Source organism: Peteryoungia ipomoeae (assembly GCF_004912165.1).
In the GTDB taxonomy this organism is placed as follows: Bacteria; Pseudomonadota; Alphaproteobacteria; order Rhizobiales; family Rhizobiaceae; genus Allorhizobium; species Allorhizobium ipomoeae.
Genome location: NZ_STGV01000006.1, coordinates 114,436 through 172,106, shown reverse-complemented (window position 1 = coordinate 172,106; position 57,671 = coordinate 114,436). Strand labels below are relative to the sequence as shown.

General features: G+C 60.8%; 49 protein-coding genes (2 of these 49 only partly in view). 34 read left to right on the top strand and 15 right to left on the bottom strand.

The features are described from left to right. The 16 genes from FAA97_RS17470 to FAA97_RS17395 form a co-directional block, all read left to right on the top strand. Positions 1–615 carry the 3' portion of an ABC transporter substrate-binding protein gene (locus FAA97_RS17470; protein WP_136599843.1) on the top strand. 543 nt of this gene lie to the left of the window's left edge, so 615 of the gene's 1,158 nt are visible here — the last part of the coding sequence; its start codon lies off the left edge, out of view; it ends in the stop codon at positions 613–615. Positions 616–814: 199 nt separating this feature from the next. Beyond that, positions 815–1,804, top strand: coding sequence for an ABC transporter ATP-binding protein (locus FAA97_RS17465; RefSeq protein ID WP_136599842.1), 990 nt, complete (start codon positions 815–817; stop codon positions 1,802–1,804). Further along, positions 1,801–2,751, top strand: coding sequence for an ABC transporter permease (locus FAA97_RS17460; protein WP_136599841.1), 951 nt, complete (start codon positions 1,801–1,803; stop codon positions 2,749–2,751). Before FAA97_RS17465 ends, FAA97_RS17460 begins: the two co-directional genes overlap by 4 nt. Further along, the gene (locus FAA97_RS17455) at positions 2,741–3,556 is read left to right on the top strand and encodes an ABC transporter permease (RefSeq protein ID WP_136599840.1); all 816 of its coding nucleotides are present in this window, start codon (positions 2,741–2,743) and stop codon (positions 3,554–3,556) included. The genes FAA97_RS17460 and FAA97_RS17455 overlap by 11 nt, the downstream gene beginning before the upstream one ends. A gap of 38 nt (positions 3,557–3,594) precedes the next feature. Next, a complete protein-coding gene (locus tag FAA97_RS17450) occupies positions 3,595–5,019 on the top strand; it encodes a gamma-aminobutyraldehyde dehydrogenase (RefSeq protein ID WP_136599947.1) in 1,425 nt (474 codons plus the stop codon). 338 nt (positions 5,020–5,357) lie between these two features. Further along, positions 5,358–7,676 (top strand): hydrogen gas-evolving membrane-bound hydrogenase subunit E, encoded by a 2,319-nt coding sequence (mbhE, locus tag FAA97_RS17445; protein ID WP_136599839.1) that lies wholly within the window; start codon positions 5,358–5,360, stop codon positions 7,674–7,676. Positions 7,677–7,682: 6 nt separating this feature from the next. Then, complete coding sequence (locus tag FAA97_RS17440) at positions 7,683–8,087, top strand: MnhB domain-containing protein (protein ID WP_136599838.1); 405 nt, start codon at positions 7,683–7,685, stop codon at positions 8,085–8,087. After that, complete coding sequence (locus FAA97_RS17435; RefSeq protein ID WP_136599837.1) at positions 8,084–8,470, top strand: NADH-quinone oxidoreductase subunit K; 387 nt, start codon at positions 8,084–8,086, stop codon at positions 8,468–8,470. The genes FAA97_RS17440 and FAA97_RS17435 overlap by 4 nt, the downstream gene beginning before the upstream one ends. Next, on the top strand, positions 8,463–9,968 hold the full coding sequence (locus FAA97_RS17430; RefSeq protein ID WP_136599836.1) for a Na+/H+ antiporter subunit D: 1,506 nt from the start codon (positions 8,463–8,465) through the stop codon (positions 9,966–9,968). The genes FAA97_RS17435 and FAA97_RS17430 overlap by 8 nt, the downstream gene beginning before the upstream one ends. Further along, positions 9,965–10,300 carry a Na+/H+ antiporter subunit E gene (locus FAA97_RS17425; RefSeq protein ID WP_136599835.1) on the top strand — a complete coding sequence of 112 codons (336 nt, stop codon included), beginning with the start codon at positions 9,965–9,967 and terminating at the stop codon, positions 10,298–10,300. Before FAA97_RS17430 ends, FAA97_RS17425 begins: the two co-directional genes overlap by 4 nt. Next, positions 10,297–10,587, top strand: a complete 291-nt coding sequence (locus tag FAA97_RS17420; protein ID WP_054150741.1) for an MrpF/PhaF family protein — start codon at positions 10,297–10,299, stop codon at positions 10,585–10,587. Before FAA97_RS17425 ends, FAA97_RS17420 begins: the two co-directional genes overlap by 4 nt. After that, positions 10,587–11,828, top strand: a complete 1,242-nt coding sequence (locus tag FAA97_RS17415) for a monovalent cation/H(+) antiporter subunit G (RefSeq protein WP_136599834.1) — start codon at positions 10,587–10,589, stop codon at positions 11,826–11,828. Before FAA97_RS17420 ends, FAA97_RS17415 begins: the two co-directional genes overlap by 1 nt. A gap of 59 nt (positions 11,829–11,887) precedes the next feature. Then, on the top strand, positions 11,888–13,327 hold the full coding sequence (locus FAA97_RS17410; protein ID WP_136599833.1) for a sensor histidine kinase: 1,440 nt from the start codon (positions 11,888–11,890) through the stop codon (positions 13,325–13,327). Positions 13,328–13,331: 4 nt separating this feature from the next. Beyond that, entirely contained in the window at positions 13,332–14,669 is a 1,338-nt protein-coding gene (locus tag FAA97_RS17405) for a sigma-54-dependent transcriptional regulator (RefSeq protein WP_136599832.1), read from the top strand. Positions 14,670–14,950: 281 nt separating this feature from the next. Further along, positions 14,951–16,144, top strand: a complete 1,194-nt coding sequence (locus FAA97_RS17400; protein WP_136599831.1) for an HlyD family secretion protein — start codon at positions 14,951–14,953, stop codon at positions 16,142–16,144. 2 nt (positions 16,145–16,146) lie between these two features. Further along, entirely contained in the window at positions 16,147–18,117 is a 1,971-nt protein-coding gene (locus tag FAA97_RS17395; protein WP_136599830.1) for a glycosyltransferase, read from the top strand. Positions 18,118–18,124: 7 nt separating this feature from the next. Here FAA97_RS17395 and FAA97_RS17390 read toward each other — a convergent pair whose 3' ends face one another. Next, positions 18,125–19,222, bottom strand: a complete 1,098-nt coding sequence (locus FAA97_RS17390; protein WP_136599829.1) for a cache domain-containing protein — start codon at positions 19,220–19,222, stop codon at positions 18,125–18,127. A gap of 205 nt (positions 19,223–19,427) precedes the next feature. Continuing rightward, entirely contained in the window at positions 19,428–20,363 is a 936-nt protein-coding gene (locus FAA97_RS17385; protein WP_136599828.1) for a LysR family transcriptional regulator, read from the bottom strand. A gap of 181 nt (positions 20,364–20,544) precedes the next feature. Between FAA97_RS17385 and FAA97_RS17380 the strand changes: the two genes are divergently transcribed. The 3 genes from FAA97_RS17380 to FAA97_RS17370 all read left to right on the top strand — a co-directional run bounded on the left by FAA97_RS17380 (position 20,545) and on the right by FAA97_RS17370 (position 25,879). Beyond that, entirely contained in the window at positions 20,545–21,306 is a 762-nt protein-coding gene (locus FAA97_RS17380; RefSeq protein ID WP_136599827.1) for an alpha/beta hydrolase fold domain-containing protein, read from the top strand. A gap of 61 nt (positions 21,307–21,367) precedes the next feature. Beyond that, on the top strand, positions 21,368–22,549 hold the full coding sequence (locus tag FAA97_RS17375) for an efflux RND transporter periplasmic adaptor subunit (RefSeq protein ID WP_136599826.1): 1,182 nt from the start codon (positions 21,368–21,370) through the stop codon (positions 22,547–22,549). A gap of 141 nt (positions 22,550–22,690) precedes the next feature. After that, positions 22,691–25,879, top strand: a complete 3,189-nt coding sequence (locus FAA97_RS17370) for an efflux RND transporter permease subunit (protein ID WP_136599825.1) — start codon at positions 22,691–22,693, stop codon at positions 25,877–25,879. Between the two features lie 21 nt (positions 25,880–25,900). Here the strand turns inward: FAA97_RS17370 and FAA97_RS17365 are convergent, their stop codons facing one another. The 7 genes from FAA97_RS17365 to FAA97_RS17335 all read right to left on the bottom strand — a co-directional run bounded on the left by FAA97_RS17365 (position 25,901) and on the right by FAA97_RS17335 (position 33,592). Next, positions 25,901–26,404: an MgtC/SapB family protein gene (locus tag FAA97_RS17365; RefSeq protein WP_136599824.1), complete on the bottom strand. Its 504-nt coding sequence runs from the start codon at positions 26,402–26,404 to the stop codon at positions 25,901–25,903. A gap of 336 nt (positions 26,405–26,740) precedes the next feature. Continuing rightward, complete coding sequence (locus FAA97_RS17360) at positions 26,741–27,631, bottom strand: dihydrodipicolinate synthase family protein (RefSeq protein WP_136599823.1); 891 nt, start codon at positions 27,629–27,631, stop codon at positions 26,741–26,743. Between the two features lie 25 nt (positions 27,632–27,656). Next, a complete protein-coding gene (locus FAA97_RS17355) occupies positions 27,657–29,276 on the bottom strand; it encodes an ABC transporter ATP-binding protein (protein WP_136599822.1) in 1,620 nt (539 codons plus the stop codon). Further along, entirely contained in the window at positions 29,269–30,186 is a 918-nt protein-coding gene (locus tag FAA97_RS17350; RefSeq protein ID WP_136599821.1) for an ABC transporter permease, read from the bottom strand. The genes FAA97_RS17355 and FAA97_RS17350 overlap by 8 nt, the downstream gene beginning before the upstream one ends. 10 nt (positions 30,187–30,196) lie before the next feature. Continuing rightward, positions 30,197–31,111, bottom strand: coding sequence for an ABC transporter permease (locus tag FAA97_RS17345; protein ID WP_136599820.1), 915 nt, complete (start codon positions 31,109–31,111; stop codon positions 30,197–30,199). Between the two features lie 82 nt (positions 31,112–31,193). Further along, positions 31,194–32,693 carry an ABC transporter substrate-binding protein gene (locus FAA97_RS17340; RefSeq protein ID WP_136599819.1) on the bottom strand — a complete coding sequence of 500 codons (1,500 nt, stop codon included), beginning with the start codon at positions 32,691–32,693 and terminating at the stop codon, positions 31,194–31,196. A 23-nt stretch (positions 32,694–32,716) separates the two neighbouring features. Next, positions 32,717–33,592 carry a DMT family transporter gene (locus tag FAA97_RS17335; protein ID WP_136599818.1) on the bottom strand — a complete coding sequence of 292 codons (876 nt, stop codon included), beginning with the start codon at positions 33,590–33,592 and terminating at the stop codon, positions 32,717–32,719. A 230-nt stretch (positions 33,593–33,822) separates the two neighbouring features. On the opposite strand from FAA97_RS17335, the gene FAA97_RS17330 reads away from it, so the two are divergent. The 3 genes from FAA97_RS17330 to FAA97_RS17320 are packed head-to-tail and all read left to right on the top strand — an operon-like array spanning position 33,823 to position 37,089. Beyond that, positions 33,823–35,013 carry a sialidase family protein gene (locus FAA97_RS17330; protein WP_136599817.1) on the top strand — a complete coding sequence of 397 codons (1,191 nt, stop codon included), beginning with the start codon at positions 33,823–33,825 and terminating at the stop codon, positions 35,011–35,013. A gap of 1 nt (position 35,014) precedes the next feature. Further along, positions 35,015–35,971, top strand: coding sequence for a 4-hydroxythreonine-4-phosphate dehydrogenase PdxA (pdxA, locus tag FAA97_RS17325; RefSeq protein WP_136599816.1), 957 nt, complete (start codon positions 35,015–35,017; stop codon positions 35,969–35,971). After that, complete coding sequence (locus FAA97_RS17320; protein ID WP_136599815.1) at positions 35,968–37,089, top strand: iron-containing alcohol dehydrogenase; 1,122 nt, start codon at positions 35,968–35,970, stop codon at positions 37,087–37,089. Before pdxA ends, FAA97_RS17320 begins: the two co-directional genes overlap by 4 nt. Before the next feature lie 81 nt (positions 37,090–37,170). Here FAA97_RS17320 and FAA97_RS17315 read toward each other — a convergent pair whose 3' ends face one another. Together FAA97_RS17315 and FAA97_RS17310 are read right to left on the bottom strand one after the other, a co-directional pair. Then, on the bottom strand, positions 37,171–37,896 hold the full coding sequence (locus FAA97_RS17315) for a FadR/GntR family transcriptional regulator (protein ID WP_136599814.1): 726 nt from the start codon (positions 37,894–37,896) through the stop codon (positions 37,171–37,173). A 2-nt stretch (positions 37,897–37,898) separates the two neighbouring features. Beyond that, on the bottom strand, positions 37,899–38,927 hold the full coding sequence (locus FAA97_RS17310) for a four-carbon acid sugar kinase family protein (RefSeq protein WP_168801035.1): 1,029 nt from the start codon (positions 38,925–38,927) through the stop codon (positions 37,899–37,901). A gap of 776 nt (positions 38,928–39,703) precedes the next feature. On the opposite strand from FAA97_RS17310, the gene FAA97_RS17305 reads away from it, so the two are divergent. Continuing rightward, positions 39,704–44,260, top strand: coding sequence for an autotransporter domain-containing protein (locus tag FAA97_RS17305; protein ID WP_246041567.1), 4,557 nt, complete (start codon positions 39,704–39,706; stop codon positions 44,258–44,260). A 186-nt stretch (positions 44,261–44,446) separates the two neighbouring features. Here FAA97_RS17305 and FAA97_RS17300 read toward each other — a convergent pair whose 3' ends face one another. Next, positions 44,447–46,696 (bottom strand): methyl-accepting chemotaxis protein, encoded by a 2,250-nt coding sequence (locus FAA97_RS17300; protein ID WP_136599811.1) that lies wholly within the window; start codon positions 46,694–46,696, stop codon positions 44,447–44,449. Positions 46,697–47,010: 314 nt separating this feature from the next. On the opposite strand from FAA97_RS17300, the gene FAA97_RS17295 reads away from it, so the two are divergent. The 6 genes from FAA97_RS17295 to FAA97_RS17270 all read left to right on the top strand — a co-directional run bounded on the left by FAA97_RS17295 (position 47,011) and on the right by FAA97_RS17270 (position 51,845). Continuing rightward, on the top strand, positions 47,011–47,751 hold the full coding sequence (locus FAA97_RS17295; protein ID WP_136599810.1) for a FadR/GntR family transcriptional regulator: 741 nt from the start codon (positions 47,011–47,013) through the stop codon (positions 47,749–47,751). A 77-nt stretch (positions 47,752–47,828) separates the two neighbouring features. Then, entirely contained in the window at positions 47,829–48,161 is a 333-nt protein-coding gene (locus FAA97_RS17290) for a cupin domain-containing protein (protein WP_136599809.1), read from the top strand. A gap of 175 nt (positions 48,162–48,336) precedes the next feature. Continuing rightward, positions 48,337–49,359, top strand: coding sequence for an ABC transporter permease (locus FAA97_RS17285; RefSeq protein ID WP_136599808.1), 1,023 nt, complete (start codon positions 48,337–48,339; stop codon positions 49,357–49,359). Next, positions 49,359–50,243 (top strand): ABC transporter permease, encoded by an 885-nt coding sequence (locus tag FAA97_RS17280; protein ID WP_136599807.1) that lies wholly within the window; start codon positions 49,359–49,361, stop codon positions 50,241–50,243. The genes FAA97_RS17285 and FAA97_RS17280 overlap by 1 nt, the downstream gene beginning before the upstream one ends. A 4-nt stretch (positions 50,244–50,247) precedes the next feature. Then, complete coding sequence (locus tag FAA97_RS17275; RefSeq protein WP_136599806.1) at positions 50,248–51,084, top strand: ABC transporter ATP-binding protein; 837 nt, start codon at positions 50,248–50,250, stop codon at positions 51,082–51,084. Further along, a complete protein-coding gene (locus FAA97_RS17270; protein WP_136599805.1) occupies positions 51,084–51,845 on the top strand; it encodes an ABC transporter ATP-binding protein in 762 nt (253 codons plus the stop codon). Before FAA97_RS17275 ends, FAA97_RS17270 begins: the two co-directional genes overlap by 1 nt. A gap of 208 nt (positions 51,846–52,053) precedes the next feature. Here the strand turns inward: FAA97_RS17270 and FAA97_RS17265 are convergent, their stop codons facing one another. From FAA97_RS17265 to FAA97_RS17255, 3 genes are all read right to left on the bottom strand, one after another. Next, entirely contained in the window at positions 52,054–53,652 is a 1,599-nt protein-coding gene (locus FAA97_RS17265) for an ABC transporter substrate-binding protein (RefSeq protein WP_136599804.1), read from the bottom strand. An 82-nt stretch (positions 53,653–53,734) separates the two neighbouring features. Beyond that, positions 53,735–54,364, bottom strand: coding sequence for an SGNH/GDSL hydrolase family protein (locus FAA97_RS17260; protein ID WP_136599803.1), 630 nt, complete (start codon positions 54,362–54,364; stop codon positions 53,735–53,737). A 5-nt stretch (positions 54,365–54,369) separates the two neighbouring features. Beyond that, positions 54,370–55,518 (bottom strand): mandelate racemase family protein, encoded by a 1,149-nt coding sequence (locus tag FAA97_RS17255; protein WP_136599802.1) that lies wholly within the window; start codon positions 55,516–55,518, stop codon positions 54,370–54,372. 339 nt (positions 55,519–55,857) lie between these two features. Here FAA97_RS17255 and FAA97_RS17250 point away from each other — a divergent pair, with 339 nt between their 5' ends. The 5 genes from FAA97_RS17250 to napA all read left to right on the top strand — a co-directional run. Further along, on the top strand, positions 55,858–55,998 hold the full coding sequence (locus FAA97_RS17250; RefSeq protein WP_136599801.1) for a DUF1127 domain-containing protein: 141 nt from the start codon (positions 55,858–55,860) through the stop codon (positions 55,996–55,998). 514 nt (positions 55,999–56,512) lie between these two features. Beyond that, a complete protein-coding gene (napE, locus tag FAA97_RS17245; protein ID WP_425467433.1) occupies positions 56,513–56,707 on the top strand; it encodes a periplasmic nitrate reductase, NapE protein in 195 nt (64 codons plus the stop codon). Between the two features lie 10 nt (positions 56,708–56,717). Continuing rightward, entirely contained in the window at positions 56,718–57,218 is a 501-nt protein-coding gene (locus FAA97_RS17240) for a ferredoxin-type protein NapF (protein ID WP_136599799.1), read from the top strand. Further along, complete coding sequence (locus FAA97_RS17235; protein WP_136599798.1) at positions 57,199–57,492, top strand: chaperone NapD; 294 nt, start codon at positions 57,199–57,201, stop codon at positions 57,490–57,492. The genes FAA97_RS17240 and FAA97_RS17235 overlap by 20 nt, the downstream gene beginning before the upstream one ends. Then, positions 57,467–57,671 carry the 5' end (the start) of a periplasmic nitrate reductase subunit alpha gene (gene napA, locus FAA97_RS17230; protein WP_136599797.1) on the top strand. It continues 2,300 nt past the right edge of the window, so the window shows 205 of its 2,505 coding nt (coding positions 1–205); its start codon is at positions 57,467–57,469; its stop codon lies beyond the right edge, outside the window. The genes FAA97_RS17235 and napA overlap by 26 nt, the downstream gene beginning before the upstream one ends.

Here is a 57,671-nt window from a genome sequence, read left to right as displayed (position 1 = left end):
GGCCGCGTCCAGGCCTATGACGGCCCGATTTATGTGGCGGATGCCGCCCTCTACCTGATGGCCCATAAGCCCGAACTCGGCATCAAGGACCCTTACGAGCTGAACGAGGACCAGTACAAGGCGGCGCTTGACCTCCTGCGTGGCCAGCGTCAGCTCGTCGGCCGCTACTGGCACGACGCCATGATCCAAATCGACGACTTCAAGAACGAAGGCGTCGCGGCCTCCGGCTCCTGGCCCTTCCAGGTCAACCTGATGAAGGCCGAAGGCGCCAAGATCGCATCCACCTTCCCCGAGGAAGGCGTCACCGGCTGGGCCGATACGACCATGCTACATGCCGAAAGCGAGCACCCCAACTGCGCCTATATGTGGATGGAGCACTCGCTCTCGCCCAAGGTCCAGGGTGATGTCTCCGCCTGGTTCGGCACAGTCCCTTCCGTTCCCGCCGCCTGCAAGGGCAATGCGCTTTATGGCGACGAAGGCTGCAAGACCAACGGCTACGAGAACTTCGACAAGATCAAGTTCTGGCGCACCCCGACCTCGAAATGCAGCCAGGGCGAATGCGTGCCCTATCACCGCTGGGTTTCCGACTACATCGGCGTCATCGGCGGCCGTTAAGCAACGCTCTGGGGCATCTGGCCCTTCACCCTAACCCTCTCCCCGTGAACGGGGAGAGGGGACTTGCCCCGAACCACCGCTCTGAATGATGTCAGCTGACGCTCTGCGAGGCCGGCGAAATTGCGCCCTTCTCCCCGCCTGCGGGGCGAAGGTGCCGGCAGGCGGATGAGGGGCCAATAGACAACGCTGGAGCCCTTCCATGACCGCAGCCGTCTCCTTCTCGAAGGTCTCGCGCCATTTCGGCACCGTCAAAGCCGTCGATGCCGTCGACCTGACCGTGGCACCCGGCGAATTCTTCGCCATGCTGGGGCCTTCGGGGTCGGGCAAGACGACCTGCCTGCGCCTGATCGCGGGCTTCGAACAGCCGACATCGGGCGAGATCGAAATCTTTGGAGAGGCCGCAGGCGGCGTGCCGCCCTATCGGCGCAACGTCAACACGGTTTTCCAGGACTACGCCCTCTTCCCGCATTTGAACATTCTCGACAATGTCGCCTATGGCCTGATGGTGAAGGGCATGGGCAAGGCCGAGCGCCACCGCGCAGCCGAACAGGCGCTCGACATGGTCAAGCTACCCGGTTACGGCGCCCGCAAGCCCGGCCAACTCTCCGGCGGCCAGCGTCAGCGCGTCGCCCTTGCCCGCGCGCTGGTCAACAAGCCGAAGGTTCTGCTGCTCGACGAACCGCTCGGCGCACTGGACCTGAAGCTGCGCGAGCAGATGCAGGAAGAGCTGAAAAGCCTGCAGCGGGCGCTCGGCATCACCTTCGTCTTCGTCACCCATGACCAGGGCGAGGCGCTCTCCATGGCCGACCGCGTTGCCGTCTTCAACGACGGAAAGATCGTCCAGGCCGGCACACCGCACGACATCTACAACCGCCCGAAAACCCGCTTCGTCGCGGATTTCGTCGGCTCCTCCAATGTCATCGCGCCTGAGGCGATGAAGGCGCTTGGCGGCGAAGCCCGCTGGACGAGCCTGAGGCCAGAGGCAATCCGCCTTGTCTCCGAAGGCGGCGTCAGCGCCACCGTGCGCTCGACGAGCTTCCTCGGCGCCTCGACGAAACTCTTCGTCGATACCGCGATCGCACCGCTTGCCCTGTCCGTGCCCGCCGGCCAGCCCGCACCGCAGGCGGGAGAGACCGTGCGCATCGCCTGGGCGCCGTCGGATCTGCATGCCATGGAGGACGCGGCATGACCGCATCCACCCAGACCGCCATCCTGCCCGGCCGGCAGGGCGCGATTGGCAGGCTGTCAGACCTGTTCTGGCGCAAGCCCGGCCTCCTGCTCTTCCTGATGCTGACCCCGCCCCTGCTCTGGCTGGGCATCGTCTATGTCGGCTCGCTGCTGGCGCTCCTGCTGCAGAGCTTCTTTTCGATCGACGAGTTTTCCGGCCTGATCAATTACGAGTTCACGCTGGCGACCTACGGCCAGTTGCTGCAGCCGGCCAATTTCGACATCATCCTGCGCACGCTGCTGATGGCGGCCGCCGTCACGCTCGCCTCTGCCGCCATAGCCTTTCCCATCGCCTACTATGCCGCGCGTTATGCCAGGGGAAAATGGAAGGCGGTCTTCTATCTCGGCATCATGCTGCCGCTCTGGTCGAGCTATCTCGTCAAGGTCTATGCCTGGAAACTGATCCTCGCCAAGGAAGGCATCCTCACCTGGCTCTTTGCCAAGCTGCATCTGACCTGGCTGCTTGATGACCTGCTCGCCATCCCCGTCATCGGCGGCAATTCGCTGTCGATCAGCTATATCGGCACCTTCATCGTCTTCGTTTACGTCTGGCTCCCCTTCATGATCCTGCCGGTCCAGGCGGCGCTTGAGCGTGTGCCCGCCAATCTTGTCGAGGCGTCAGGCGATCTCGGTGCCGATCCGCGCCAGACCTTCCGCTACGTGCTCTTTCCGCTCGCTCTGCCCGGCATCGTCGCCGGCTCCATCTTCACCTTCTCTCTGACCATGGGCGATTACATCATCCCGCAGATCATCGGCACGTCACGGCTCTTCATCGGCCAGGCCGTCTATGCCCAGCAGGGCACGACCGGCAATATCCCTCTCGCCGCCGCCTTCTCCGTGGTGCCGATCGTCATCATGGGGCTCTACCTCGCCCTCGCCAAACGCATGGGGGCATTCGATGCGCTCTGATCGTTCCCAATCCTCCGGCTTCGGCCTGAAGCTCGCAGCCGGTCTTGGCCTTGCATTCCTGCATCTGCCGGTCCTCTTGATCTTCGTCTATGCCTTCACCACGGAGGAAAAGAGCTTCCAGTGGCCACCACCGGGCTTCACCACCAAGTGGTTCGCCGTCGCCTGGAACCGGCCTGACATCTGGGAAGCGCTGACGCTCTCCGTCAAGGTCGCCTCGATTGCGACGGCCATTGCGCTCGTGCTCGGCACGCTTGCCGCCGCCGCCGTGGCCCGCACAAAATTCTTCGGCCGGGAAGTGGTCTCGCTGCTCGTCATCCTGCCGATCGCGCTTCCCGGCATCGTCACGGGTATCGCGCTGCGCTCGGCCTTCTCGATAGGCGACATCCCCTTTTCCTTCTGGACGATCATCCTTGGCCACGCCACCTTCTGCGTCGTCGTCGTCTACAACAATGCGGTCGCCCGCTTTCGCCGCACCTCCGGCTCGCTGATCGAAGCCTCGATGGATCTCGGCGCCGACGGATTCCAGACCTTCCGCCACGTGATCCTGCCGAACATCGCAACCGCGCTTCTGGCCGGCGGCATGCTTGCCTTTGCGCTGTCGTTTGACGAGGTCATCGTCACCACCTTCACCGCCGGTCAGCAGGCCACCCTGCCGATCTGGATGCTGGAAGAACTGATTCGCCCGCGCCAGCGCCCGGTCACCAATGTCGTGGCCATGGTCGTCGTCATCGTCACCTTCCTGCCCATCCTGGCGGCCTATTACCTGACCCGAGACACAGACCAGATTGCCGGAAGCGGCAAATGAATCATCAAACAAAGAGGGAGAACGCCATGAACGCCCAGATTGACACCCGGATGCTGATCGGCGCGAGTTTCGAAGCCGGCTCGGAAACGGAGGAAAAGATCCTCAATCCGAAAACCGGCGAGGTCATTGTCGATCTGCCGGAAGCTTCGATCGCCCAGGTCGAAGCGGCCGTGGATGCCGCCGAAGGCGCCTTCGTCTCGTGGTCCCAGACGACACCCGGCCAGCGCGCCGGTTATCTGCTCGCCATTGCCGATGCGATCGAAAAGGACGCCGCCGGTTTCGCAGCGTTGGAGAGCCTCAATTGCGGCAAGCCGATCAATGCCGTGCTGAATGACGAAATCCCCGCCATCGTCGATTGTTACCGCTTCTTCGCCGGCGCGATCCGCACGCTGCAGGCACCGGCCTCGGGTGAATATCTGCCGGGCTTCACCTCGATGATCCGCCGCGACGCAATCGGCATCGTCGGCTCCATCGCCCCCTGGAACTACCCGCTGATGATGATGGCCTGGAAGCTTGCCCCGGCACTCGCCGGCGGCAACACCATCGTCTTCAAGCCGTCGGAACAGACACCGCTGACGGCGCTGAAACTCGCGAAGGTCATGGCTGACATCCTGCCCGAGGGCGTGGTCAATGTCGTGCTCGGCCGTGGCGAAAGCGTTGGTAATGCGCTGATCAACCACCCGAAGATCCAGATGCTTTCGATCACCGGCGATATCGCGACCGGCAAGAAGGTGCTGACCGCCGCGGCCAAGACCGTCAAGCGCACCCATCTTGAACTCGGCGGCAAGGCCCCGGTCATCATCCATGACGATGCCAATATTGACGCGGCCGTCGCAGCTATCCGCACCTTCGGCTACTACAATGCCGGCCAGGACTGCACCGCCGCCTGCCGCATCTATGCGAGCGACAAGATCTACGACCGCTTCGTTGCCGATCTCGCTTCCGCCGTCTCGACCATCAAGTTCAACCAGGCAGACGATGCCGAAAATGAAATCGGCCCGCTGATCTCCAAGCGCCAGCGCGACCGCGTCGAAAGCTTCGTCACGCGGGCTGCCGAACACAAGCACATGGAAGTCGTCACTGGCGGCAAGCTAGGCTCCGACAGGGGTTTCTTCTACACCCCCACCGTCATTGCCGGCGCCACGCAGGACGACGAAATCGTCCGCCGCGAAGTCTTCGGCCCTGTTGTCTCGGTCACCCGTTTCTCCGATGCGGATCAGGCCGTGACCTGGGCAAACGACAGCGACTACGGCCTCGCTTCCTCCGTCTGGACCAAGGACATTTCCCGCGCCATGCAGACGGCCGCCAAGCTTCGCTACGGCTGCACCTGGGTCAATACGCATTTCATGCTCTGCAACGAAATGCCCCATGGCGGCATGAAACAGTCCGGCTATGGCAAGGACATGTCGATCTACGCGTTGGAAGACTACACCGCCGTACGCCACGTGATGATCGCGCATTGAGCTGAGAGCGGCCCGCAATTGGGCCGGACTATATCCGAGCTCAGATTCTGCAAACAAGCTGGTGGCGGATGTCGCCATCAGCCGCTCGGCCTAGGCAGGCAAGGAAACAGATCCTGTTTGGCCTCGCCCTGTTCTGAACCGTCCAGTCCAATATTGTGCTGGATTTCGACGCTCTTGAGAACGAGAACCTGTTCGGAATTCCGAATTCCCACACCTTAGCCATTCGGAAATCTGAACACATCTCAAGAACGCTCCATACTAAGATATTGATTTTTATATATTTTCAGATTGGCACACCTCTTGCTGTCCTTTGATGGACAACAAGAGGAACTCGTACCGTGACCTTTGAGTGGACCATATTGATCGCACTGGCCGGGGCCATCTTGGCCAAACCGGCCTCCTCGTTGCTCGGGCGATACACCGGCTGGGCGTTGAGCCTCATACCTCTGTTCATCTTCTCCTCGCTTCTCACGCATGTCGAGCCGTTGGCAGGCGGGCAGGCCCTGATCGCGCAGATGCAATGGGTGCCCTCCCTTGGTGTCGAACTTGCGTTCCGCCTGGACGGTTTCGCTTTGCTGTTCGGGCTGCTGATCAGCGGCATCGGAACGCTCGTGGTGATTTATGCGGGGGCATATTTTGCTGAAAAGCCGAGTGCCGAGACCGGTCGCTTCCTAACCCTGATCATGTTGTTCATGACAGCGATGCTCGGCACCGTCCTGTCGGACAATCTCATTGTCATGTTCGTCTTCTGGGAACTGACAAGCCTTGCCTCCTTCCTGCTGATCGGCTTTGACGGTCACAAGGAAGCGGCACGCAAGTCAGCACTACAGTCCCTCATCGTCACGGGCGGTGGCGGTCTCGCGCTGTTTGCCGGCATCCTTCTCATCGGCATGACGCTCGGCACCTTCTCCTTCACGGAAGTGCTCGCACGCTCGAGAGAACTGGTCGAAAGCGCCTGGGCTATACCGATCGCAGTCCTGGTCATGATCGGCGCCTTCACCAAGAGCGCGCAGTTCCCGTTCCACTTCTGGCTACCCAATGCCATGGCCGCGCCGACGCCTGCGTCTGCCTATCTGCATTCGGCGACCATGGTGAAGCTCGGCGTCTTCCTGCTCGCGCGCTTCGACGGTGTGTTTGCCGGTATGCCGGGCTTCGGACACACGCTGGTGATTTTCGGGTCCTTGACCATGATCATTGCTGCTCTGCAGGCGCTTCGCGCAGAAGGCTTCAAGGCGGTGCTCGCCCAGTCCACCGTCGCCTCGCTCGGCATCCTCGTCATGCTGATCGGCCTGACAGGCGAAGTTGCCGCTGTTGCCACCGTCGGCTTTATTCTCACCCATGCGCTCTACAAGGCGGCACTGTTCTTCTGTGCCGGCACCGCCATCCATGCGACCGGTGAAACCCGATTGGACAAGTTGGCGGGTCTCGCCCGCTTCCTGCCGGTCACCGCCGTTGCTGCCGTGCTTGCCAGCCTCTCGATGGCCGGTCTGCCGCCCTTTGTCGGCTTCATCTCGAAGGAATATTTGTTCGAGGCGCAGCTTGCAAATGACTGGAACATCCTGCCGATCGCGGCTGCGGTTCTCGTCAATGCCGTCATGGTCGGCGTGGCCGGCGTGGTGTCGATCCGTCCCTTCTACTTCAAATCCAAGACCGAACGTGAGATCCATCATGGCGAGACATCCGGTCTTCTGGCAGGCCCCTTGCTACTGGCAGCCGGCGGCATTCTGATCGGTCTTATCCCTGCGCCTGCTGGACAGTGGCTCATCGGCCCGGCCGCCTCTGCACTGCTCGGTCAGCCGGTCGATGTTTCGTTCAAGCTCTGGCACGGCCTGACGCCCATGCTGCTCCTGTCCATGCTCGTCGTCGCGATCGGTGCGGTCATCATCATAAAGTGGACCCGGATTCACAACGCGCTCCGCCGTTACGACACGCTTTACGCCTTCCTCGGCGATCGCTTCTATCACAAGGCCCTGAACGGCGTTCTGGCGACGGCACGCCTGTCAACCAGGGTGCTCCAGAACGGCGATCAGCATCGCTACACAACACTGGTCGTTCTGGTGGTCACGCTTGGCCTGGCAATCGCCTTCCTGGCGGCTCCGTCGGCAGACTTCCTCGCCTCCGAGGGCAGCATCCGCATCTCGGTTGCCCTTGTCCTAATGCTGACAGTCGTCGGCGCGATTGCCACAATCATCGTCCGCTCGCTGATTGCCGGCCTTGTCTCCGTCGGCATCGTAGGCTTCGGCTCGGCCGTGATCTTCATGCTGAACGGCGCTCCGGACCTCGCTCTGACACAGATGGCCGTGGAAACGCTGATCGTGATCCTAATGACGGCCGTGCTTCTCAAGCTGCCATCGCGACGGCGGCATTCACGCACGCTGTCCGAGCGGCGGCGCGACGGCATGATCGCCGTGGGCTTTGCCGGGATGATGTTCATCGCGCTCGCCTCCATCGGCGTCACGCCCATAGACCTTCGTCTCTCCGAATACTTCGGCGAAACGAGCTACCTCGAAGCCTATGGCCGCAATGTCGTGAACGTCATTCTCGTCGATTACCGCGCCATCGATACGCTCGGCGAAATCGTGGTCGTCGCCATTGCCACCATTGCCGCCTGGGGACTGCTGCGCGGCTCCCTCAAACCCGCCCGCAACAAGGAGTGATCGGCCATGTCCGTCATCTTTTCCACCATGTCCCGCCTTTTCTTCGTGCTGCTGCTGGGCGTGTCTGTCTTCATGTTGTTTCGCGGCCATAACGAGCCGGGCGGCGGCTTCATCGGCGGCCTGTTTGCAGCTCTTGCCTTTGCGCTTCTTGCGCTCTCCGACAGCGTCGCAAAGGCTCGCAAGGCCCTGATCGTTCACCCGGTTGGTCTGATCGGGGCCGGCCTCGTGCTTGCCTTTCTCAGCGGCCTTCCCGGTCTCGTCTCGGATCGATCGTTCCTCACGCATTGGTGGTTCGAGCTCGGCTCCACGCATCTCGGCACCGCCACCGCCTTCGATATCGGCGTCTTCATGGTCGTCATCGGCGGTGTGCTCTCCCTGGTCTTTCGTTTTTATGAAGGAGTAGAACAGTGAGCCTGATCTACGCGTTTGCCGTTGCGGCCCAGATGGGTGCCGGCATCTACCTCCTCCTGTCGCGCCACGTGATGCGCATCTTGTTCGGGATCGTCCTGCTGTCCACTGCGGCGAACCTTCTGATCTTCATCGCAGGCGGCCTGCAATTCACGGCGCCCCCCGTCATCGCGCAGGGATCGCAGACACTGGGCGAAGGGGCTGCAAATCCCTTACCCCAGGCGCTCATCCTCACAGCAATCGTGATCGGCTTTGCGCTCGTCTCATTCGCCGCCGCCCTCGTGCTCAAGGCCTACTACACGCTTGGCTCGGTGTTCACCGACGAACATAACGATGCCGAAGACCTGGGCTCACCCTTCGAAAAGGAGGCCATCCGCAATGGCTGACACGCTTCTCCTGTGGCCCGTCGTTCTACCGCTCATCGGAGCGGCGCTGGCTGCCGCCTTTCATTCGCGGCCAAAGCTGCAGCGCGTCATCGCGCTCACGGCCATGATCCTGACATTCGGCGCGTCCGTTACGCTCGCCAACGCGATCATGGTCGGCGGCATTCTGACCAAGACCTTCGGCAGCTGGATGCCACCCTTCGGCGTCGTCTTCGTCGCCGACCGCTTCAGCGCCGCAATGGTTGTAATTTCCAGCCTTCTGGCGCTGTGTGCCCTGATCTTCTCCGTCGCTGACCTTCGCCAGCGACAGGTTCGATCCGGCTTCTACCCGCTGTTTCTGGGCTTGATGATCGGGGTCAATGGCGCATTTCTAACCGGCGACATCTTCAATCTCTATGTCTGGTTCGAAGTGATGCTGATCGCAACACTCGGCCTGATCACGCTGGACCGAACGCGCGCCCAGATCGACGGGGCGATCAAATATGCCGTCCTAAATCTCCTTTCGACCATCCTCTTCCTGATGGCGACCGGGCTGCTCTACGGCGCAACCGGCACCTTGAACATGGCAGACCTGGCCATGGTGCTTCCGCAGACAGAGTCCTCGGCGGCACTCACCCTGTCGGCGATGATGTTCCTGCTCGCCTTCGGTATCAAAGCCGGCTTCTTCCCGATGTTCTTCTGGCTTCCGGCCTCCTACCACACGGCATCGATCATCGTGTCTGCCGTGTTCGCGGGCCTCCTGACCAAGGTCGGCGTCTACGCCCTCTTCCGGGTCTTCACCCTTCTTTTCGAGGTCGACAACGGGATCTTGAAGCCACTGATTGCCGTGTTTGCGGCAGGCACCATGCTGTTCGGCGTTTTCGGGGCCGCCGTGCAATGGGATGTGCGTCGTATCCTGTCGTTCCACATCATCAGCCAGATCGGCTACATCATGCTGGGGCTGGCGATCGCCACCCCGCTCGCCATGGCAGGCGCGGTCTTCTACATCATCCACCACATCGTGGTGAAGGCGAACCTGTTCTTCGTTGCAGGCGCCATCCACCGGGCGACCGGGACATTCGACTTGCGCAAATCCGGTGGACTGATGAAGTCCTCGCCGATGCTGGCCGTGCTATTCGCCATTCCTGCCCTGTCCCTGGCCGGCATCCCGCCGCTTTCCGGCTTCTGGGCGAAACTGATGGTTGTCGACGCCTCCTTCCAGGGCGACGCGGCCTGGCTCGCAGGCATCGCCCTCTTCGTCGGTCTTTTGACGATTTTCTCGATGACCAAGATCTGGATCGAGGCCTTCTGGAAAGAGCCGCTGCGCAAGACCCGGGTGCGCACGGTGCCCGCCGCGATGATCGCGCCGATCGCAGTGCTCGGAGCTATCACGCTTGCGATTGGGTTCAATCCCGAACCGCTCATCGTTTTCTCAAACCTCGCCGCAGACAGCATCGGCAACCGTACCGAGCTGATGGGCGCCATAATTGATCAAAGCACCACGGCAGGAGTGACGCCATGAGCATCATCAAACGCATCGGCAGATCGGTGACCCTGGGACTGGTCTTCATCAACGAACTCTTCCGTTCGTCCATGGCCGTCGCCCGACAGGTGCTTGGCGACAGCTCGCAGCTCAAGCCGGCAATCCTCGCCGTTCCACTTGATCTGCACAGCAGGGCCGGCGTTACGACACTTGCGAACTGCGTGAGCCTCACGCCGGGCACAACCTCGCTGCATGTCAGCGAGGATCTGAGCACCCTCTATGTTCATGTTCTCGATGCGCCACAGCCCGATGCGGTGGTGGAGAGCATCAAGAGCACGTTCGAAACACGGATAAAGGAGATCGAAGGATGATTGCGCTTCTGGATGGGTTTCTATCAACATTCGCCGCCATCATGATCGCCGTCCTGATGGTTCCCTTGCTGCTTGCGGCCGTCCGCATGGTGACGGGTCCCGGCTATGCCGACCGCTTCATTGCGCTGGACATGCTGACCGGGATTGCCGTCGCGATCGCCGCCTTGACGATGATCGTCACCGGCCGCCGTGAATTCCTCGACGTCGCCTTCGGGATCGCGTTGATCGGCTTCCTCGCGACGTGTTCGCTGTCGGCACTTCTGGAGAAGAAAAAGGAGGACGCGTGATGCTCGCTATCCTGTCCATTCTGTTCAAGCTTGCCGGCGTCGTGTTTCTCTGCATCGCCGCATACGGCGTGATCAAGCTTGCCGATCCGTTCCAGCGCATGCATGCCGCCACAAAAGCGGGAACGCTGGGCGCGGGCCTGGTCATCATCGGCAGCGTCATTGCCCATGGAGCGTTCGACGCGACGGTGATGGGTGTCCTGACCGTCGTCTTCCTGCTGCTCACCGTTCCGGTCGCCGGCCATCTCCTTGGTCGCGCAGCCTACGTCTCGGGGGCGCAGCTGACGCTCTCCGGCGACGACGCTCTTTCCGGCGTGTTGACACGCGCCGATCAATCGCTCGGCACGCGGAGCGGTTGGGTTTCCGTGGCTCCGAAAACATTGGTAGGCGAGACGGAAAACAGAGCGCCCGGGTCGAAGCCGGCACCGCGCATCGATATGCCGGTCCTCCCGGCTCTCGGGGCTGTCCGGTTCGCCGTGATCGACGGACAGGTCGCACACGTCGCGGAGCGCGCTTGCGCCATTGCCAAGCAATCCGGGGCGAGCCTCTCGGCACACACCATCATCGACACGCATGCGATCCATGCCGCAGCTGATCAGGCGCGAGTACGTCGGCTGATCCGCGAGCGGGCAAGCGACGCCATCAGCGATCTCAAGTCGGTTACGGCGGAGACGGACGTGGCGTCGATTCTGCACTATGATGAAGGCGATCCCGAAGCCATTCTCCGCTGTGAGACACAGCCGGGCCAGACCCTGCTCGTCCTGCCCTGCCAGGGCTGGTTTCATCATCAGGTCGAGGCCCGGATGGACCGCACCACCTGGGATCCGGATGGCCTGTTGCGCCTGCCGAGCTGCCATGGCGGCCCGGTACTCTTCGTCGCCAAGACGCCGTTGCCAGATACGGCACAGACGCTGGTGGTCCGCGATTGCGGCGAAGATCACCTGGCCCCACTCGTCGAATGGTCCCTTCTCAACAATCTCTGGAAGGTGACCCAGATTGTGCATGTTGCGGACAAGCAGTTGAAAGACAAAGGGTTTGCCGAGATCGCAGACCGTTTCGGTTGCAGCTATGCGCGCCATGCTGCACCGGACACTGCCTGCGCCATACCTGCCGGTATCGTCGGCATGCGTGCGGTGGTGCTCGGTCGCACACCACGGCCACTGCGGACGAACTGGTTTGGCGCGCCCTGGCTCAGCCGGATCACACCAGAGATGGCAGGTGACGTCCTGATCATGGAACGGTGAGGGCTCGCTTGAGAAATATGTGTTGGCAGGCAAAGCGCGACTTGGTCTAATCAGTCTGCATGGCCTCATTTTCGCGTCCCAAACTGCCACTCTCCGTCGCGCTGCCATTGTTCGTGGCAGTCGCGATGTTCCTGGTCGCAGTCGGCACCACGCAGCTCGGCATCATGGCTCTGCGATCGAGCAACGAGACGGGCCTGCGCGATCAGGCACTGGTCTTCCTCGATGCTGTTGCGGGCAATATTGCCGCTGAGATAAACGAAGCCGATGCGCGGCAATCCGTGCAGCGCACGCTGGCGGCATCGCTTGAGTTTCGCACAGCGCTTCTCGAAGAAAGCATTGCAGCCCGCTGGACGGACCAATCCGGTGAAGCAATCACGGTGACGCTGGCCGAGAGGGATGGAGATCTGCTCAACGCTGCCTTGACCGAGGTGCAATCCAGCGGCCTCGACGATGCCAGCGCGCGCCTGGTTTCGGAGAGATCCGTTCTTCTGGTTGCGCGCAGCTATGGCATGACCGAGGGGCGTCTCTATCTCGCCGCGACCTTTGACACCGAGCCGCTTGAGGCGGCCACGGATGCCGCGTCCAATGCGGCACTCGGGATCGATATCCTGGTGGCGATTGTCGCGGCGGCGGCGGCCTATGCCGTGACACGGCGTTCGCTGAAGCCACTCGATCAGTTCATCGAGCGGCTGGCTGATCCGGAGGGTTCTTCAACACCCGGCGCAGACTGGCGGCGCGGCAACGAATTGCGCCAGTTGGAGGCGGCTCTGGCGATGCGCGAGCAATCTGAAGCCCAAAGGGTCACCATCCTCGAACAGATGGCGCAGCAGGAACGTGATGGACTTTTGGCACGCATGGCAGCCAGCATTGCTCACGAGGTGCGCAATCCGCTGGCCGGACTGAAAAATGGTATCTCCACGCTCAAGCGCTTTGGCGACCGAGAGGATGTGCGGAAGGAAACGCTGGCCTTTCTGGAGAACGGGCTCGACAGCATCGGCCGGGTGGTCGACGTCACGCTCTCGACCTATCGCCGAAGGTCGGGATCGCGAATGATCACCGCTCAGGACATTCGCGACCTTGAGATCCTGATCGCTCCGGAAGCCGGTCGTGCCTGCGTCGGGCTTGCCTGGAGGTTCGAGGAGCCGACAGAATTCCGGGTGGACGTTGACGCACTCCGGCAGATCCTCATCAATCTGATGCTGAATGCCGTCAGGGCCTCCCCGCCGGGATCCACTGTCACCGTCTCTCTCATCCGCAAGGATGCCCAGACGGTCGTACTCAGCGTCGCCGACGAGGGACCGGGAATGCCCCCCGAGATCGTCGCTGCGATGATTTCGGGCCGGGTCAACGATATTCCCATGGAGCGCAGCATCGGGATCTGGATCGTCGCCTCCCTGGTGGAGCGGATTGGAGCCGATTTGTCGATCCGCAGCGACAGCGCGGGAACCAATGTCCAGCTAACGCTGGTGACGGCACAGCAGGGCGGGGCGGAGACATGACATCATGACGGCAGGTCGTATATTGGTGGTCGAGGACGACGCGACGCTCGGCCAATCGCTGCAACAGAGATTGGTGCTGGAAGGCTACACCGTCAGATGGGCGCGGTCGGCAGCTGAAGCCGATTCAGCACTGAAGGGCGTAGCACCCGACATCATCCTTTCGGATATCCGGCTGCCGGATGGCGACGGCGAGACCATCATGCGCCGGCATTTCGAACGCTTCGGCTTGGTCCCGGTCATTTTCATGACGGCCTATGGCGACATAGACCAGGCCGTTCGCCTGGTGCGGGACGGCGCGGTCGATTACGTCAGCAAACCCTTCGATCTCGATGAGCTTGTCGAGACCTTGCACAGCATCAGCCGCCGCAAGAGCAGCAGCGCCCAGATCGGGGCCGCCTTTGCCGGAAGCCAGGCGATGCGCAAGATCGGTGCGACACTCCTGCGTGCAGCGGAAATCGACCTGCCCGTTCTCATCCTCGGCGAGACGGGAACAGGCAAGGAGGTCGCCGCCCGCTATGTCCATGAGGCCGGCCCGCGCAAAAAACTGCCCTTTATCCCGGTCAACTGCGGTGCATTGCCGGCAGAACTCGCAGACTCGCTGCTCTTCGGCCATGAGCGTGGTTCCTTTACCGGCGCTACGGGGGTTCATCGCGGCTTTTTCGAGGAAGCGGACGGAGGGACGCTGTTTCTGGACGAAATCGGCGATCTGTCCCCCGTGTTGCAGGTCAAGTTGCTGCGCGTGCTGGAAACGCGGGAATTTCGCCGGCTCGGTGGAAGCGAGACGCGCAAATTCGCAGCCCGCCTTGTCTGTGCCACCAACAGGGATCTCGGTGCGATGGTCGCCGAAGGCCAGTTTCGCGAGGATCTCTGGTTTCGCATCAATGTCATTGCCTGCAAGCTGCCGCCGCTCAGGGAAAGACAGGAAGAACTGCCATCGCTGCTCGAGAGTTTTGCATCTGCTGCGGCAGCAAGGCTCGGACACGGCAGGATCGTCGTTGACGAGGCGGCGTATGAAGCGGCAAAACGCCACCGCTGGCCCGGCAATATCCGCGAGCTGATCAACCGCGTCGACCGCGCCGTTGCCCTGGGTGACGGCAAGGCCTTGTTCGAGGCGGACTTGTTTCCCGAAGGTCTGGTCCAGATGCCTACCGATTTGGGGGGCAGTGCCGGCGCAAACGCCACACTCTCGGATGTGCGCAACGCTGCCGAGCGTGCTCACATCAAGGCCGCACTTGCGCGCGCCGACGGATCTGCCAAGGAAGCCGCCGAAAGCCTTGGGGTCTCGCGGACAACCTTGTGGGAGAAGATGCGGCGCCTGAACATCGGTCCAGACGACACATAACGTGTTCATCTCAATTCCTGTCAGCATGGGGTCTTGCATTGCAGAAAGCGACACATGCGACACTGCGGGCATTTCGAGTAACTGCAGCTGCCGGCGCGCCAGAGTTTGACGCCTCAACGCTCGCGATCCCGGTGTCGAAGCCAATTGAAAAGCCTTTGCAAATTGCCGGATTTCTTCGACATTCAAATGTCAGCAGCCTCAAAATTACCGGGTGAAATTTCGCCCTCTACATCCGACGCGGCGCGATTAGTTTACTAATGTAGAAGCACGCGGGGGTAGAAATGCGGTCAGTGAAAATCATTGCAGGTTTGGTGATTGTATTTGTCTCGCTGTTTGTCATCGTAAGAGAGCAGACCGTCGGGGTAAGCGCCGATGCCTTCATCAACACCCGCCTCACCACCGTCAGAGCCCCGATTGCTGGAACCTTGGAACTGGTACAGCGGCCTCTCGGTGCTCGCGTCAACGAGAGCGACAATCTCGGAACGATTGTCGACCCGCTGGTTGACAACGTGCGTCTCGCTGATCTCCAGCAGCAACGCATGGCATCCAAAGCCGAACTTGACCGATTGACTCAGGAGGCGGCCGACCTGACGCGCTCGATCGAGGAGCTTGAAACGCGTGCAGACAACTATCGCCGCGAGCGCATCGAGCAATTGAAGGCGCAGATCGAGGGGGCTGAGGCATCCTCAAAGGCGGCCGAAGCGCGACTGCGCTATGCACAGCTGAGCCTCAACCGTTCGAGCAGATTGAGCGATCAGGGTGTGCGCACCGGTGAGGCGCTGGAGCAATCGCAGTCGCTCGCCGAAGTGGCAGAACTGGACCTCGCGAACGCGCAGGAAACGGTCAGGATTGCTCGGATCAATCTCGCAGCTGCCGAAAGGGGCATTTTTCTCGGAGACGGCTACAATGATGCGCCCTATTCCGAGCAACGGATCTCTGAGCTTGCGGTTTCCAGAGATCGGCTGCAAAGCAGCGCCGCGGCGCAGGATACCGTGCTGCAGGCTCTGGATGCGAGAATCCGTGCGGAGCAGGTCCGGGTCAATCGGCTCAATTCCGCCTCACTCACTGCCAATGTCTCCGGTCTGATCTGGGACTATCTCGCGATTTCCGGGGAAACTGTGCAACGTGGTCAGGATGTGATCCGCCTCGTGGATTGCCAATCCACCATCGTGACCCTCTCTGTAACCGAACGCGTCTACAATCGCATCACCCTTGGCAGTTCCGCCCAGTTTCGCATGAACGGCAGCGACCGCCTGCTTCCCGGCGTGATCACGCGCGTGGCAGGCGCCGGTGCCTCCACTGTCTATCAGAACCTCGCAATTGCCCCAAGCGAGCAGCATCTCGAACGCTTCGACGTCACGCTCGATGTGCCAGCTCTTCGCCAGGATGCGTCTCTGCGCTGCCTGATTGGCCGCACCGGCCGGGTCTTTTTTGAAGAGCGACCTTTGGACTGGCTGCGGCGTTTCTGGGCCTGACCATGACGGATCTGCTCTATGGCAGCGAGCTCTGGTCGGCCGCGATGCTCTGCCTCCTGGTCTTCGGCGTGACCTTTCTGAGTTCAGTGACGCTCGACCGCAACAACGACCTGCACCGCAGCCTGCTGTTCTTCGTTAGCGGCGTCCTGACATGCCGTTACATCTGGTGGCGCGCCACCGAGACCCTCGCTCCGGCGGACTGGTCGCTCGAATGCTTCTTCAGCTGGTCCTTCTTTGCCCTGGAAGCGGTCGCCGCCCTGTCCTCGATGAGCGCATTTCTGATCCTCAGCCGAACGCGATCCCGCACGCCGGACGTCAACGAAACCATGGGGTGGTGGGAGCTGGACCTGCCAAAAGTTGCGATCCTGATTGCAACCTATAATGAGGATCGCAGCGTTCTGGAGCGAACCATCATCGGCGCGAAATCCAGTACACATCCGAGATGTGACGTTTTGGTGCTCGACGACGGTCGGCGAGACTGGCTCGAGCAGTTCTGTGTGATGCAGGGTGTCCGCTATGTGCGGCGTCCCGACAACAAGGGCTCGAAAGCAGGCAATATCAATCATGCGCTTTCGTTGCTGGCAGCCGAAGGCAATGGACCTGACTTCATCGCCGTGCTGGATGCGGATTTCGTGCCGCACACTGATTTCGTGCCGAGGGCGCTCGCACTCTTCCGGGAGGCGGATGTCGGTCTGGTGCAAACGCCCCAGCATTTCTTCAATCCCGATCCCATTCAGCATAATCTGGGTCTCAGCCGCTCCTATCCTGATGAGCAGCGCTTCTTTTTCGACCACCTTCAACCCAGCCGGGATGCCTGGGGGATCGCCTTCTGCTGCGGCACCTCCTCCGTTATCCGATGGGATGCACTGCAGGCAGTTGGCGGCTTCCCGACGGAGAGCATTACCGAAGACTTCATGCTGACCCTCGTACTGCAGGAGGCAGGCTATCGGACCCTCTACTTGAACGAAGCGCTGACCGAAGGCCTGGCGCCAGAGGGTTTGAAGGAATACGTGACGCAGAGGGCCAGGTGGTGCCTTGGCCTGATGCAGATCGCCAGGAGCCGGCTCGGCCCCTTCGGCCAAAACAATCTACGGCTTCGCGATCGCTGGAGCGTGGCGGACTCGGTCATTTTCTGGCTCAGCACCTTCTCGTTCAGGCTCGCAGCCGTCACCTTCCCTCTGCTCTACTGGTTCTTCAACATCACGGTCGTCGATGCCGAAGTCCCGGATATCATCGCCTATTTCGCGCCGTACTACATGTGGGTGCTGTTTTCGCTGAACTTCGTTTCGCGCGGCCTCATCATTCCCATCGTCAACGATGTGAGCCAGCTTCTCGGCGCCATTCCCATCACCCGAGCGGCAATCGTCGGTCTGATCAAGCCGAAAGGGCATCCGTTCAGTGTCACCGCCAAGGGCGGGGATAGAACCAAGGTGGTGATCCAATGGCGCCTGATGATGCCATTCCTCATCCTGTTTCTGGCGACAGCCATCGGCCTCATGATCGGGATCTTCATCGATGCCTTCGCCTTCAACGACGCGGGCGATGGGAAGATCGTCATTCTGTTTTGGACGATCTACAACCTTCTGATCCTTGCAGTCACGCTGGCCGTCTGTGTGGAATTGCCGCGCGTCGAGCAGCATCTGGCGGATCATCCCGAGCGCTGCGTGATCCTCTACGAGGGCCGCCTGAGGCGCGTCTGGCTGACGGACCTGACACAGGGAACAGCGCGCATCCGGGGGTTGGTCATGACAGTCGGCGCGCCTCTGGAGATCAAGTTCCGCGATCTCGGCGATATGCACGCCCACGTGCTGGAAGCGAAGGGTGATGGATCACTTCTCTCCCTCAATCTCTCGGAACAGCAATACGAGCTCTTGCTCAAGCGATTGTACGTCGAAGGCGCGGTGCCAAGCATCACCTCGACGCGCCTCAGCGCGATTGTGAGCGCTGTCTTCAAACGTGCAAGCCGCCTCTGACGAGGCTTCACTCGTGCCGCTTGCTGTCGGCCTGCAATCTCGCCAAGGCCGAACTGATCATGCTCATTTCACGCGTCCGGTTGCTTTCCATGGGATAGGCATCATGTCCTTCGGCAATCTCCGTCGCATTGACTGCCAACCGCGAAAAGGGACGGATGAAGGCCACGACATAGAGCGCCGTCAGCAAGAGCAGCATGGTGGCCAGACCTACCAGCCGCACAATCAGATAGTCCGACATCTGCCGCGCCGGGATCGTCGCCGCGCTGCCGTCAATGCGCGCCACGATGTTCCAGCCGAATTTTGGCAGGCCTTTGTAATCCAGTTCGGAAACCGTCAGGGTATAGTAGACGCCACCATCAGGCCACTCTTCGAGACTTGTGCCGAGCGCACCGGCGCGAGCCCGCTGCAAGCTGCCCAGATTGGAAAGATCAGGAAGATTGGGCACTGATGATGCCGAAATTCCGCCCGTAGCACCGACGATCACGATATCCAGATCGAGAGCTTCCGCCATCTCATCGATGAATCGCTCGATCCAGGCCACGTTGAGGTGGAGGCCAAGCACGCCTCGCACTGCACCCTCACTATCCTTGAGGTCTACCGCAAAATCAACGAAGCGCAGCGGCTCATCCTGGCTGGGCAAGAGGGAGGATAACAGCAATGCTTCATGCGCGTCGCCGGCAAATTCTCCCTTCAATCCCTCGCGAAACCATTGGCGCTCGCCAACATTCTGACCGAGAAGAAGACCGCCAGAAGCAGCGATAACAGTGCCATCCGTTTCCGCAAATCCTGCCCATGAGATGACCTCGCCGTTGCCAACGATCGTATCGAGGCGTCGCTGCATATCGTCAGGCGATTGATCCACGGCCTGATTCCGTATCGCATTCAATCCATTCCATTCGCGATACAATCCTTGGGCGAGCGCGGTTTGGATGCCGCGGGTCCGGGTTTCGAGTGCTCGCTGGAGGCTGGCCTCTTCAAACGCTCGCGCCCGCTCGCTTATCACGCCGTATGCAATGCCAAGTCCAACGACCGCGCTGACGAACACGAAGGCAACAGTGATCGTTGCCAGACTTGGCAAGCGCGACTGCGCCGTGTTTTTACCCATGTCGGTACCTCCATTAGTAAGCACATGGATACAGAGGTCACCAACAGGGATCGACTACAGGTTTTACCCCGCAAGTTCATGCACTTTTCTGAAAGTTCTAACCCACTGACACAGTCGTCCACACGCCCATCCCCGAGCGCGGAGAGACGGCTGTATGACACGGGCGGATCCGGCAGCCCAAAACACGATAGCGATCGAAGACTATCTATCGCGGCGACAACGAAACTGATCGAGTTTCACATCGCTGTGCGTCGCTCAGCTTCTTGGCCAGCCAGTCGACGAAAACGCGGACCTTGTTGCTCAGGTGACGCGTCTGGGGATAAACGATGTAGAGGGGGATCGGATCCCGCGGCCAGTCGGGAAGGATCTCAACGAGTTCGCCGCGGTCGACATAGTCTCGGACGGTAAAGGCAACCGCCTGCGCGACCCCGATCCCGGCAACCGTTGCGGCCATGTAGCTGCGGAACTCGTTGACCGATATGACGTAGTCCAGCTGGATTTCAACCTCTTCTTCGCTCTTGCGAAATTCCAGTGGGAAGACCCGACCTTCATAGGCCTTCATGTAACCGACGCCGAAATGGCCCTTCTCGAGATCCCGCGGATGACGCGGCATACCCTGACGCTCTAGGTAGAGGGGGGCCGCATAGGTTCGCACATCGAGATCCGCCACCTTGCGCGCCACCAGCGACTGGTCGCTCGGCGTGCCGGCACGCAGGGCGCAGTCGATGTTTTCGGCGACGTAGTCGACGATGCGATCACCGATATCGAATTCGAGCTGTATCTTCGGATAGCGCTGATGAAAGTCGCAAAGCGCCGGCATGATTATCTGGTCTGCAAAAGCGCCCGAGAGCGCGACGCGCACTTTCCCGGAAGGCTGCGCTTGAGAACTCGAAAGACTTCCATCGAGTTCATCGAGCTCCGACAGGATGCGGGCCGCCCGTTCATAGTAGAGAGCACCGTCAGTGGTCACCACCACCCGTCTCGTCGTCCGGTTCAGCAACCTGGTGGCGAGATGGGCCTCAAGCGCCTGCACCGCCGTCGTGACCGTGGTCTTGGGCATCTTCAATGAAGCCGCAGCCTTGGAAAAATTCCCGGTTTCAACCACCCGGGTGAAAACGCGCATTGCAGAAAGCTGATCCATTCAACTCGCCTTGCTAAAAAAGAGATGGATTATCCAAAATTTCGGAACAGAGTTCTCTTGATTCCATGCCTTGTACTGGATCTTGGGATAATAATATATGGAACCGAGAAGCGAAAGACATTTCCAACACGCAAGCGGCTATTCGATGATCAGGATGTGGCAGACAGGGGAGGACCCGGAGATGCGGTTTCCCCTGCCCTTCCGCATCTACGGCGGCCAAGGCAAGTCGACGCGGCGACGGCCGCTTGTGCTTTACTTTGCTGCCAGTGCATTTGGACGCACGGCCCGACGAGAGACAGACGCCCCGGCCGCTGTCGCGATGGCGGAAGCCGGTGCGCTGGTGGTGGAGGCGGACTGCGCAAGCGCCTCCCGATTTGCCTTTCCGGAGACCCTGGAAAGGGGTTTTGAGGCATTGAAGCATCTGTTTGCCAAGCGGAAATGCTTTGCAAACCTTCGCTCGCCAGTTCTGGTCGCCGGCGATGAGGCCGGCGGCAACCTGGCTGCAAGCCTGGCGCTCAAGGCACGTGACGCCCTGCCGGGTGAACTTGCTGGCCAGATACTGTTGTCGCCGATGCTCGATCCGCGCATGGTGACGATCTCCTTCCGGCAGGCCGAGGAGATCGGCCTGCAACAGCGTTGGTCGGAGGGCTGGAGCCACTATCTGGCGCAGGCAAGCGACGGCCAGCATCCCTATGCCGCACCGTGCCTCTGCACGCGGCTGATGGGAACGGCTCCGGCGATGGTCGTGACATCGGATGACGATCCCTTGCGCGACGAAGCGCTTGACTACGCGAAGTGCCTGCAAGCGGCCGGCGTCTGCGTGAAAACAAGCGTTTTGCCGCAGCAGCTTGGATGGACAAGCCTCTACGATGGGAAGGACGGCGAATGGCATTCGCGCTTCTCGACAGATTTTTCGCAGTTCCTTGAGGGGCTGCCAGCCTGACGGCGGGTCTTCCACCCGCCCCCATAACAGAGCGGTTCGCAACGAACCGAAGGAGACGATCATGACCGCAAGGATCAGACGTGCGGCCCTGTGGGGCTGCGCGATGGGGACCGCTTTGGCCATTGCCGGCGCAAGTTTCTATTTCGAACCAATGCTGCAGGCAAATGCGGCTTCCACCGAAACGGCAGAGGCAGCGCCACCTGCCGTGCCGGTTACGGTGACGACAGTCAAACCGCGTGCCGTGCATATCTGGCGCGAGGTCTCAGGGCGCTTCGAAGCCGTGGACCGCGTGGAGATCCGCTCTCGCGTCGCGGGCGCGATCCAGGCGGTGCATTTCCGCGAAGGCAGCGCAGTTGAGAAGGGTGATCTTCTCTTTTCGATCGATCCTGAGCCCTATCAAGCCGTTGTCGATCAGGCACGCGGCGCCGTCGCATCGGCCGAAGCGCGCCTTGTCCTTGCGACGACCGAACTTGATCGCGGCAATGCCCTGCTCGGCCGAAACACTATCTCCCAGAGCGAGGTCGCCCAGCGCAAGAGCACCAAGGCCTCCACCGAGGCGGACCTCCAGTCGGCCCGCGCTGCCCTGAAGCTTGCCGAGCTGGATCTCGCCTATACCGAGATCCGCGCCCCGATTGCCGGTCGCATCGGCACGCTCGACGTCACCGTCGGCAATCTCGTGGCGGCGGGCCCCGCCTCATCCTCACTTGTCACGCTCGTCTCGATCAATCCGATCTATGCGAGCTTCACGATCGACGAGGATCACCTGCGCGACGTGCTCTCCAGCCTGCCGGCCGGTGATGCCGGGTCGGAACTCGATCAGATCCCTGTCGAGGTCGAAACCGACAGCGCCGCTGCTCCGATCCCGGGTCGGCTGCAATTGATCAACAATGAGATCGACGCTTCAACCGGGACGATCCGCATGCGCGCCGTCTTCGACAACCCCGAGGGCCGCCTGATCCCAGGTCAGTTCGCCCGTTTGCGGCTTGGCCAGGCTGAGGCGAAACAGCGCCTTACGATCAGCGAACGGGCAGTGGGCACGGACCAGGACAAGAAGTTTGTCTTCGTCGTCGCGCCCGACAACACGGTTGGCTACCGTCAGGTCGAACTGGGCGCAGCCGTCGATGGCGAGCGCATCGTCGAAGCGGGCCTCAATGCCGGAGATCGCATTGTCGTCAGCGGCCTGCAGCGTATCCGTCCCGGCGCGGTGGTCGCGCCGCAGGACCAGACCGCGCTGAAAAACTGACGGGCCAGACGACGGCAAGGCTTCAGCGCCGATCATAAGGCACACCACGTCGTCGTCCCGCTTCACTCTTATTCCCGCCTCCCAACCCCGCAACTCCGGTTACGGGGTCGCTCCTCCCTTGTCCGCCTATGGGGCTTCGTGATGAATTTTTCCCGCTTTTTTGTCGACCGACCGGTCTTCGCCGCCGTCCTCTCGATCTTGATCCTCGTGGCAGGCCTGATCGGCCTTCGCGCGCTGCCGATCTCCGAATATCCTGAGGTGGTGCCGCCCTCCGTGGTTGTCCGCGCCGTCTATCCCGGCGCCAATCCCACCGTCATTGCCGAAACCGTCGCCACGCCGCTCGAAGAGCAGATCAACGGTGTCGAGAACATGCTCTACATGTCGAGCCAGGCGACATCGGACGGTGTGCTGACGCTGACCGTCACATTCCGCCTGGGCACCGATCCGGACAAGGCGCAGCAGCTCGTCCAGAACCGCGTTGCCCAGGCGGAGCCCCGGCTCCCCGGCGAAGTCCGGGCGCTTGGCATCACGACGGTCAAGAGCTCGCCTGATCTCATGATGGTGGTCCATCTCGTCTCCACCGGAGATCGCTATGACCTCACCTATCTGCGCAACTATGCGACGCTGAACATCAAGGATCGGCTGGCACGCATCGAAGGCGTTGGTCAGGTCCAGGTCTTCGGCGCGGGCGATTACTCCATGCGCATCTGGCTCGATCCGCAAAAGGTCGCCGAGCATGGCCTCGCGGCAAGCGACATCACCGCCGCAATCGCCCAGCAGAATGTCCAGGCCGCCGCCGGCACCATCGGCGCCTCTCCCTCGCCGCAGGGTGTGGATCTGCAATTGAATGTCAATGCACGCGGTCGCCTGCAGACGCCGGAGGAATTCGGCGCCATCGTCGTGAAGTCGGGCCCGAACGGCGAGATCACCCGGCTATCGGATGTCGCACGCATCGAACTGGGGGCTGCGGAATACGCATTGCGCTCGCTTCTGGATGGCGAGCCGGCCGTTGCCATGCCGATCTTCCAGGCGCCCGGCTCCAACGCCATCGCCATCTCCGACGCCGTCCAGCAGACCATGGCGGACCTGAAGCAGGCGATGCCGGATGGCGTGCGCTTCGAGATCGTTTACGACACGACCGAATTTGTCCGCGCGTCGATCGACAAGGTGGTCGATACGCTGCTCGAGGCGATCGCGCTGGTCGTTCTCGTCGTGATCCTCTTCCTGCAGACCTGGCGCGCATCGATCATTCCGCTGATTGCCGTACCTGTCTCCATCGTCGGTACCTTTGCCGTCATGTATGCATTCGGTTTCTCGATCAATGCGCTCACCTTGTTCGGCCTGGTGCTGGCAATCGGCATCGTGGTCGACGACGCGATCGTCGTTGTCGAAAATGTCGAACGCAACATCGAGAACGGGCTCTCGCCTAGAGACGCAACCTACAAGGCGATGAAGGAAGTCTCCGGACCAATCATCGCGATCGCTCTGGTGCTGGTCGCGGTTTTCGTGCCGCTGGCCTTCATCACCGGCCTTTCGGGTCAGTTCTACCGGCAGTTCGCGCTGACCATCGCGATCTCGACCGTGATTTCTGCGCTGAATTCGCTGACCCTTTCGCCGGCCCTTGCAGCCCTGCTTCTGAAGGACCACCACGCGCCGAAGGATCGGCTCACCCGCATCATGGACGCCCTGCTCGGCTGGTTCTTCCGTGGCTTCAACCGTGCCTTCGGCGCAGCCTCAAGCGGCTATGGCCGCAGCGTCGGCGGTCTTCTCGGTCGCAAGAGCTTCGTCATGGTTCTCTACCTTGCGCTGGTCGCAGCGACTTACGGCATGTTCACCACCGTGCCCGGCGGCTTCGTGCCGGCGCAGGACAAGCAGTATCTCATCGGTTTTGCACAATTGCCCGATGGCGCCACACTCGATCGCACGGAAGAAGTCATCCGCCAGATGAGCGACATTGCGCTGCAGGAACCGGGGGTCAAAAACGCGCTTGCCTTCCCCGGCCTGTCGATCAACGGCTTCACCATCGGCTCGAACGCCGGCATCGTCTTTGCCGTGCTGGACGATTTCGAGGAGCGGCGCGATCCGTCCCTCGCGGGCGGGGCGATCGCCATGGCTCTCAACCAGAAATTCGCCGCGATCGACGGCGCCTTCATCGCAATGTTCCCGCCACCGCCCGTAAACGGGCTGGGCTCGACCGGCGGCTTCAAGCTGCAGATCGAGGATCGTGCCGGATTCGGCTACCAGACACTCGACGAAACGACGAAGGCCGTTCTCGCCAAGGCCTATCAGACCCCGGAACTCGCCGGCATTTTCTCGAGCTTCCAGGTCAACGTGCCGCAACTCTTCGCCGATCTCGACCGCATCAAGGCACAGCAACTCGGCGTTTCCGTCACCGACGTCTTCCAGACGCTCCAGATCTACCTGGGCTCGCTCTACGTCAACGACTTCAATGCCTTCGGCCGTACCTACAGCGTCCGGGTGCAGGCCGATGCCCAGTATCGCGCAGCGCCCGAGGATATCGGACAGCTGAAGGTTCGCTCGGCCAGCGGGGAAATGATCCCGCTGTCAGCGCTGCTGAACGTGGAAACGTCGACCGGGCCGGAACGCACCACGCGCTACAACGGTTTCCTGGCGGCTGACATCAACGGCGGCCCGGCCCCGGGCTTTTCGTCAGGCCAGGCCGAGGCGGCAATGGACAAGATCCTCAAGGAGACCATGCCTGCTGGCGTCGACTACGAATGGACGGACCTGACCTACCAGCAGATCCTTGCCGGTAACTCGAGCATCATCGTCTTCCCGCTGGCCCTGCTGCTCGTCTATCTTGTGCTGGCTGCACAGTATGAAAGTCTGACGCTGCCTCTATCGATCATCATGATCGTTCCGATGGGCGTTCTCGCGGCACTGGTCGGTGTCTGGTATACGGGGGGAGACAACAACATCTTCACCCAGATCGGACTGGTGGTGCTGGTGGGCTTGTCGGCGAAGAACGCCATCCTGATCGTCGAGTTTGCCCGCGAGCTCGAGTTTGAAGGCCGCACGCCCTATGAGGCCGCAATCGAAGCAAGCCGGCTTCGCCTTCGACCGATCCTGATGACGTCGATGGCGTTCATCATGGGCGTCATTCCGCTCGTCATCTCGACCGGCGCAGGCGCGGAGATGCGCGCTGCCATGGGTGTCGCTGTCTTCTCGGGCATGATCGGCGTCACGCTGTTCGGCATATTCATGACGCCGGTCTTCTATCTGCTTGCCCGCCTGCTCGCCGGCAACAGGCCGCTGCGCCAGCACGGGTTGGAGGATATCCAGACCGCGAATGCGATGGAAAAAGCCTAGGCACGCCTGGTTAGGCCGGCCTCAAGCGGCCGGCTTTTCCACCGCTGTCTCCTCCTCGGCCTGCTTCGGCAAGAGGAGTGGAACCGCTGCCAGAATGAGGAAGACGATCAGCGTCGACAGGACCGCGGTTCCCTCCAGACCAAGCCCGGCAATCACCCCGATCCCGGCCGTCGCCCAGATATTGGCGGCGGTCGTCAGTCCCTCAACCTGCCGCTGCGCCGAGCGAACCATGATTGCGCCTGCGCCGAGAAAGCCAATGCCCTGGACCACGCCCTGCAGGACGCGCGAGAGATCGCCGATCTGCATCCCCGCCTGCTGCGGTCCGATGACGAAAAGTGCGGCTCCCACGGCCACCAACATATGTGTGCGAACGCCGGCACTGCGACCCTTCCGCTCGCGCTCATAGCCGAGAATACCGCCGAGAACGGCAGCAATCGTCAGCCGCACGGTAATGCGGACGATCGTCGACAAATCGGGCAGATCGGAAAATTCACTGACCAGCGTCGAGCCGATTTCGTCCAGCATCTGGTACCCCTCATCTTTATGGTCCAACCTCCGGCGTCGAAAGCAGCTGATCACGCGGGACACAGTGCCTGCGCTGCACAAGCTCCCTGCCCACACAGATCCTGTACAGGTGCAAGGATCAGACGCCTCCGTGATCGGCTAAGGGTATGACCAGACCAATTGTTCCATCGCCACGGTGGGACGAGCCTAAAATTCGTCCATCATCGAATTCCAGACGACCATACCGAAATCACAGCCTGGCGTCCTCCGCCGCTTCTTTTCAGGCAGATGAGACGGCTATGCAAAAAATCATACCCTCGATCGCCATTCCGCCGACGAACGGCGCCCCATCTCGCATCAGCTCCGGGCGACAAGACCAAAGCGGTGAAGAATGTCGGCAATCTTGGCGTCTTGCTCTGGATCCGGCAATAGCGCTGGCTGACGGCTCGCGCCAACCGAGGCATCCTGGAGAAAGAGCGCCCGTTTGACCATCGCGGGTGCAAAGCCCAGCGCATAAAGATCGGTGCGGAACGCGGTGAAAATCTCCTGCTGACGTTCGGCTTCAGCGATGTCACCACTGTTGTAGCCTTTCAGTATCCCTGCAAGCACATCCGGAATCGCGTTGCCAAGGCCGGAGATGCAGCCGGCCGTACCATTCTGAAGCGCCCAGAGCACGAGGTGGTCGGGGCCGGAATAGACGTCGAAGCCGGGCATGTCGCGGGATACGGCGAGATAGGCCTCCAGCGTTTCCTTGGCGCCGCCAGAATCCTTGATACCGGCGATATTGCCATGCGCGGCGAGCTTGCGGGCCGTATCCGGCTCGATATGGTTCTGCGTGCGGGCCGGAATGTCGTAGAGGTAGATCGGTGTCGCCACCGCGTCTGCCACGGTTGAGAAATGCCGGATAAGGCCATCCTGGGTACAGGCGATGAAAAAGGGCGTGATGACGGCAATCGCCGTCACGCCGATGCGATCGAATTCTTTCGCGAGCTTGATCGTTTCGAAGGTCGCTGGCATGCCGGCATTGACGATGACATCGACCTTGCCGCCAACCTCATCGACCACGGCTTCCGCAAGCTTCACCTTTTCGTCGAAAGTCAACGCGGTGAAATCACCATTGGTACCGGCGCACATGATGTTGTTGCCGGCCGCCACCTGACGGCGGACCTGGGCGCGGGTGGCTTCGTAATTGATCGTCTCGTCCTCGTTGAAGCAGGTGACGAGCGCGACGAAGGCCTTTTTGGACATGGGTTTTCTCCAAGGATGCTTGATGTCAGGACGCACGGGTCAGGCGCTGGGCCCGGTTCTGAGCCTGCACGTCCGGATCGGGATCGAGCCCGGCGGCAAGCAGCGCCTGCGTGTATGCTTTCTTCGGCGTCTCGAAGATCTCGCGCACGGTTCCGAGCTCGACCACTTCCCCCTTCTGCATGACCATTACATGGTCAGCGAAATCGCGCACCACGGGCAGATCATGCGCGATGAAGATGAAGGCGATCCCCATCTCGCGGCGAAGCTTGTCGAGAAGCGCGATAACCTGCGCCTGAACCGAGACGTCGAGCGCTGAGACCGCCTCGTCGCAGATGATCAGCTGCGGCTCGAGCGCCAGCGCCCGGGCGATCGCGATGCGCTGCCGCTGACCGCCAGAGAATTGGTGCGGATAGCGCCCCATATGCTCAGGTCCGAGACCGACCTGGGTCAGAAGCTCCGACACGCGCTCGCGCCATTTCGACTTCGGCAGGATATCGGGATGGATAAGCCAGGCTTCCGAGATGAGCTGATAGACCGTCATGCGCGGGTTGAGTGATTGGGTGGGGTCCTGGAAAACCATCTGCAGATCGCGCCGGAGCTTGTAGAGTTCGGCAGCTGACAGCTGGAACAGATCCCTGCCCTTCCATAGCGCTGATCCTGAATCCGGCTCGTCGAGCCTCAGCAGAATGCGGGCAAGCGTCGATTTGCCTGACCCGCTTTCGCCGACGACGGCAAGCGTCTCACCGGCGAGGAGGTCGAAGGAGACACCCTTAAGTGCTGCAAAGGCGCCGTAGTTCTTGCGAACGTCCCGAACGCTCAAGACAGGCTCTGCCCCCTTGAACGGCTGGTGCATCTCACCTTTGCCCGGGGCGGCCGCAATCAGCTTCCTGGTATAGGGATGCTGGGGGTTCTTGTAGACCTCGCGCACCGTGCCGGCCTCGACCAGGACGCCTTTCTCCATCACCACGACACGGTCCGCGATCTCGGCGACAACGCCGAGATCGTGTGTGATGATGAGGACGGCCATCCCGGTCTCGCGCTGCAACTCCTTGAGAAGCGCCAGCACTTCGGCCTGCACGGTGACATCGAGTGCGGTCGTCGGTTCGTCCGCGATCAGCAGATCGGGCCTGAGCGCCAACGCCATGGCGATCATGACACGTTGGCGCTGGCCGCCGGAAAACTCGTGCGGATATTTGTCCAGCGCCTGCGCAGGATCGGGGATACCGACACGACCAAGCAGGCGCAGCGCTTCGGCCTGCGCCTTGGACGAACCCGTTCCGTGGGCTGTCAGCGCTTCTCGGACCTGCCAGCCGACCGTATAGACCGGATTGAGATGGCTGAGCGGATCCTGAAAGATCATCGCGATCTTACGACCATTGATCTCGCGTCGCTCCGACACGGGCATTTTCAGCAGATCGACGCCGTCGAGAAGGATTTCGCCGGAGCTGATGCGTCCCGGCGGCATGTCAATGAGGTTCATGATCGCCGAAGACGACACGGACTTGCCCGAGCCACTCTCGCCAAGGATCGCAAGCGTCTCGCCCCGATCGAGGTGATAGGACATGTTTCTAACGGCTTTCACAACGCCGACAGCCGTGTGAAACTCGACCGAGAGGTTACGGACTTCGAGCAGATGGTCAGCCATTCTTGGCCCCTTTCATTTCCAGCCGCCAGCGCTGCACCGGATCGAGCGCGATACGCATCCAGTTCGACAGGAGGTTCAGCGACATCGTCGTCAGAATGATCGCAAGCCCCGGCCAGAAAGACAGCCACCAGGCATTGGTCAGATATTGCCGCCCCTGGCTGATCATCAGCCCCCAGGTGATCTCGGGCGGCTGGATGCCGATACCGAGAAAGGACAGGGCACTTTCCGCCAGCATCACATAGGCAAAGTCGAGGGTGGCAAGCGTGGTGAGCGTCGGCAAAACGACCGGCAGGATATGCCGGAACAGAATGCGTTTGCTGGATGCTCCCATGACTCTAGCTGCCTGAACGAACATGCGTTCCCGGATTTCAAGCACTTCGGCACGCGTCGTGCGCAGATAGACGGGGATGCGTGTGATCGCCAGCACCAGCATCAGGTTCAGAATGGACGAACCGAGGATGTAAAGCACGATGACCGCGATCAGCAGCGACGGGAAGGACATGATGACGTCCGCGAGCCGCATGATGATCTGGCTGACGCGCGGCGAGGAAAAGCCGGCAATTAGGCCGAGAACCGTTCCGGTGACGGCCGAAATCAGGACGGCACCCGCTGCGACCATGACGGTGTTCTGCGTGGCGACAATAATGCGCGCGAGCAGCGGACGGCCGAGCGCATCGGCGCCCATCCACCAGACCCATGCCTTTTCGAAATCAAAGGGAGCCGCGTTTCTTCCGCGCAGGTTCTGCTTGGTGGCGAGATCTCCCAACCAGCTCGGACCGATGATCGCCATGATCAGAATGACGAGGAGGAAAATGGCCGCGCATAGAGCGAACTTGTCGGCGAGCAGCATGCGATACATGCGCTTTGCCACATGCGGCTCATCGATCAGGGCGGTTGTTTCAATGGACATTGGCGCCCCCTCAGTTCCGGATACGGGGATCGAGCAGCGCATAGGCGAGATCGATCAGCAGGTTCATGAGGAAGATGGCGAGTGCCGTAACGAGGATCGCTGCCAGAACGACGTTAAAGTCACGTTGCAGAATGGAATCGATCATAAGCTTGCCGACGCCCGGAAAGCCGAAAATGGTCTCGATAATGACGGCACCGTTAAGAAGGCTGGCTGCCTGGTCCCCGATAACGGTGATCACCGGCAGCATGGCATTGCGCAGAGCGTGGACGAAGATGATCGGCGTCGATTTCACACCCTTGGCGCGGGCAGTCTTCACATATGCGGAGGAAAGTGCCGAAATCATCGAGCCTCGCACGACCTGCACGATAATGCCGAAAGGGCGAACAAAGAGCACGGCGATTGGCAGAACCCAATGCCAGATGCTGCCCGTGCCCGATGTCGGCAGCCAGGACAGGTTGACGGCAAAGATTACGATCGCGACGATCGCCAGCCAGAAATCGGGAACTGACGCGCCGACCAGCGAGACGATCGAAGAAAAGCGGTCGAAGAAGCCACCCGCGCGAAAGGCGGCGAGCGAGCCGACAACGATGGCAGCCACCGTGACGAGGCTCATGGTGATGACCGCAAGCCAGAGAGTCCAGACAAACGCTTCGAGCACAACGTCGAGCGCCGGCCGGGCCTTGCGCAGAGATTCACCGAGATCGCCTGTTATGACGTCGCCGACATAGCGGCCAAACTGGGCGAGCAGAGGATCGTTCAGCCCATGCAACTCGCGAAACTGGTTCTTCATCTCCTCCGAGGCTTCAACCGGCAGAAACAAGGCTGCCGGATCGCCAGTCAGGCGCGACAGGAAGAAGACCATAACCACGAGCCCGACCAGGGAGATCAGACTGGCGACGGCGCGTTTTCGGATGAAGCTCAGCATGGCGTCCTCGAAGAAAACGGTGCGGCGGGATCATCCCGCCGCATGAATTGCCTTGGAATGGGCGACCATAGCCGCCCGACGATTACTTGATCTTGATCTCGGAGAGCTGCAGCATGGAATTCGTCGCCATCGTCGGCTTGAAGTCCAGACGCTCGGAAACACGCGAGAAGCCGACCATGTGGAAGAGAAGCACATCTGCGACCACTTCGTCATGCAGATAGGCGATCAATTCGGACCAGAGCTTTGCGCGTTCATCACCGACGGCCGCGGAAGCACGCTTGATCAGGTCATCGACCTTCGGATCCGAGAAACCAGACTGCGTGCCCTCCGTTGCATACTTGAAGAACATCGAGAAGGACGGATCACCCTTCGAGTTGTCATGCATGGCAGCCACGATCTGCGGACCACGCCCCTCGGCGAACGGCTTCGAGTAGTATTGCTCGTGCTCGGCCACTTCAACGAACTTCAGTTCGATCTGCAGGCCGACGTCCTGCAATTGCTGCTGGATCGCTTCCATGATTTCCGTGACGTTCGGGAAATTGGCAGAACGGGCGATGATGGTAATCGGCGTATCGACCTTAACACCGTCTGCCTTTGCCTCTTCGATCAGCTTTTTGGCTGCTTCTGGATCATAGGCCGGCACCTTCACGTCCGGGTTCCAGCCCAGGGTCGGCGGCGGCACGATTGCAGTCGCGAGCAAGGCGCTGTCAGGCAGCAGTGTCCCAAGGAACGCTTCGCGATCGACGGCAAGGTTCAGGGCGCGACGGACACGCACGTCGTTCAGCGGCTCGATATTGTGATCGATGCGCAGATAGACGGTTTCACTGTCGAGATAGGAGAAATCGGTCGCAGGGTTGGTGGCTTCGACCTGCGAGATCGAGGGAGACAAGTCGGCTTCACCGGCCTGCACCATCGCAGCGCGGACGGCTGGATCGGCACGGAACAGGTAGGTCGCCTCGGTCACCTCGGGCTTCTCACCCCAATAGTCTTCGCGTGCGGACAAAACGATCTGTTGTCCAGGGGTCCAGTTGGTCAACTTGAAAGGACCGGTGCCAACCGGTTCGCGAACGAATTCAAGGGGAGTTTCTTCAGGAACCATGGTCACCAGGCTGAGGAGCAGCGGCAGGATCGGCTGGACCGGGTCGGCCTTGAAATCGACGGTGTAATCATCGACGATGGTCGGCGTCACTGTCATGCCGCCGAAGTAACGGCGAGACTCGCAGGCGTTCTTGTCGCTCATGATGCGATCGAAGCTGTGCTTGACGTCTTTTGCATCGAAGGCGCTACCATCCGAGAACTTGACGCCCTGGCGCAGATGAAAACGCCAGCTGCCATCGGCATTCTGCTCCCACTTCTCAGCGAGGCGTGGCTGAACCCCTTTGCCACCGCGGATATCCAGCTCCGTCAGCGTTTCACTGACGTTCTCCATGATGATACGGCCGATATTCGAGCGCGTCGCCATGCACGGCTCAAGCAGATCGGCCTCTTCCGGCAGCACAATCTTGATCGGACCAGAACCGGCATAGGCTGGCGACAGGGACGTGCCCATGACGAGGGCACAAAGCAATGCAGTCTTTCTCATTTTCATTCTCCTCCCAGATGAATTCAGTTTGAAGCTTTCGCACCTCGGGCACGCGCAGCGATGAGCGCCGCGAGGCAGATCAGCAAAGCGCCGACAACAGTCGTCAGTGCGATGGTTTCGTTGAAAAAGGCGATGCCGCCGAGCGCCACGAGCGGCAGGCGCAGAAAGTCCACCGGCGCGACGACGCTTGCCGGCGCAAGAGACATGGCATGGGTCATTAGCCCCATGCAGCTGGTACCGACCACGCCCTGAAGCGCAAGCAACATGAGCTCGCGGTGTCCGGGCATTGTAAAGAATGGGATAGCCAGAACCAGCGAGATTGGCACGGTCAAAAGCAGGTTCCAGACGACGAGAGTCGATGTTGAATCGCCCTTCGACATCGACTTGAGGATCAGCTGTATTCCGGCCTGCAGCAGCGCGCCGATCAGAGCCAAAAAAATGGCCAGGGACAAGCCTGCCGGAGATGGCCCGACAATGACCATGGCGCCAGCAAAGCCGATCAAGGCCGCAGCGAACATTCGCGCACCGGGTCTTTCGCCCAGCAGAAACGCGGCACCAAGGACGACGAAAATCGGGGACATGAAGGCAATCGCTGTCACATCGGCAAGCGGCCCCATGCCAAAGGCGGCGAAGAAGGCGACCATCGCAAACAGCTTGAACACTGCACGAATGGCATGCTGCCCCACCGAATGCGTCGAGGAGAGCACCTGGGGGCGCACAGCCAGAAACGGGACAAGCAGAATGGCACCGAAGAGTGCGCGGTAAAAGGCGATCACGAAAGGATGGACGGCACCATCGAGAGCGCGAACGATGACGGCATCCGACGCAGCAAGTGCTGCAGCACCGACTGCGAACAGGATTGCTGCGGTTAGTCGCTCACCTTTCTGCCCTGTCTGCATGTCACCCCCCATCCGACTTCCACGTCGGCACCGGCAGAACATCCAACGCCCAGAGTACTTTGTCAAATGATTTCCTGATGTAAAATTTATTCTTTCCGATAAGCAGATTTTTATATTTATAAATCAATGTTTTAATTTTCAAACCGCTCCAATTCGATGACTTGAGATACATAAACAAACTTGACAACTTTGTAAAAACGCTCGATTTCAATGGGCAAGAGGAGCAGTCCATGACACCCAATGAAATTGCCCGACACATGACCGGGATGCTTGCCCCTGTCGGCGCCGGACGCATGGAGGCCTACCTCCCGTCGCCAATGGTGCAAAACCACGCATCCTTCCTCCACATGCGCGCGGATGGCAGCCTTATCTGCGCCTGGTTCGGCGGCTCGCTGGAAGGCAAGTCCGACATATCGATCTATGCATCCGTGCTGGCGGTTGGTGCCTCGGCGTGGGGACCACCGCAGAGGCTGAGCTTCGACGATGATCATTCCGAGCAGAACCCTGTCCTGTTTCACGCACCAGACGGCCGGCTGCTGCTGTTCCACACCTCGCAGCCGTCAGGAAATCAGGACGAATGCCGGATCCGCATGGCCGAAGTCCTCTCCGATGCTTCAGACCCTACAAGATTGACGACAGCCGAGGGCCGCTACCTCGATTTGCCGCGCGGCAGCTTCGTGCGTGCGCCGGTCGTGATCCGGTCGGACGGTGCCTGGCTGCTCCCTATTTTCCGCTGCATTCCCCGCCCGGGCCAAAAATGGAACGGCAGCCACGACACGGCCGCCCTCGGCATCAGCGAGGATGGCGGTGCAAACTGGCGGCTCGATGAACTGGGCCAGTCGACCGGCTGCGTGCACATGTCGCCCGTCTCGACAAGCGAGAAGGGCCTCGTCGCCTTCTTCCGTCGCCGTCAGGCAGATTTCGTCTATCGCACGGAAAGTGCCGACGAAGGCAGGACCTGGAGTGATCCGGCACCGAGCGACCTGCCCAACAACAATTCGTCCATCGCAGCCATAGCCTTGGGTGATGGACGCCTTGCGGTGATTTGCAATCCCGTCAACGCTGCGACCTCCCCGGACCGCCGGACGTCTCTCTATGATGAACTCGGAGAGGAAGACGACAGGCCTGAGGCCGACCCGACCGGGGGCTGCACTCCGATCTGGGGCGTGCCGCGCGCGCCGGTCTCGGTCTGCATCTCGAGCGACGGCGGACTGAGATTCCCACACCATATCCAGATCGAGGATGGTTCGGGGACCTGCCTCTCCAACGACTCGACAGATGGACGGAACAAGGAAATGTCCTATCCCTGGCTGCTGGCAGGTCCCGATGGGACACTGCACATTGCCTACACCTATCATCGACGCGCGATCAAATATTTACGGCTCGCACCCGGTTGGGATCGCCCCGAAAACGGAGAATAACATGAGCCGCATCATCGGCATCACCATGGGCGACCCTTGCGGAGTGGGCCCCGAGATCTCAGTTCGCGCATTGACCGACATGTCGGGCGACGATCGCGCAGCAACCCGCATCTACGGCAATCTCGCAACGTTGAATGCGGCGCGTGAGGCCTTGGGACTGTCGATCGATCTCGAACCTTATGTAGTGGATATAGAGGTCGAAGGCGCGCCCCTTCCCTGGGGAAGCCTGAGCCCGGTCGCTGGCGATGCCGCCTTTCGCTTCATCGAAAAGGCCGTGCGCGATGCAGAAGCCGGAGCCATTGGCTGCATCGTCACAGCGCCGATCAACAAGGAAGCGCTGAACCTCGCCGGCCACCACTATGACGGCCATACCGGCATGCTGCGCAGTCTGACAGGCTCCAAGGCTGCCTACATGCTGCTCGCCTCGGAGCGGCTGAAGGTCATCCACGTCTCGACCCATGTCTCCCTGCAGGAGGCGATCCGCCGGGCGACGACGGAGCGTGTATTGGCGACGATCCGCGCCGGCAACGATCATCTGAACCGTATCGGCTTTGACAGACCGCGCATTGCAGTCGCCGGTATCAATCCGCATTGCGGCGAAAACGGCCTCTTTGGAACCGAGGACGACGACCAGATTGCACCGGCAGTTGCCGCCGCACGCGCCGAAGGCATCGACGTCTCCGGTCCGATCTCGGCGGACACAGTGTTTTACCGGGCGTATTCCGGCGCCTTCGATCTGGTGGTCGCACAGTATCACGACCAGGGCCACATCCCAATCAAGCTCGTGGCCTTCGATACGGCCGTCAATGTCTCTGTCGAACTGCCGATCGACCGCACGTCGGTCGATCATGGCACCGCCTTCGACATTGCCGGCAAGGGCATCGCCAATCACGGCAACATGAATTCTGCCATCGCTTATGCCCGCAAGCTGGTTGCCGGCAAAGCCACGCGAGGATGACATCGATGACCGCAGCCATCACTCTTCACCAGCCACGACGGCTGATCGTCGGGGCCGGGACCATCGGCGAGGTCGGTGGGCTCGTTTCCGATGCGAGAACGGCGCTCGTCATCGCCACGCCGATCACCGCGGGTTTTGTCGATCGGTTGCAGCTTCCGGGCAAGATCGAAATATTCGATGCGATCCCGGGTGAACCCGATGTGGCGACGCTTGATGCCGCACTGGCCGTCGCCCGGCGGGTGAAGCCGCAGGTCGTGGTGGGCCTTGGCGGTGGGTCGGTGCTCGACGTTGCAAAACTCGTTGCCGCACTGTGGAACAGCGAACAGACGCTAGCCGACGTAGCGGGCCCCAACCGGGTGGCCGGTCGCAGCACGCAACTCATTCAGATTGCAACGACTGCGGGAACCGGCTCGGAAGCGGGTATTCGCTCGCTCATCACCGACCCGGCCAAGGGCGCAAAGATCGCGGTCGAAAGCCCGCACATGATTGCCGATATCGCCGTGCTCGATCCGCAGCTGACATTTACCGTTCCGCCCTCCGTCACGGCCGCGACGGGCGTGGATGCCATGGCGCATTGCGTTGAAGCCTTCACCAACAAGCGCGCCCATCCGATGATTGATGGTTTCGCCCGCATGGGATTTCGTCTCGTCGGCAAATATCTGGCCCGCGCCGTCAAGGATGGATCAGACACCGAAGCCCGCGAGGGGATGATGCTCGCCTCCTACTACGGTGGCATCTGCCTCGGCCCGGTGAATACGGCTGCGGGGCACGCGATCGCCTATCCGCTCGGCACCCGTCTCGGCCTGCCACATGGACTGGCCAATGCGATCGTCTTTCCCCATGTGCTTGCCTTCAACCAGCCGGTGATCCCCGAGAAGACGGCAGAGGTAGCGGAAGCGCTCGGCTTCGCCAGCGGCTCGCCGGAGGTGTTGCTGGACAATGCCTGCCGCTTCTGCACCGATCTCGGCATCGAAATGCAGCTCTCGCGGCATGGAGCGCGAGAGGATGCCTTGGAAGGCTACGCTGCTGAGGCCCACGCCAACCGACGCCTGATGGACAACAATCCAGCCGACATGGCTGTCGATGATATTTTGGCAATCTATCGGGCAGCCTATTGAGAATCGTCCGTCCGCGTTGATTGCTCAAGAGTCCGAACGGCCCCTTTGAAGATCGACTTAAGGAAAGGCGCTGGAGCCGACTTATGCCTCGCCGGCAACGGCAAGCGAGGCGCTTGCCTGGAAGAGACGGGCGCGCGAGCCCGTCAGATGCGCATGCATCAGTTCCCGGGCCCGCCCCCCTTCGCCGGCAGCAATAGCCTCTGCGATCGCCTCATGCTCGGCGAAAACACGGGAAAGTCCGGCATTGTCGCGCTTGATCGAAACGCCATGGAAGCGCATGCCGACCGCAATATGATCCTTCAACGCCTCCATGGCCGTTGAGAAATAGGCATTGTTCGCCGCCCGGGCGATGGAAAGATGGAACTGGAAATCGGCGTCCTCGCGGTGCGCCTGACGATTTGTCGCGTCACGCATCAGTTCCAGCGCCTCGCGGATCGCCGCAAGCGTCTGCGGCGTATGGCGGGATGCCGCCGCTTCGGCCGCAGCCGGCTCCATGGTCAGGCGAAACTCGTAGCAATTGAGGAGATCAGCCACATTCTCGAGTTGGCCGAACCCAAGCGGCTGCTTCATGCCGACAGAGCGGACAAAGCTGCCGGCTCCGCGACGGGAATAGATCAGCCCCTGATCCCGCAGGCGGCGCAGCGCCTCACGGATGATCGGCCGTGACACCTCAAATTCGATCGCAAGGTCATGCTCCGTCGGCAGGCGCTCGTCCGGCTGATAGGCGCCCGATTTGATCGCCCTGTGCATTCGCTCGAACACCAGATCGGCCAGGCTCTTGCGTGGCGTTCCGTCTTGAAGTCCCATCGTCAGCCCCTGCCCCCAAGCAGTCTTTTGGCAAGTGTCAGCAAAGTGTCCGGTTCGCCGAATCCTCCGGATTTTGCAATGATACATTGCTCGCCAGCATAGGCGAGCCCAAGACCCGGCAAACACTCCCCCTGCAGTCTGAAACACTTGATGCCCATGCGAGACAAGACGGCCTCTGCCGTCGCTCCTCCACACAAGAGGAGAGTTCGGGCAGCATGGGTCAGCTCAGGATGCGCTGAGAGCGCGAGATTCTGCGCAACCTTTTCCGCGGCCACGTCCGTATCTCCAGGCGTTGCCTGCAAAAGAACGATTGGCATCTGCTGAAGGTCGACAGGCTCAGACACGCCGTTGGGAGCCGGGCGGTAACAGAGCCCCTCCAGGCTGCGCATCCGATCTGCCTGCTCAAGAGTGATGTTATCATGCGAACCAATGACAAAAAGTGCCGGTCCTGTCGGAGGCGCAACAAGGTTCGCCTGCTCCTTCCCGGTCATCTTCACGGCCAACGCCTCTGCAAGCCCTCTAGCTCCGACCAGCAGATCGATGCGCTCTTGCTCAGCATGGGCCAGAGCCTTGTGTAGATCCTGATCGGTCAAGGCATCAGCGATATCGCAGCGAACGGCATGGTGTTCCAAGGCATCGATCACAGAGATCGGCTTCGCAACGCCAAAACCCTCGACATGGCCTCCGCGCACAAAGCGGCCGAAGCTCGGAATAGCCGGCGCGACCAAGGCGCGTCGGTAGTCGATGCCGTCGAGTTCTGCGGCAACATGGCCCTTGAGGCGGGAATCGATCTTCTTGAACAGGGTGACGTCAGGTGGAAGCGCTCCAACAGCCTTGAGCATCAACCGCAGGGCATCAGCGGGCGACATCTCCCGCGAGGCCAGATTGATCGAGAGCACGTCAGGCTTGTGCAAGAGCCCAGCCGGCACTGCATCGGCTGTCAACGCGACCTGTGTGTGCAATCCGCGCGCCGCGAAAGGTGCAGCCGTGTCCAATGCACCGGTCAAATCATCGGCAATGATGACAAGCACCACGATGCTCCTTGTTGTTATCTATTGCGATACAGAGATGGTCCATTTTTCAGTATGATGCAATATCTCAATAACAAATTAGAGCGACCCAACCTGGTCCAGGAGCATGACCACGAGAGGAAAGCGAATGCCATGCTTACAGTAGTGCCAAATTCGACACCTTCTTCGCTGCGTTGGGCCATTGTTGGGTGAAGTTTTCACCCCTGAGAGCACGACCGCATACTGTCTGGCAGATACCAGGCGCGGTGAGGTCGATGTTCGCCCTGGCGCATCACATACGCCAATCACCGCAAGCATATGATTATGAGAGCTTAATTTGACAGACGCAATCTGAGCTGCTCAAATCCAGCTGATGCATTCATGGGGCGCTGGGCAGTGCAACGCCCCGAAACCGGCTTGTGGGCTACTGGTGCTGCCCGGCCAAGGGGCCGTGTACTTTTTGCAGCAACATGATACGCGTATTGCGCGTAATATTGCTCAGTGATTTGGTGCAAACGGTCGGGACAGAAGCCGCAACGGCCCAACGATGTCGGCCAGCCACGCCCTGGGATTTTCGAGTATAAAATAGCAACGTTTGGCACCATCGGCGTTATCGTCGAAGCGGTGCACATATCGAGCGAATAAATATGAGCCGTTTTATTCAAATGATATCGCGTCTGACAAAATACCATCACAAGACATCCCCCACAACGCCGATTGGGAACGCAAAGCCATTGTTTGCCTGGAGGCCTCTGAAAAGCGTTGCGTACGTTTACGCGGCAGGTGGCTTGGTGGTGATGACCCTGGCCACCGTGCCGGCATCGGCCCAGAGCACCAAAGGCGGCAATGGCGGACAGGGGAATGTCGCCGGTTCGCCACTGGGTGGAACCAGCAGCCTGACCGGCCCAGGAGGCGTTGGGGGCGTTACCGGCGAAAGTTACGAAGGTGCAGGTGGAGGGGGCGCAGGTGCGACTGGGGGCGATGGCGGCGTTTCGTCGTTGGGCTCTGCAGGTGGCCTGGGAGGGACAACGCCGGGTGCGTCAGGCGGCGACGGTATCGGTGGCGGCTCGGGTAGCAGAGCAAGCGGCGGCGGCGGCGGTGCGCATGGCGCGGTTTATACGTCGTCGGGCAGTTCGGCCGCCCCGACGGCCGGCGGCGCTGGTGGCGCGGGCGGAGATTCAAGTGATGGAGATGGCGGTGGTGGCGGTGCGAGTGGATACGGCATTGTCATCGATACCAGCGGGCCTTTCGTCGTCAATCACCTAATCACTGGCGGCAACGGCGGCCGCGGCGGAAATGGTTGGTTCTATGGTGGCGGCGGTGGCGACGGTGGGCATGGCATAGCCTTCACTGGCGCAGCAACGGCCACAATCAACTCCGCAATCGCGGGCGGAAATGGCGGTGCGGGAGGCACGTTCATTAGCACCTGTTGCGCGGCGGGCGGAAATGGCGCCGGCGGCATAGGGCTTGTCGGCAGCGATATCAATCTATCTCTCAACGCGGCTGTTTCCGGCGGCTTAGCGGGCGACGGGGTCACGCGTGCGGCTGCGTTACAGCTGGGAGGTTCGAGCAGCTTAACGCTCGGAACGGGATGGTCACTGACTGGCGGCATTGTTGTTGAGAGCGGTGGCAATGTCGATTTTTTCCAATCGACTAACTTGACCCTGGCGGACCCCATTTCGGGTGCCGGATCGATCAGCAAGAGTGGCGCTGGCACGCTGACGCTCAGCGGAAACAATACCTACACCGGGGGAACGACGCTTCTTGGTGGCGTTGTCGAGGTGTCGAGCGACAACAATCTGGGTGCGTCATCCGGTGGCCTAACCTTCAACGGTGGAACGCTGGCCACAACAGCCAGCTTCAATTCCGGCCGCGCGGTCACGCTGTCGGGCAATGGTGAACTCGATGTCGCTGGAAGCACCGAACTCGGATTGACCGGTGTGGTGACGGGGACCGGATCGCTGACCAAAAGCGGTGCTGGCACCCTAACGCTTAGCGGAAACAATACCTATACTGGTGGGACGGTGCTTCTCGGTGGCGTGGTCGAGGTGTCGAGCGACAGCAATCTGGGTACCGGCGGCCTGACCTTCAACGGCGGCAGGCTGGACACCACGGCGAGCTTCAATTCAAGCCGGGCGGTCACGCTGTCGGGCAATGGTGAACTCGATGTCACGGCGAGCACCGAACTCGGATTGACCGGCGTGGTGACGGGGACCGGATCGCTGACCAAAAGCGGTGCTGGCACGCTGACGCTCAGCGGAAACAATACCTATACTGGTGGGACGGTGCTTCTCGGTGGCGTCGTGGCGGTGTCGAGCGACAGCAATCTGGGTACCGGCGGCCTGACCTTCAACGGCGGCAGGCTGGACACAACGGCGAGCTTCAATTCAAGCCGGACGGTCACGCTCTCGGGAAATGGAGAACTCGATGTCACGGCGAGCACCAACCTCGGATTGACGGGTGTGGTGTCAGGCACCGGATCGCTTACCAAGAGTGGCGCCGGCACATTGACGCTCAGCGGGAACAATACTTACACTGGCGGAACGGTTCTTCTTGGTGGCGTTGTCGAGGTGTCGAGCGACAGTAATCTGGGTGCGTCATCCGGTGGCCTAACCTTCAACGGCGGCACACTGGCCACAAGGGCCAGCTTCAATTCCGGCCGCGCGGTCACGCTGTCGGGGAATGCAGAACTCGATGTCGCGGGGAGCACCAACCTCGGATTGACGGGTGTGCTGTCGGGTAGCGGATCGCTGACCAAAAGTGGCGCCGGCACGCTGACGCTCAGCGGAACCAACACCTACACCGGGGGAACGGTGCTTCTCGGTGGCGTGATCGTAGTGTCGAGCGACAGCAGTCTCGGTACTGGCGGCCTCACTTTCAGCGGCGGCACACTGGTCACGACGGCCGGCTTCAGTTCCGGCCGCGCGGTCACGCTCGGGGCGAATGAACAATTCGATGTCGCGGGGAGCACCAATCTCGGATTGACGGGTGTGCTGTCGGGCACCGGATCGCTCACCAAGAGTGGCACCGGCACGCTGACGCTTAGCGGAAACAACACCTACACCGGCGGAACGGTGCTTCTCGGTGGCGTGGTCGAGGTGTCGAGCGACGGCAATCTCGGTACTGGCGGCCTTACCTTTAGCGGCGGCACACTGGCCACGACGGCGAGCTTCAGTTCGGGTCGGGCGGTCACACTGTCGACCAACGGAGTACTCGATGTCGCGGCAAGTACAGAACTCGGGCTAACGGGTTCGGTGACGGGCCCAGGCAATCTGGTGAAGCGCGGCGCAGGCACACTGAGCCTCGACAATGGCACCAACGCTTACGGGAACACCCTCGTTGAGGCCGGCACCTTGATCGGCAACGCAACGTCAATCTCGGGCAGCATCGGCAATGCTGCGACCGTCGTATTCGATCAAGCGATCGATGTTAGCTTTGCTGGAGACATCGTTAGCCTCAGCGCCGTGAGCGGCGCGATGGTCAAGCGCGGCGCCGGCAATCTCGCTCTGACCGGACACTCTTTTCTGGATTGGTCCATCGAGTCCGGCGCCCTTACCACTGCAGCCGGACGCTTCGAGGGCAATTCATTCATCGACGCAAATGGAACGTTGATCTTCGATCAGGGCAGCAGTGCGGTCTACGGCGGAGTGTTCACCGGCTCCGGCGATATCGCAAAGTCCGGTGCAGGAACACTATTCTATAACGGGGACAGCCGCGCCTTTAGTGGCACCACCACGGTCGCGACGGGCATGCTGATCGTCGGCACGGATGTGGCTCATGGCGGCGCGGTGCTCGGCGGTACTTTCGATGTCGGCAATGGCGCAATCCTTGGCGGCCATGGCACGCTGGGTTCGGGTATCGGCTCGACGGTTACGATCGGCACTGGCGGAACGGCAGCGCCAGGCAACTCCATCGGCACACTGACCGTCAACGGCAATTATGTGCAGTCTGCTGGTTCAGTCTATCTTGCAGAGATCGCTCCTGGTGGGACTTCGGATCTGATTGATGTGATCGGCACCGCCACGCTCAACGGCGGTACAGTGTTCGTCGACAAGACTCCTGGTATCTATGCGCCGGGCACGCGTTACACGCTCTTGACGGCCACCGGTGGGGTGATCGGACAATTCGCCACGCTCGATCAGAACATGCCTTTCATCGATTTGGCTCTCGCTTATGATCCCGGCAACGTATTCCTCGACGTGACGCGTAACGATGTCACATTTCCTACTTTGGGCATTACCCGCAACCAGGTCGAAACGGCAGCCGCGCTGGAAAGTCTGGGCAGCGGCAACGCCCTTTACGACGCCGTCGCGAGCACGCCGGATACCCGCACAGCACTCGCCAGCTTTGAGGCCCTGTCTGGCGAAGTTCTTGCCAGCGCAAAATCGGCTCTGATCGATGACAGCCGTTTTGTCCGCGATGCGGCCAACAACCGCATGCGGTCCGCCTACGGGGGAGAAACCGGATCAAACATGCCGACGGTTGGCTATGGGCAAAATGGCATGACGCCTGCTGCTATAGACAGCAGCTCGCCCGCACTATGGGGAGAGGCTTTCGGCGCATGGGGTACCTATGAGGGTGACGGCAATGCTGCCAGCATGGACAGCACCACGGGTGGCTTCCTGACAGGTCTCGATGGGGAGCTCGCCCAAGGCGTGCGTCTTGGTCTTCTGGCGGGCTATAGCCATACTACCTTCGATGTCGCTGCGCGCGCCTCATCAGGCAACAGCGAGAACTGGCATCTGGGTGTCTACGGTGGCCAGAGGTGGAACGCTCTGCGCCTTTCGGGTGGCCTCGCCTACAGCTGGCACGATATTTCCACCGACCGGTCCGTTGCTATCCCCGGCTTTACGGACAGCCTTAGCGGCAACTATGATGCCAGTACGTTCCAGGCATTCGGGGAAGCTGGCTATCAAATTCAGACGACAGGTGGCCTGTCGTTTGAACCGTTTGCCAATCTGAACTACGTCAACCTGAATACGGACGGCTTCGCCGAAGAGGGCGGCCTTGCAGCATTGCGCTCTGGCGGTGATGATACAGACGCCGTCTTTACGACGCTGGGCATAAATCTGGCCTCCGCATTCGATCTGGACGGATTGAATGCCAAGGCGCATGGCAAGCTGGGCTGGCGTCACGCCTTCGGTGATATGACACCTTTGTCGGAACAGAGCTTCTCAGGTTCCGACGCTTTCACGGTCGCCGGCATCCCGATTGGCAGAGATACAGTTGCGATCGAAGCTGGTCTCAACATCGATCTGAGCGAGTCCGCGACTTTTGGTATAGCCTATCAGGGCCAGTTTGGTGATGGCGCTGCACAGAACGGTCTGAAGGCGGATCTTAACGTCAGATTCTAATCCGAAACGGCGGCATCCTGCCAAGCGCCCGACGAGGGAAGGCGGCGGAAATCAGCAGCACGGCCCCCCGGCAATGCAAGCCTGATGACGATCGGCCGAGCCGCATAAGTCAGGCTCGATTTTAATGCACAGGGCCGCACCGCTTGAGAAGCGATGCGGCCCAGAATGTTTGGTGCGGGTTCAGCCTCAGGCAGCGTAACGATGACCAGGCTGACGCGAGGTGGACGACGAATACTCGGGGCCCCGCATCTCGAAACGTTGCAGAAGCTCGGAAAGACGAGCGCTTTCCTGCGCCAGATGGGCGCCGGCTGCGCTCATCTCTTCCACCATGGCGGCATTCTGCTGGGTCATCTGGTCCATGTGGTTGACCGAGGTGTTGATCTCGGAGAGACCCGACGCCTGTTCCCTGGCAGCCGTTGCAATCGCATCCATGTGCTGGTTGATGGCAGTGACAAGACCGGCAATTTCCCTGAGCCCTGCCCCGGTATCGTTGACCAGGGTCACGCCCTGCGTGACGGCAGCTTCCGAATTTCCGATCAGCGACTTGATCTCCTTGGCCGCATTCGCCGAACGCTGGGCCAACTCGCGGACTTCCTGGGCAACGACGGCAAAACCCTTGCCGGCTTCACCTGCGCGGGCAGCCTCGACACCCGCATTGAGCGCCAGAAGGTTGGTCTGGAAAGCGATCTCGTCGATCACGCCAATGATGTTGGTGATCTGGCTGGAGGCCATCTCGATCTTTTGCATGGCTTCGACAGCATTCGACACGATATCGCTTGAAGACGCAGCACGGGTACTGGCATGGCGCACCATCTCGCGCGCTTCGCTGGCCCGTTCCGAGGTCTGCTTGACATTGGTGGTCACTTCTTCAAGCGCAGCGGCAGTCTCCTCGAGCGAGGCGGCCTGTTGTTCCGTGCGCTTCGACAGCTGATCGGACGCCATGGAGATTTCCCCACTGCCGCTGCGAACATTCAGGGCCGTCTGACTAACACCTTCGAGCGCGCTGCGAAGCTGATGCACCGAGGTGTTGAAGTCGTGGCGCAGGGATTCGAACTGTTCGCTGAAGACTTCGTCGATCTGGCAGGCCAGATTGCCGGAGGCAAGAGCCTGCAGGCCGCGGGCCAGACCGGACGTGGCCTGCGTCAGGCGCTCTTCTGCTTCGCGCTCGGCCTTCTGCTGGAAAGCGATCCGTTCGCGTTCCGCCGTCTTGCGGTTTTCCTCGGCCGCGGCTTCCAGCGTCCTGTTGTGGACGGCGGCTTCCTTGAAGACTTCGACGGCACGCGCCATTTCGCCGATTTCATCGGTACGACCCGAGGCGGGAATCACCACCGACAGATCGCCACCGGCGAGCTTGCGCATGATGCTCGTGAGCTGGGCGATCGGATTGGCAACCCGGAAGATCACCATCAGGATTCCGGCCATCGAGAGCGCGAGCGTGATCAGCATGGCGACGCCGTAGATCACGATCGAACGAGTGGAGGATGCAACATTGGCAGCGGTGATCGCGGTCATCTGTTCAAGCGAGATCTGCGCGATATTCGCGAGCGAAGCCTGTGCCGGACCAGCTGGCTTGCGCCAGTCGTCAACAGCCATGTCCATCGGTTGACCGGCCTCGAAAGCGGCAAGGGCTGCGGCCTTCTGCTCGGCATAGGCGCCGCCGAAATAGATGGATTCGGCCACCTTATATTGTTCCGTGATGGCAGTCGGGACTGCCGGGCTCCTGACGATCTGGGTTATGAGGTTCCAGGCGAAATTGACCCGGGCGTCCTGAACCGCGATCTCCGACAGCTTGGCAGCATTGAGCGGTTCCTTGGCGATGACCGCGCCGACCAGGGTCGAGTTTGCCGAGCCTCCATGGGTGCGCATGGACCACCCAAGCGACCGTAGCTGTGTAAACATCATCAGCTGCGGATTGCGGTCGGCGATGATAACTTCCACGGTATTTGCCGCAGCCTCAAGGTCGGCCAGCATCTGGTCGGCCAGCGCGAGCACCTGTTTCGTCAGCGCCGGATCGCGATCTGCCACGGTTTTTTGAAACGCGGCATCTATCTGTGGCCGGAGCGCAAGCCAGCGCCCATAGGCGTCCATCAGCGGAACAAGCGAGCGGCCGAGTTCGGCCGAGCCGATCTCCTCCGTCAGTGCCTTTGCCTGGGCGAAGGCCGGATCGACTGCCTTGCGTCCTTCCTGCAGATTGACAAGACTCGACTGAATGTCCGCCGGCTCCAGTTTTGCGGCCGAAGACGCAGCACCGCGCTCGCCCCGCATACCAAGCAACGCATCGAAGAGCCGTGCGTCGAGCTGGGCCAGTTGTGAAAGCTCGGTCGAATTCCTGTAGACATTGACCTCCTGCAGCAGAAGCCGACCGACCAGGCCGATCACGGCAAGGCTCAACACTGCAAAACCGAGAACGAGAGTATGCTTGATGGAAAGTTTCATGGAGTTCCTCGAGACGCTGTGCGCTTGACTGAAGCTGCACGCGCCACGGTCAAGTCAGACAAGTTTGGGCATACTTGTCATGACAAGATAAAAAGGCGATTAATCCGAGCCGCTTTGAACCGCAGATTGCGCGATATTGTGACGTATTTTTTGTCTACCATGGAAAACTTGCGGAAATATCTGGGTTTCGAGTCCAGAAATGGTGCGCAGCGGACGATCTGTTGTCTTGGCCAAGCGCCTTTGTAGGGGCCTCTTGGCAGGGGGAAAGGAAATCGCTAGACTTGCCAGACAAGTAATCGCATCAAGGATAGTGGATGGCGAGCGAAGCGCAAATCGAGGTCCAGCAGGGGCAATCCCTGGCCTCCATGATCAGTTCCGCATTGCGACAGGATCTCCAGGCAGGCACCTTTCTGCCGGGGGATCGTTTGCCGAGTGAGAGTACGCTGACCCGGCAATATTCTGTCAGCCGCACGGTTGTGCGGGAAGCCATTGCCATTTTGCGCGCCGATGGGCTCGTCGAGGCGCGGAAGGGTGCCGGTGTTTTCGCTTTGCCAGCCAGACAGGTTCCCGAGCAACCCTTCAACGATCTCGCAACGCAGCGCATCTCCTCTGTCATCGAACTTCTGGAGCTTCGGACCGTCTTTGAAGTCGAATCGGCTGCCCTTGCCGCCCTCAGACGGTCGGCTGTGCAGATCGAGGAAATCCTCGATGCCCATCGAACGGTCGGTCAGTGCCTGCAAGACGGAGCGCCAACTCGCGACGCTGATTTCAAGCTGCATTTCGCCATCGCGGAAGCGACCCAGAACCGGCGCTTCCCCGAATTCCTGCAATTGATCAGGACAGGCATTATTCCGCGCGGAGATCTACAGGGCGAGGCGCCTGGCTCTCGCCCGAAGGATTATAACCTCCATCTGCAGGAAGAACACGGCCTGATCGTCGATGCCATCATCGAAGGGGATGCGGATGCGGCGCGCGCCCATATGAAGTCGCATCTCCGCGGCAGTCTCGAGCGCTACAAGGCGCTTCTGCGGCATCAGCGCTCGGACCCGGCCTAGCCAACCTGCGCCGGCGACCTTGTCAGATAGATTTTTAATCTTGTATGATGAGCCTGTTATTCATACAGGAGAATCCCATGTCCCTACCCAGATTTGACGCAACCTCTCCCAATCCGGGTGTCACCCGCCGTATTCTCGCGGAAGCCCCCGAGTTGATGGTCGTGTCTTTCCGCTTCGAAGCCGGTGCGGAGGGGAAGCTTCACAGCCATCCGCATGTGCAATCAACCTTCGTGGCAAGCGGTCGTTTCCAATTCTTCCGCGATGGCGTGACTTACGAACTCGCGGCGGGTGACAGCCTCGTCATTCCCGGTGGCGTCGAGCATGGATGCCGCTGCATCGAAAGCGGAGAGTTGATTGATAACTTCACGCCGCGCCGCGATGATTTTCTGCCTGCGCCGAGCGCGTCGTAAACAGGCGAAAGGCGGCGGCCTCGCCGGCTCCGCCAGCGCGGTTTTGCTGCGCTGGTGCAGGCTCACTGTCGCGAGCGGCTTGACACCGCAACAAGCCTGTGACAGGTTTGCGTTAGTTGTCTGACAGGCTGGGAACCTGTCCCCGCTTTCGCGGCGGTCGATGTTTGGAGGATCCATGTCAATCAAACGCCTGCATCTTGCCGGTTTCACCGGGCAGCTGGGCAGCATCGCCGTCACGCTGCTCGGCCTGCTGATGCTGACCTTTTTCATCGGGCGGATGATGCCGGCCGATCCTGTCCGCGCGATCGTCGGTGAGGATGCCACGCCCGAGACCTATGAGCAGGTCTATCGCTCGCTCGGCCTCGACCGGCCCGTCTACGAACAATTCGTCTATTTCCTCGGCGATATCGTCACCGGCGATTTCGGCACGTCGATCCGCACCGGCCAGCCGGTGATCGAGGATATCCTGCATGTCATGCCGGCGACGATCGAGCTTGCCACCTTTGCCATCATCATCGGCGCGACCCTGGGCGTAACCATGGGCGTGATCGCTGCCGTCAACAAGGATCGCTGGCCGGATCATCTCGTGCGCGTGTTCAGCCTGTTCGGCCATTCCATGCCGATCTTCTGGACCGGTATGATTGCACTCATCGTGTTCTACGCCCATCTCGGCCTTGTCGGCGGAAGCGGGCGGATGGACCAGTTCTATATCGGTCTGGTCGAGGAGCGCACAGGCTTCCTGCTGATCGACAGTCTCATGGCAGGTGAGATGGAGGTCTTCTGGTCGGCTCTCAACCATCTGATCCTGCCGGCCGCCCTGCTCGGCTATTCCTCCTCCGCCTATATCACCCGCATGACCCGCAGTTTCATGCTGGACCAGCTGGGCCAGGAATACGTCACCACGGCGCGGGTCAAAGGCCTTTCGCAGAATCAGACGATCTGGCGGCACGCTTTCGGTAACATCCGGGTGCAGCTGGTGACGATCATTGCGCTTGCCTATGGCTCGTTGCTGGAGGGCGCGGTGCTGATCGAGACAGTCTTTGCCTGGCCGGGATTCGGCCAGTACCTGACGAGCAACCTGATCATTGGCGACATGAATGCCGTGATGACCTGCGTGCTGATCGTCGGCGTCATCTTTATCGGGCTCAATCTTCTGTCCGACATCCTCTACCGCATCTTTGACCCCAGGACACGCTGATGGCCACCAAGACGCACACACAAAGCCTGCCGGGATGGTTGCTCGCACTGAAGAACATCATTGCCTTCCTTTTGCGCAGCCCAACCTCGGCATTCGGACTGGCCGTGCTTGCGGTTCTCGTCCTCACCGCACTTTTCGCACCGCTGATCGCCACGCATGATCCTTATGTGCAGGCTCTGGGCAACGTGCTGCAACCGCCTGGCGGAGAGCATCTGTTCGGCACCGACGAGCTGGGTCGCGACATCTTCAGCCGGCTGGTCTTTGGTGCGCGCATCACGCTCACCATCATCTTCCTCGTCTCGATCGTGGTCGGGCCGATCGGTCTGATTATCGGCACCTCCGCCGGTTATCTCGGCGGCCGGTTCGATACGGTAATGATGCGCATCACCGATATCTTCCTGTCCTTTCCGAGCCTCATCCTCTCGCTGGCCTTCGTCGCGGCATTGGGTCCGAGCCTGAACAATGCGATCATCGCGATTGCGCTCACCTCATGGCCGCCGATTGCCCGCCTGGCGCGCGCCGAAGCCATGACGTTCCGCAATGCGGACTATATCGCAGCAGCCCGTCTTCAGGGCGCCTCGACCAGCCGGATCATCGTCAAGTCCATCATGCCGATGTGCCTGCCCTCTGTCCTGATCCGTTTGACGCTCAACATGGCAACGGTCATCCTGACGGCTGCCGGTCTTGGTTTTCTGGGTCTGGGGGCGCAGCCGCCGATGCCGGAATGGGGCGCCATGATCGCGACCGGCCGGCGCTACATGCTGGACAGCTGGTGGCTGGTCACCTTCCCCGGCGTTTCCATTCTCTCGGTCAGCCTCGCCTTCAATCTTCTGGGCGATGGCCTGCGCGATGCGCTCGATCCCAAGCAGATGAACCGGAGGTAAGGCGATGGAAAAGACCATACTCGACGTCCAGAACCTGCGCATCCGCTATGGCGGCTCACCGGTCGAGGCCGTACGTGGCGTGTCCTTCACGCTGGGCTGCGAGCGTCTGGGCATTGTCGGCGAATCCGGGTCCGGCAAATCCACGGTCGGTCGGGCCCTGCTGCGTCTTCTGCCGGGCGCGACGATGACGGCGGACACGCTGCGCTTCGAGGAGCTGGATCTCCTGACGCTCTCCGAAAAGGAGATGCTGAAGGTGCGTGGCCGGCGCATGTCGATGATCCTGCAGGATCCGAAATTCTCGCTCAATCCCATTCGCCGCGTCGGTGACCAGGTCGCCGAAACTTATCTGCGGCACTTCAAGTGCAGCCGCAGCGAGGCCCATGACAAGGCCATCGCCATGCTGGAAGCGGTGAAGATCCGCGACGCGGAACGGGTGTTCAAGCAGTATCCGCACGAAATTTCCGGCGGCATGGGCCAGCGCGTGATGATTGCGATGATGCTGCTGGCTGATCCTGACCTGGTCATCGCCGACGAGCCGACATCGGCGCTCGATGTTACCGTCCGGCTGCAGGTTCTCAACATTCTGGATGGGCTTGTCCGTGACCGCGGCATTGGCCTGATCATGATCAGCCATGACCTCAACCTTGTGCGCAATTTCTGTGACCGGGTGCTGATCATGTATGCCGGCAAGGTGGTCGAAACCCTGAAGGCATCGGAACTGGATAAGGCTGAGCACCCCTATACGCGCGGCCTCCTCGCAGCACAGCCGCGCATCGGGGGCACACGCCAGCCGCTTGCCGTGCTGGATCGTAAGCCTGAATGGCTGGAGGAGAAGGTCTGATGTCCGTTTCTGTCGAGGTTCGTGATCTCTCCATCGTTTTTGGGTCAGGCCCTTCCGCCGTGAAGGTGCTGCCGAGTGTTTCGTTCAGCGTGAAGGCCGGAGAGTGCTTCGGGCTTGTCGGCGAATCCGGGTCCGGAAAATCCACCGTGTTGCGGTGCATGTCGATGCTCACTGATTTCTGGAAGGGTGAGGTGCTGATCGACGGACGGTCGGTACGCGACATTCCGCTGATCGAAAGATGCCGCATGCTGCAGATGGTGTTTCAGGATCCCTATGGCTCCCTCCATCCCCGCCAGTCCGTGCGCACCGTGCTGAATGAGCCACTCGTCATTCATAAGCTGGATGACCGCGAGGAGCGCATGCGCCGGGCGATCACCGATGTCGGCCTGCCCGTCTCGTTCCTCGATCGTTTTCCCCATCAGCTGTCCGGCGGCCAGCGCCAGCGCGTGGCGATTGCGCGCGCCTTGATCCTGGAGCCCTCGCTGCTGCTGCTCGATGAGCCGACCTCTGCGCTCGACGTCTCTGTTCAGGCGGAAATCCTCAATCTCCTGCAGCGCCTGCGCGAAGAGCGCGGCTTCACCTATATCATGGTGACCCATGACCTCGCGGTGGTCGATCACATGTGCGACCGCTTCGCCGTGATGCTGCGCGGTGAGGTGACAGAGATCCTGCCGCATGAAGCCATTGCCACCAATGGCGCAACCCATGCCTATGCGCGTGAGCTGATCGGCGCATCGCTGGAATATGAAGGCATCCGCTGATCCCTGCCCTCCCCTTCTGGACAGCTTTCAAAACCCGGCTTTCACGCCGGGTTTTTCTTGTCTGGTGAATGATGCCGGACGGATGGATCCCGAAACAAAGAGAGGCGCGTGTTGCCACGCGCCTCAAGGTTCCTTGGGAGGAAGTCGGGTCTGACCCTGAGCGCAGGCCTGGGAGGGTGCCGCGCGCTCAGGGACGTGTCGCTTTGGATCAGCGGTTCTTGGTGATCCCTTCAAAGCGCGACAGCCAGGGGCTGACGATCATGCCTTCGACATCGCTGCGATAGGCTGCGGTATCGACGACTTCCGAGAAGGGCTGGATGGGCATGACGATTTCATCCATGTAGGCCTGCAGCTCTTCATAGAGCTTGGCCTGCTTGGCCGAATCGCGCTCGACCAGAGCGGTCTCGATCATCTCATTCAGCTTCTTATCCTGGAAACTCGTGCGCCAGCTCTGATAGTTGGTCAGCTTGGCCTCGTCCGAATTATCAGGGTTATAGGCCATGGAGCGCAGGTTGTTGTCAGGATGCGGCTGCTGCCCGCCACCGCCGCGACCGACGAGAAGCTCGAACTTGCGCTCGCGCATCGCGCCATAGATCTGGTCGCCGGAACCGCTGATCAGCTCGGCCTTGATGCCGGCCTGGCCAAGCGTATTCTGGATGGCGGTTGCCGCCTTCAGGAAGGGATCCTCGGAAAGCACGCGCAAGGTGGTCTCGAAGCCGTTCGGGAAGCCCGCTTCGGAAAGAAGTGCCTTGGCCTTTTCCACATCCAGTTTATAGCCCTGATCCGGCAGCGAGCCCATGACATCAGTGCTCAGCGAGCGCTGATGCAGCTTGCCGTAGAAAGGCATGACGGCCTCGTCGAGACCCTGGTAGTCGATGAGATAACGCAGCGCCTCGCGCACCTTCTTGTTGGCGAAACGCTCGTCCTTCATCGATACGGCGAGGTAGTAGAAGCCCGATCCCGGCACGGAGGCGATGGCGATCGCCTTGTCGCTTTCCAGTGCCTTGAGGTCAGGCGCCTGCAGCGAATAGGCAACGTCAATGTCGCCCTTTTCGATCATCAGGCGCTGCGACTGGGATTCCGGCAGGTGGCGCATCAGAACGCGGCGCATGGCCGGGGCCTCACCCCAGTAGTCGTCATTGCGCGTCAGGATGATGAATTCGTTCGACTTCCACTGCGTCAGCGTGAACGGGCCGGAGCCTGCAGAATTCGTGGTAAGCCATGCGGCACCGAGATCGCCATCCTTCTCGTTCTCGAGGGCGGCCTTGCTGTCGATGATCGAGCCCGGGCCATTCTGCGCCAGGATCATCAGCAGCAGATTGGGGTCATCGGCGCCGGGCAGGTTGAGGACGAAGGTATGCTCGTCTTCGGCGACAAAATGCTTGTCGGCCGCTTCCAGTGTGAAGCCACGGGTCTTCAGGAATGAGGACTGGGCGAGATTGCGCGTCAGCAGGCGCTTCAGGCTCCAGGCCACATCCTGGGCAGTGACCGGATTGCCGGAGGCGAATTTGACATCCTTGCGGAGGTGAAAGCGGATCGACATGCGGTCTTCCGCAATCTCCCACTTTTCGGCGAGGCGGGACTGCAGGCTGCGATCTTCGGGGGAAAGCATGACCAGCGTGTCATAGACATTGTTCAGGACCTGAACCGTCTCGCGCCCGGTGATCGCCGCCGGATCTAGCGTCAGGATATTGCTCATGGTGGTCGCCACCACGAGCTGATCCTTTGGCGTCTCGGCAAGGCTTGCCAGCGGCGAGACGCCAGACAGAAGCGCAGCGATCGCTACGGATAGAAAAAACTTCTTCATGCTTCCTCCCTTTCGGTGCCATTCCATCATGGCGACCTCTAACGTTATGATCGGGCACTGCTCCTCCACGAGCAGCGCGGGATCAGGCGAGTATGCTGCGAACAGGCGCGACGAGCGCCTGTCCTATGGCACGGGTTGCCTCTCTGCCCAGATGCACTCCATCGACGGGCGAGGCCGTGGCGACGGCGCCCGCGTCGAAGAACTCAGCGCCGACTTCCGCGGCAAGCTGGCGAAATAGAGGCGAAAGCCGTTCGGATTCGGAAATTCTGCGGCCGGCGGCCGGTGCGCCTTGGGGACCCGCGACGCAAGCCGGCGGCGCGACGATCATCAACCGCGGGATCGCCGTTCGTGGCTTGTAGGGAAAGGTCTCGACGATCTGCGCCAGCCGGCGCATGCCGGAGACCGCAGGCTCCGCCTGTCCACCATGGCTCGGCTTCAGGTCATTGGTGCCGAGCATGATGATGACGAGATCGAGCGGCATGTGGCTGCCCAGGGCAACCAGAAGCGCCTTTGCGCCGTTGCGGCAGGCCGGCCCCGTATGGTCGTCATAGCAGGTGGTTCGCCCGCCGAGCCCGTCGCCGATCACCCGCGCCAGATCGCCAAGCCCAGCCTCAAGCACTTCGGGCCAGCGAAATTCCGGCGGATGCCGCAATCCCGTTGCAGGGTCGGCGCCCCAGGTCAGGCTGTCACCAAATGCGAGGACCGTCTTCATCGTGGTTATCCGACCCGATTGTTTTCGATGAAGTCGAAATCGATATCCTCGCCAAGGCCCGGACGGTCAGGAACATGGACAAATCCATCTGCATCCATGGGGTCGGACAGGGATTTCAGGTAGTCGTGGCCATCGTCATATTCGAGGAAGGGATGCAGCAGGCCGCGCTCATACCAGCGGCAGTTCTTCGAGGCCGCCACCACATGCAGGTTCATCGCCGTATTGCCATGGACCTCGCATTCCATGCCGAAGCATTCGGCCATGCGCATGGTTTTCAGTGCCGGCGTGATGCCGCCGACATCGTTGACGCCGGTCCTGAGGATATCGCAGGCCCCGGCCTTCACCCATTCGGCGCGGTGCCAGTGCTTGCCAGAGGCGCTTTCCGGTCCGACGACCGGGATATCGAGATTGTCGGCCAGCCACTTGTAGGAGGACATGGACTGCTCATCCATCGGCTCCTCGATCCAGTCGAAGCCAAGCTTTTCCAGGCCGCGGCCGAGGTCCAGCGCATCCGTGCGCGAATACCAGTGGAAGGCATCGATCATCAGGCGGATATCGGGGCCGACAGCCTCGCGCACTGCGGCGCAGGCCTTCAGGTCCATCTTCACATCCGGCGCCCAGCTGACCGGCGGCATCCAGGTATGCAGCTTGATGCCCTTGTAGCCGCGCTTGACCAGCGTTTCAGCAAAACGGCCATAATCTTCCGGCGTGGCCAGGCCACCCTCCAGCTCGTCGCCGCACATGATCGAGCCATAGGCCAGAACCTTGTCGCGATAGGCGCCGATCAACTTGTGTACAGGTGTATCGAGCATGCGGCCGGCGAGATCCCAAAGCGCGCAGTCGACGACGGCCAGCGTGCGGTCGGTCAACTGGGCGGCGGATCCGCGCTGCCAATGGGCCAAATCCTGCCACAGGCGCTCCCGGTCGCGATGATCCTGCCCGATCAGGACCTTCTTGACGAACTTGTCGATCACATGCGGACGCACGATTTCCGGCGCGGTAAAGGAATGGCCCTCATGACCGTCCTCGGTGCGGATCGTCAGGATTGCCTGCTCGACCTGATGCGGAGGTCCGGGATGGGCATGGCCGGCGCTGTCGGAGTGGCGGCGCGTGGTCGTGCGAAATCGTCTTACAATGACGTCGGAAATGATCATCGGTATTCCTGCTCACCAAGTTGAGGTGCGTGTCTTCAACATGTCAGATAGATTTTAGCTTAACCGGCGATAACTGTCAAATCTGTAATACAGGTTTGTTGTCGGTGGTCATTCCGGCATGTTTCCCCGGGGCGGCATTGCGAGCGAAGGCGCGAGGGGAAGTGGGATGTGGTCGTCGGGAGGGCCGGCGGGCGCTCGCCGGGCTATACATTCCGTTAAGACATGAGGCGGAACTGAGGTGTGCTTGGGCAGCATGCCTCCCATGCGAGCACGTGCATTTTATTTCATCATGGAGCGGGCTATATATTGTGCATAGCACAAGATGAATGGAACGAAACGATGCGTATCGCTAGCAAGCTCAAGACCTACCTCGAAAATCGCCGCGCTATCCGCGAACTGTCGGCCCTCGACGATCGCGCCCTGAGCGACCTCGGCATTTCTCGCCACAACCTGCGCGCCGCCGTCGAAGGCCGCCGTTGATACCTTTCGGCTCTCCCAGCCTGCAGAGCGGCATAGGTTCGCTCGCAAGCTGATCGGAGCCGATCGCTGACGCCCATGCGGACCTGTTCGAGGTCCGCATCATATCCCGCTGCCAGTCTATTCGCGGTTGCCGGATTTTGAAGCACAGCCGACCATCTCGATGGTGGTCCCGCGTGGCGCAATACCCCCATGCTTCACCAAGCTTGCCTCCATCAAGCGCGCGGCGGAACCCGTCTTCCGATCCAGTCAGGCAAGCTTGAAGTTACTCGCCCCGCCCAAAACCGCTCCGATCAAAAAACTGACATTCTCCGCAGAGTTCCCCCGGCATGGAGACGCGGCGGGAGAGTGATTGCGCCTCGAGGCCCGCTTTCCCGGCGCTTTCTACCTCTCTTTTACCCCCCACAAGCCGCGATCACCGCCCTTCGTCGCAATTATCCCGACATCACGAGACTTCACTTTCCTTGACAGAAGAGTGATGAAAACGCACACTGATTGCGAGCAGGAGGAGGAGCCCGTGCGTCACAGCACCGAGAACACCACCGCGTTGTCTGCCTCCGACCGCCGTTTGCGGCGTCGATCCGAGCTTGCGACATTTTTCATACTCGCCTTCGGCATCTGGCCAATCCTTGCAGTAGCGGCCGTCGGTGGCTTCGGCTTCATTGTCTGGATGTACCAGATCATCGCCGGTCCGCCCGGCCCTCCAGCGTAGCGAGGATCCGATGGTGACCCTACTATCGCGACGATCGTTGCTTCGAGGACAGATAAGGGAAGAAGTGCATATTCTCCCACCGGGCCTCGGGAGTCCTGTTTCGGAGATCTGCGAACAATGCCGGGCATGCGTTGATCACTGTCCGAAATCAATCATCTCGATGCAGTCCGGCATGCCCACGCTCGATTTTTCCATTGATGGGTGTGATTTCTGCGGCATATGTCGCGAGAATTGTCCGCATTCCGACATGTTTTTCGACGCGGACCTCTCCTTCTCCCACACAGCACTAGTGCTCTCGCACTGTCTGGCGCTCAATGGCGTCGACTGTCAGTCATGCCGTGATCATTGTCCGGCCGACGCCATCCGCTTTCGCCCGCGCGCTGGCGGACCATGGCATCCGGACATTGCTGACCAAGATTGCACCGGCTGCGGCGCCTGCATCGGCCACTGCCCGACGAGCGCAATTTCCATATCGCTGAGGAGTAGTCCGCATGTCGACGCGCGCGCCTGACCGCTTTCATGTCTCCAGTGCCGTTGTCCTGTGCACGCCCGGTGCGGCTGATCGCCTTGTCGAAACTTTGGCAGAAATGCCGAACGTCGAAGTTCATGCCGCTGAACAGGGCAAGATCATCATCGTGATCGAGGGCAAGTCCAGCGGCGAAATGGGCGCCACATTGGCGGCCATTTCAAGCCTTCCGGATGTCATGGCGGCAAACATGGTTTTCGAGCATGCAGAGAATTTGGAGGAGGGATTGATCAATGGACACAGAACTGACGCGGCGTAGTCTGCTCAAGGCCCATGCCGCCGCGATTGCAGCGGCCACCGCCGGCATCAGCTTGCCGGCCAATGCCCAGTCTGTTCCGGGTGGCGTCCAGTCGCTTGAAATCAAATGGTCAAAGGCACCCTGTCGCTTCTGTGGCACCGGTTGCGGGGTCATGGTCGGCGTCAAGGAAGGACAGGTCG

Excerpts from the sequence above, each read along its gene's own strand:
- FAA97_RS17465 (WP_136599842.1), top strand. The coding sequence starts at position 815 with ATGACCGCAGCCGTCTCCTTCTCGAAGGTCTCGCGCCATTTCGGCACC.
- FAA97_RS17460 (WP_136599841.1), top strand. The coding sequence starts at position 1,801 with ATGACCGCATCCACCCAGACCGCCATCCTGCCCGGCCGGCAGGGCGCG.
- FAA97_RS17455 (WP_136599840.1), top strand. The coding sequence starts at position 2,741 with ATGCGCTCTGATCGTTCCCAATCCTCCGGCTTCGGCCTGAAGCTCGCA.
- FAA97_RS17440 (WP_136599838.1), top strand. The coding sequence starts at position 7,683 with ATGTCCGTCATCTTTTCCACCATGTCCCGCCTTTTCTTCGTGCTGCTG.
- FAA97_RS17430 (WP_136599836.1), top strand. The coding sequence starts at position 8,463 with ATGGCTGACACGCTTCTCCTGTGGCCCGTCGTTCTACCGCTCATCGGA.
- FAA97_RS17425 (WP_136599835.1), top strand. The coding sequence starts at position 9,965 with ATGAGCATCATCAAACGCATCGGCAGATCGGTGACCCTGGGACTGGTC.
- FAA97_RS17420 (WP_054150741.1), top strand. The coding sequence starts at position 10,297 with ATGATTGCGCTTCTGGATGGGTTTCTATCAACATTCGCCGCCATCATG.
- FAA97_RS17415 (WP_136599834.1), top strand. The coding sequence starts at position 10,587 with ATGCTCGCTATCCTGTCCATTCTGTTCAAGCTTGCCGGCGTCGTGTTT.
- FAA97_RS17410 (WP_136599833.1), top strand. The coding sequence starts at position 11,888 with ATGGCCTCATTTTCGCGTCCCAAACTGCCACTCTCCGTCGCGCTGCCA.
- FAA97_RS17405 (WP_136599832.1), top strand. The coding sequence starts at position 13,332 with ATGACGGCAGGTCGTATATTGGTGGTCGAGGACGACGCGACGCTCGGC.
- FAA97_RS17400 (WP_136599831.1), top strand. The coding sequence starts at position 14,951 with ATGCGGTCAGTGAAAATCATTGCAGGTTTGGTGATTGTATTTGTCTCG.
- FAA97_RS17395 (WP_136599830.1), top strand. The coding sequence starts at position 16,147 with ATGACGGATCTGCTCTATGGCAGCGAGCTCTGGTCGGCCGCGATGCTC.
- FAA97_RS17390 (WP_136599829.1), bottom strand. The coding sequence starts at position 19,222 with ATGGGTAAAAACACGGCGCAGTCGCGCTTGCCAAGTCTGGCAACGATC.
- FAA97_RS17385 (WP_136599828.1), bottom strand. The coding sequence starts at position 20,363 with ATGGATCAGCTTTCTGCAATGCGCGTTTTCACCCGGGTGGTTGAAACC.
- FAA97_RS17380 (WP_136599827.1), top strand. The coding sequence starts at position 20,545 with ATGCGGTTTCCCCTGCCCTTCCGCATCTACGGCGGCCAAGGCAAGTCG.
- FAA97_RS17375 (WP_136599826.1), top strand. The coding sequence starts at position 21,368 with ATGACCGCAAGGATCAGACGTGCGGCCCTGTGGGGCTGCGCGATGGGG.
- FAA97_RS17370 (WP_136599825.1), top strand. The coding sequence starts at position 22,691 with ATGAATTTTTCCCGCTTTTTTGTCGACCGACCGGTCTTCGCCGCCGTC.
- FAA97_RS17365 (WP_136599824.1), bottom strand. The coding sequence starts at position 26,404 with ATGCTGGACGAAATCGGCTCGACGCTGGTCAGTGAATTTTCCGATCTG.
- FAA97_RS17360 (WP_136599823.1), bottom strand. The coding sequence starts at position 27,631 with ATGTCCAAAAAGGCCTTCGTCGCGCTCGTCACCTGCTTCAACGAGGAC.
- FAA97_RS17355 (WP_136599822.1), bottom strand. The coding sequence starts at position 29,276 with ATGGCTGACCATCTGCTCGAAGTCCGTAACCTCTCGGTCGAGTTTCAC.
- FAA97_RS17350 (WP_136599821.1), bottom strand. The coding sequence starts at position 30,186 with ATGTCCATTGAAACAACCGCCCTGATCGATGAGCCGCATGTGGCAAAG.
- FAA97_RS17345 (WP_136599820.1), bottom strand. The coding sequence starts at position 31,111 with ATGCTGAGCTTCATCCGAAAACGCGCCGTCGCCAGTCTGATCTCCCTG.
- FAA97_RS17340 (WP_136599819.1), bottom strand. The coding sequence starts at position 32,693 with ATGAGAAAGACTGCATTGCTTTGTGCCCTCGTCATGGGCACGTCCCTG.
- FAA97_RS17335 (WP_136599818.1), bottom strand. The coding sequence starts at position 33,592 with ATGCAGACAGGGCAGAAAGGTGAGCGACTAACCGCAGCAATCCTGTTC.
- FAA97_RS17330 (WP_136599817.1), top strand. The coding sequence starts at position 33,823 with ATGACACCCAATGAAATTGCCCGACACATGACCGGGATGCTTGCCCCT.
- pdxA (WP_136599816.1), top strand. The coding sequence starts at position 35,015 with ATGAGCCGCATCATCGGCATCACCATGGGCGACCCTTGCGGAGTGGGC.
- FAA97_RS17320 (WP_136599815.1), top strand. The coding sequence starts at position 35,968 with ATGACATCGATGACCGCAGCCATCACTCTTCACCAGCCACGACGGCTG.
- FAA97_RS17315 (WP_136599814.1), bottom strand. The coding sequence starts at position 37,896 with ATGGGACTTCAAGACGGAACGCCACGCAAGAGCCTGGCCGATCTGGTG.
- FAA97_RS17305 (WP_246041567.1), top strand. The coding sequence starts at position 39,704 with ATGACCCTGGCCACCGTGCCGGCATCGGCCCAGAGCACCAAAGGCGGC.
- FAA97_RS17300 (WP_136599811.1), bottom strand. The coding sequence starts at position 46,696 with ATGAAACTTTCCATCAAGCATACTCTCGTTCTCGGTTTTGCAGTGTTG.
- FAA97_RS17295 (WP_136599810.1), top strand. The coding sequence starts at position 47,011 with ATGGCGAGCGAAGCGCAAATCGAGGTCCAGCAGGGGCAATCCCTGGCC.
- FAA97_RS17290 (WP_136599809.1), top strand. The coding sequence starts at position 47,829 with ATGTCCCTACCCAGATTTGACGCAACCTCTCCCAATCCGGGTGTCACC.
- FAA97_RS17285 (WP_136599808.1), top strand. The coding sequence starts at position 48,337 with ATGTCAATCAAACGCCTGCATCTTGCCGGTTTCACCGGGCAGCTGGGC.
- FAA97_RS17280 (WP_136599807.1), top strand. The coding sequence starts at position 49,359 with ATGGCCACCAAGACGCACACACAAAGCCTGCCGGGATGGTTGCTCGCA.
- FAA97_RS17275 (WP_136599806.1), top strand. The coding sequence starts at position 50,248 with ATGGAAAAGACCATACTCGACGTCCAGAACCTGCGCATCCGCTATGGC.
- FAA97_RS17270 (WP_136599805.1), top strand. The coding sequence starts at position 51,084 with ATGTCCGTTTCTGTCGAGGTTCGTGATCTCTCCATCGTTTTTGGGTCA.
- FAA97_RS17265 (WP_136599804.1), bottom strand. The coding sequence starts at position 53,652 with ATGAAGAAGTTTTTTCTATCCGTAGCGATCGCTGCGCTTCTGTCTGGC.
- FAA97_RS17260 (WP_136599803.1), bottom strand. The coding sequence starts at position 54,364 with ATGAAGACGGTCCTCGCATTTGGTGACAGCCTGACCTGGGGCGCCGAC.
- FAA97_RS17255 (WP_136599802.1), bottom strand. The coding sequence starts at position 55,518 with ATGATCATTTCCGACGTCATTGTAAGACGATTTCGCACGACCACGCGC.
- FAA97_RS17250 (WP_136599801.1), top strand. The coding sequence starts at position 55,858 with ATGCGTATCGCTAGCAAGCTCAAGACCTACCTCGAAAATCGCCGCGCT.
- FAA97_RS17240 (WP_136599799.1), top strand. The coding sequence starts at position 56,718 with ATGGTGACCCTACTATCGCGACGATCGTTGCTTCGAGGACAGATAAGG.
- FAA97_RS17235 (WP_136599798.1), top strand. The coding sequence starts at position 57,199 with ATGTCGACGCGCGCGCCTGACCGCTTTCATGTCTCCAGTGCCGTTGTC.